This is a genomic window from uncultured Reyranella sp., assembly GCF_945957355.1.
Classification (GTDB): Bacteria; Pseudomonadota; Alphaproteobacteria; order Reyranellales; family Reyranellaceae; genus Reyranella.
This window is the reverse complement of sequence record NZ_CAMFKM010000013.1, coordinates 53508-108654: the sequence shown is the minus strand read 5'-3', so window position 1 is coordinate 108654 and position 55147 is coordinate 53508. Positions and strand designations below refer to the sequence as shown.

The window sequence follows — 55147 nt, the reverse complement described above, 5'->3', positions numbered from 1 at the left end:
TCGTTCAAATGCGGAGAGGGCACGGACTCGCATATCCAAAGTCAAAAAGGGGTCTCCCATGACGACGACGACGGGAACCGTTAAGTGGTTCAATATCCAAAAGGGCTTCGGCTTCATTCAGCCGGACAATGGCGGCGCCGACGCTTTCGTGCACATCAGCGCGGTTGAGCGCGCTGGCATGAGCATGCTGAGCGAGGGCCAGAAGCTCGAATTCGAGCTGGTCGCCGACCGCCGGAGCGGCAAGATGGCGGCGGAAAACCTCAAGGCCGCAGCCTGATCACGGGTCGCCGGTAAGGCGATCGCCCTCCTTCCTGCACGCCACCACGGATGTACTGGGGCGAGCGGCGGGAGCGGCAACTCGATAGGGCCCCGTTCCTGGAAAGGTGCGGGGCCTTTCGCGTTCTATGTCGACGTCAGCTCGTCTTGAAGACCTTGGTCGTCGCAGAGATCAGGTCCCTGGGCCCCCTGTCCATCAGCATTGCCTTGGGAAGCTCGTCGAAGCGTTGGCGGCCACTGACCGTGAGGCACGGGCCGTCCTTGCCGTCCTGGATCAGCCGCAGGTTGCGCAAGCGGGTCAGGTCCTGGGCACGCATGGCCCGCACGTCCGACTGGCCGAAGGCAACCCGTCGCAAGGTGACCTCCTCCTCGGGCGTTAGCACGGCCGCTGGCTTGGCGGAAATTCCGGCTTTTCGTTCAAGGGCCATGTAACACCTCGTCTTGCGCATCGATGCATCGTCGGATGCTTCGGAATCAGGCGCCGACGCAGACGTCGCCGAACACCCTCCCTAGATGGGCGCTCGGCGCGGCCGCGGCAAGCGCTCATTCCCGCGCGGCCGGACGACATTGCCGCCAGAGGCAGATATCGAGATCGACCTGGTCGACCTTGAGCATGTCGGGCGCCTGCCCCACTTGGCGCTGGCGACCTCGATCGCCTTGGCCGAGTCAATCGCCAGCCGCAATGTTCCTTTCTTTCGCGATGCCCGCGAACGTGTCGACCGTGCGGTCGAACAGCTGACCGTAACCCTTGCCGTCCAGCCCGACGGGATCGAAGCCGAGATCGGCGAGCCGCGCGATCATGGCCTTGTCCTGAAGCACGGCCAGCACGGCAGCGTGGAAACGCTCGGTTACGGCAGCAGGCGTACCTTTGGGCACCAGCAGACCCTGCCATGTCGCCTGCACGAAACCCGGTGCGATCGTCTCGGCGGCCGTGGGCACGTCGACGAACGCCTTGGACCTGTGTTCACTGGTAATCGCCAGCGCCAGGAGTTGGCCGCCGCGCGCCTGCTGAGCGCCGGCCGCGAAGGTGACGACGCCGGCATCGATGTTGCCCGCGATCAGGTCCTGCAGCAGCGGCCCGCCGCCGCGATAGGGAACGTGCGTGACACGAAGGTCGCCGGACGCCCGCAGCAGCAGTTCGCTCGTCAGATGCTGGCTGCTGCCGAGTCCCGGCACACCGACGTTCAGCTTGCCCGGGTTGGCCTTCGCCGCCGCGGCGAAGGCCTCGGCGGTCACGAAGCCCGAACGCGGATGCGTGAACAGCCCCTGCGGACCGGAGATGGCGAGTGTCACCGGCTGGAAGGCCGGATAGAGCGCCGGCGTGCCCGCGACGGGCAGCGCCTCAGTGGCCGCGAACGTGTCATTGACGAGGAGGATCGTGTAGCCGTCGGGCTGGGCGCGCGAGGCGCTGAGCGTTCCCACCCGGCCGGCACTGCCACCGATATTCTCCACGATCACAGTCTGTCCGAGCCGGGCGCTGAGCGGCGCCTGGATGACGCGCGCGAAGGCATCCACGCCGCCACCCGGCGGCCACGGCACGACGATCTTCACGGAGCGGCTCGGGTAGGCAGCCTGGGCGCGCACGACGAGAGGCGCAGCCAGGGTCGCGCCGGCAAGGCCGGCCATCAGGTGACGTCGCTTGAGCATGACTTCTCCGTTCGCTGCCGCGGATGCGGAGCGTTGTGTTCGATGAGGGGTGTTTCAATCAGACGGTGTCGCGCGTCAGCGTCGACACGAAGGGCTGAATGAGCGGGAGAGCATGCGACGAAACTGGCCGCCGCCCCGCTTCGGGTCAATGAAACGGGTTCGTCGATCTGCGGCCTGATGGCGAACGAAACTTCTGCGCGCACTGTCGCGCACGGGAAGCATTGCGCGATGACCGCAATGCCTCATGGAAACGCGGCGCGGAGCGCGCTGTCGCGTCAGTCGGCGAGCTGGGTGCGGCCCAGGACCACGTCCTCGTAGACGTGCAGCGACGGCAGGCCGCCGGTGTGGATGAACAGCACCTTGGCGCCGGGCTTGAAGTGACCCTGGCGCGCGAGGCCGATCAGGCCGGCCATGATCTTTCCGGTATAGACCGGATCGAGCAGGATGCCTTCGGTGCGGGCCAGCATCTGGACGGCTTCGACCATCTTCTTGTTCGGCACCGAGTACTTGGGCTGCCAGAAGCCACCGAAGCTCTTCACCGCCGACGCCGGCACCTTGATATCCACGCCCAGCAGGTCAAGCACTGCCTGCGCTTCCTTGAGGACCAGCGGCTCCTGGTCTGCGGGGTCACGGCTGACGCCGACACCAATCAGCGGGACCTTTATGTTGTTGCCGAGGAAGCCGGCAACCATGCCGCCATGCGTGCCCGAGCTGCCCGAGCCCACCACCACGGCATCGGGAGAAAAGCCCATGTCCAGCCATTGGACCTGCATCTCCTGCACGCAGGCGACATAGCCCAGGCCGCCAATGGCGTTGGAGCCGCCGCCGGGAATCACATAGGCCTTGCGCCCGAGAGAGGCGACTTCCTGCGCCACCTTCGACATCGCCTCACCCATGTTGGTGCCACCGGGAACGACCGTGATCGCCTCGACGCCCATCAGTTCGAACATGAAGTTGTTGCCGCCCGCTTCCTTCTTGTAGGAGCCCGGCACGCGTTCCTCGATCACGAAGCGGCACTTCAGCCCTTCCTTCACTGCCGCCGAAAGCGTGATGCGGCAATGGTTCGATTGCGGAGCCCCGCACGTGACGAGCGTGTCGCAGCCCTGGGCGATCGCATCGCCCGCCAGGAACTCCAGCTTCCGGGTCTTGTTGCCGCCGGGGAACAGGCCCAGCATGTCGTCGCGCTTGATCCAGATCTCGGGACCGACGCCGCCCGGGCAGCTGGCGGCGAGGGCCTTGGTGAAGTGCGGCAAGTGTTCGATGGGCGTGGGCGCGTTGGTGTAGATGCGACGCGGAAAACGGGACAGGTCCATTCAATCAGCTCCAGGTAAGTAAACGCGCCGTCGCCCGCCGTCGCGGACGAAGCCTTCAGGTCACTCCGTGATGACGCCGCAGACGATGCGGTCGCCGGCATTGCCGGTGGGGTCCGTCTTGTAGTCGTCCGGCCCGGCATGAATGATGATCGCCGAGCCGTCGGTATCGAACACCGAATTGGGCTGTCCCTTGACCAGCGAGATCATGGAATTGGCGACGTCGATCTTCAGTTCGCCGTTGGCCGGGATGAACAGGTTGGGCATGTCGCCGGCATGCGCACCTTCGGTGGCTTCCATGCCGTGCTTCTTGGAGGCAGGATTGAAATGCCCGCCGGCGCTGGTGAAGGGCGGCTCGCACTTGCCCACCGCGTGGACATGGAAGGCATGCTCGCCCGGCGCCACGCCCTTCAGCGACATCCTGAGCAGCACGCCGTGCGGCGTCTGAACGAGCTGGACGGCGCCGACGTCCTTGCCGGTCGCGTCCTTCAGCGACGCCTTTGCGGTCGGGCTCTGGGCCTGGACGGAAAGAGAAAAGGCGGCGACTCCGGCTGTGGCGACGAGACCGCACATCACTCGGGCGAAACGCATCGTTCTCTCCTCCATGGTTAATCTGGCGGCCTACCCTACTCCAGGACCTTCGGCGGCCGGTAGAGCGGAAAGCCATTGAAGGGCTTCGATTTGTCGTGATCCGGCACCTGGTAGAAGGTCGACTTACCGTAGTTGTGCAATCCGCCGTCGACCCTCAGCGTCGCGCCGGTGACGTAGGCCGCCGCATCGCTCAGCAGGTAGACGATAGCCGCCGCGATCTCGGATTCGGTACCATGTCGTTTGGCGGGAATGCGGTCCTTGACCGACCGCAGCGCCTCGTGGGCGCGCTCGGGATAGCGGTCGAGGCCCGATGAGGCGATGAAGCCCGGGATCACGGAATTCACGCGGACGCCCGAGTGCGCCCATTCGATCGACGCACTGTAGGTGAAGTTGGTCTGGCCGGCGCGGGCCGCACCATTGTGGGCCATGCCGGGGTTGCCCAGCTCGAAGTCGGCGCCGACATTCACGATGACGCCGCCATGGGCCTCCATCGAGGCCAGATAGACCGCCTTGGAAACGAGAAAGGTCGCGGTCATGTTGTTCGCGACCACGGCGTTCCAGCCGTTCAGCGAGATGTCCTTGAGCTGCGCGGGAAACTGGCCGCCGGCATTGTTCACCAGCCCGTCGATGCGGCCGCTCCACGACATCACGCCGGCAATCGCCGCCTTGACCTCGTCCTCCCGGCGCAGGTCGGCAGAGTGGATGTAGGTATCGGGATCCCCGAGTTCCTCCCTCACCCGCTCGAGCTTCTCAATCGTCCGGCCGATGAGGGCAACGCGTGCTCCGAGCGATTTCAGCTCGTGAGCCGTGCAGCGGCCGAGGCCGGAACCGCCGCCGGTGACGATGATGGTCCGGCCCGCGAAGAGATCTGCCCGGAACACGGAGTCGTAGTGCACGCTGCCTGTCATCTTCCTCCCCACGTTTTGACGTGGAGACTATCCTTCGCGGGTGCGCAGGGCGAGGCGGCCGAGATGGCGTTGCAGGAGGCGCATCAGCGCGAACCCAGCCTGCAGCGTAATGCCGAAGCAGAGGATCCCGATGGCGAACAGCACCATCTTGTCTCCGAGGGTCGGCATCAGCTCGGCTTCGCGCAGGATGACCGCGATTCCTTCGGGCACGCCGATGGCGGCGCCGGCGCTGGACGACATGACCAGCACGAAGAAGGCACGGGTCACGTTGGGCAGGAACAGCAGTGCACCCAGCGGCGAGCCGTCGCGCAGCTGCCGCAAGGCCTCGCCGCCATTGTCGGCGACATAGGCTGCGGCATAGGGCACCAGCGACAGGGCGACCGTCATGATGCCAGACGGCGCAACGTGGACACCGAGCAGCGTTGCGTCCGACGGAATGATATTCAGCAGGAAGAACATGACAACGAAGGTCGGCGCCGCGCGCATCAGGCCGATCAGCGTCGTGGCGACCGCGCCGCGCACGCCGCCGGCCAGCTTCGCCAAGGTGAGCAGGCCACCGACGGCGAGGCCGATCAGCAGCGCGATGGCGGCGATCTCGAAATTGACCACCATGCCGGCCAGCAGCTGCGGCACGAAGTCGGGCGATATCCTGCTCATGCCGTCACCATCTGCCGGCGTTCGAGCCAGATCCTCAGTTTGTCGCACAGCCAGACTACGACCATCACTACGCAGACATAGAAGACGAGCAGCAATGAATAAGTGCTGGCCCGTCCGCTGGCGAACGAGGTGATGTCGGTCAGGGCGCTCAGGAGTTCTGGCGCGCCGATGAAGCTGGCTATCGGCGTTCCTTTCGCGGCGTTGACGAGAAATGACACGATCTGGGTCGCCGAGCGGCTGACCGCGCGCCCGAACAATTCGATGGGAGGCGCCGGCGACCCTCCCCGCTCCGCCTGCAAGGTGTGCATCGCCTCGCCGATGGCCTGTCCCGCATTGGCACCGTTCATCAGGCCGAGCGCCACGATTGCCGCACCGATCGCCACCGTCGAAGAATAGGGAAAGAGTGCCAGCGCCACCGCCGCGGAGATGACCAGCGTCAGCACGACCGGCGAGGATTGCAGGACGATGGTGAGCACACGCGCGGTCCAGCGCAGCAGCAGGAAATGCGAGCTCTGCAGCGCGCCCAGCACCAGAGCGAACAGCAGGGTCGCCCCGAGCGCGCCCACAACCAGAACCAGAGAATTCGCGATACCCGCCTTGAACAGCTGCCAGGCTGGCATCGTCTTGAACATCGGGAACTGCACGCTGATGCCCGTGTGCGTTTCCAGCCAGGTCTCGAAGGTAGTCACCTCGCCGGCAAAGGGCGTGGGCTGCAGAACCGCGCTCAACGCCGGAAGGATGCAGGCCGGATTGCTGCTTCCGGCATCGGTGTTGCACTCGGGCCGGTTCCACACCGCGCGCTGGGCCTCGAGAAAGCCGAGGCCGATGCGGTTGTGCTTCGCCACCTCGAGGAAGATGCCGTCGCGATGGAAGATCTGGCTCATCAGATCCAGGGCGCGCGCGAGGCGATCGCTCCCGGAGAGCGCCACCGCCATACCCCAGGGAAGCTGGGCGAAGCCGAATTTTCTGTCGTATGCCTTCGCGAACGCCGGATCGGTGAAATAGTAGTCGAAGAAGCTGTCGTCCTGCGCCGCCAGCACGCAGGTCTCGTCGCGCAACCTGTCGGGCAGCACGCCCGCCTCGTCGAACAGCATGAGGCGGGCATTGTGCGAGACGATCTGGGCGTTGGAGCCGTTGCCGATCGTCACGCAGATCGTGCGGCTGGCGATGTCGGGCCATTCCCTGATCGTCAGTCCCTTTGGTCCAACGATGATCGTCTCCGACCGGTAGTAATGCGGACGAATGAACCGCACCTGGCCGTCGCGCTGGGTGTTGTGGCCCATGGTCGCGATGGTGAGATCGATCTTGTCGTCGGCCAGCAGGGGAATGCGGCTCGCGGCGTTCACGCGCGTGAAGGCTGGTTCGACGCCGAGATGTTTGGCGATCTCGCGCGCCACATCGACGTCGTAGCCCGACCGGACTTGGCCCTCGCGGGTTCCGAACAGCGGATAGTATTCGCGCACGCCGACACGAATCCTGCCGTCACAGAAGATGCGGACCAGCCGGTCGAGGCCGGCCTGCTCGCACGCACCTGGCACGGCGGCAGCGGCGCGTGCCTCGTCGACCAGCTTGGCCAGAGCGGCATCGGGAGTCTCGGCGCGCACCGGCAGGCCGGCCAGCGCCACGAGCCACGCGAACACAACGAACAGAACGCGACGCAGCGCCATGTCAGCTCCGCGTCCCGGCGGCGGCGATTTCGACGATGTGCATATCGGCGAAGACGTGGGGCCCATAGCGATGGATGGAACAACCCTCCTCCGCCCGCAGAATCGAAGGTGTCATCAGGTTGATCTTTTCGTTGGCAATGTGGACCAGCAGCGTCTTCGCGATGTGCAGCGAGAGACCGTAGCGATGGAGGATCTGACGCGAGCGCCCGACGTCCACGAACGCATTGTGGGTGATGAGGGCACGGCCGTTGATCGCCAGATGATCCGACAAGCCCTCGAGGAACGGATCGAGCAGTTCGCGGCCGTCGATGCCCCCCGAGCTCCAGGTCGACAGACGGCCAGCCACTTCGAAATGATCCATCGGGAAGTGTGGCAGGTTGGCAACGACGAGGTCGAAGCGCCGTCCCGCCACCGGCTGCCACATGTCGCCCTGATGGATTTCCGCCTTGTGGCCAAGATCCTGCAGAAGCGCCTGCCCCGTGACGATGGCTTCGTCCTCGATGTCGATGCCGCAGAGGGAAGCGGCGCCGAGGGCCCCCAGCACGGCAAGGACCACGCCGCTGCCGCATCCGATCTCGAGCGCCCGGACGCCGGACACGCGGCTGGGTTCCGCGCGAAGCGCCTGGATCAGTGCAGCCGTGTATTCACTCGGCCGCAGCGCCGCGACCGCAGGAGAGGACTTGCGGACATCGAACATCGGTCAGCGCGACATCTGCAGCGGAACGAGACGCGAAGGATCGATGGTGCCCAACCGCTTCGCCATGGCCCGCGCCACCGGATCGTCGGGGTATTCCGCCATGATCTCCTGGTAGCGCGACAGCGCCGCCGCATAGTCCTCGGCGACCAACGCGTTGTAGGCGGTACGCGTGAGCTGGCAGAGACGGACCATCGCCTCGTCCGGCTCGAACTCCGGGCCGATTCCATGGGCCCCGACCAGTTCGTAGATCGGAACCTTCGAGCGGCGCCCCTTCACGGTCACGTCGTCGATCGGCCGCACGCAAAGCCGTTCCCCGGCCTCCTTGAAGACGGCGTGGCTGATGCAGATGCCCGTGCCGTACTCCTTGTTGATGCCCTCCAGCCGCGCTGCGATGTTCACACCGTCGCCCATGACGGTGTAGCTCATCCGCTCCTTGGAGCCGATGTTGCCGACCAGCACGGCGTCGCTATGGATGCCGATGCGGACCTTCAACGGCTTGGCACCGGTTACCTCCCAACCCGCGTTCAGTTCCTTCATGCCTTCTCGGATGCGCAGGGCCGCGAAGCAGGATCTCTGCGCATGGTCCTCGAGCAGCGCCGGCGCGCCCCAGAAGGCCATGACGCCGTCGCCGATGAACTTGTCGATGGTGCCGTGCTCTGTGTTGACGGCATGGGTCACGACACCGAGATAGGCCGACACGTGCTCCAGCAACTTCTGTGAGGGCACTTCCTCCGACATGGAGGAGAAGGCCTCGAGATCCGAGAAGAAAATCGTGAGGAAACGGCTGTGGCCGCCCAGCACCAGCTTTTGATCCGAGTCGAGGAGTTGGCGGACGAGGCCCACGGGCACAAAGGCGGCGAAGGACTTCACGGCCGCATCGAGGGTATCGATGGCGCGGGCGAGCACCGCAACCTCGCGGATAGGCGACTGCAGCGGCGGCAGGTTGTCCCCCTCGAGGTCCTGGATTTTCGCCACCTTGAGGGCGAGTCGCTCCAGCGGCGAGGAGATGACACTGGAGAGGAAGTAGATGATGCAGATCTGCAGGACGATCGCGATCACACCGAACAGGGCCAGTCGCTTGTTCTGCTCGTCGAAAGCGCTGGTAAAGTCGGCCAGCGGCGTAATGACGAAGAGTTGCCACTTCTTGCCGAACGCCGGCGGCAGGGTCGTGAGGCTCGCGACGTAGTGCTTTCCGCCATGCTCGAACGAGAACGTCCTCTCGCTGTCGCGTGGCCGGAAGCTGAAGGCGATCGCCGGCAGGTCGTTTCCGAGTGACGTGATGTGTTGGAGCTCGACCCTGCCGTTATGGCTCGTATAGGTCTTGGTGCGCTCCGAATTGGCGATGACCCGCCCCTGATGGTCGAGGATATAGGAGAGCGTGCCCGCACTGATCTTGCGCTCGGCGAGATAGTTGGACATTCCGTCGAGCGTGATGTCAGCGGCGGCCACGCCGCGCAGCACTCCGTCAGCATAGAAGGGAGCGCCGACGGTGAAGCCGACGAGCCCCAGTGTCGCGAAGACATCGACATCGCTGACCGAAAGGTCGTGCGTCTGCTGTGCGGTCACATACCACAGGCGCGCCCGCGGATCGTAGGACGTGGTCTGCTCGGAAAGGCCCAGTTCCTTGCGGTCCTTGTCGAGGAACAGATAGTGATCGATGGGCGACGACCCGCGCTGCGGCGTGATCCATCGGTCCGCCCAGCGCGTTCCGGGCGGTGGGAGCTTGCCCTGGATCTCGACGGCTGGGTCGATCTGTCGGGCCTGACGGAACGATCCGTCGTTCAGGCCGACATACATGCTGATGATACGATCGCTGTGTTGCAGGATGCTGAAGAGATACTTCAGCGAGCGGTTGTCATCGAAGAAATCGGGCTGCTCGGAGCCCAGGGCGGCGGCGCTCCGCACGAGCGACTTTATGGGATCGAAAAGGTGCTGGATGTTCTCGATGGCCTCGACGCTGAACCGCCCGACCAGTTCGTCGGCATTGTCGCGCGCGATCTTCTCGTTCGACACATAATTGACCGCCACGATCGCGAAGAAGACCGGTACCGTCAGCAGAACGAACAACGTCAGGATGCTCGGACGCAGCCGCAGGTTTTTCGCGAAGATGCTTGTCATTGCGCGGCGATGGGCGTCCCGGAAGTGATTGAAGCACTATAAATGAAAGGAAAATCAGCGTCCACGCGCCCTCCCGCCATGCATTTACAGCGGCGGTCGCCTCGAATGCCAGTCGGTCCGCTGCTGATAGGCATGGCCGGCCGCCAGGATCAGCCCTTCATCGAAGGCCTTTCCGACGATCTGGAAGCCCACCGGCACACCGTCCTCTGACATGCCACCCGGCAACGTGAGCGTCGGGTGGCCGCTGAGATCGAACGGCGCGGTATAGCGCAGTCGCGCTGCGACGGTCTCGGGATCGCGTCCGGCCGCCTGCAGCGCCTCGGTCGACCACACGGCCCGGGCCATCACGGGCATCAGCAGAAGGTCGACCGACGCCAGCAGGCGATTGAGTTCGCCGGTGAGAGCGGCCCGGCGGAGCTGCATCTTCGCAACCTCCGTCGCGGAGAGGCGACGGCCGTGATCGAGCAGACCGGAGAGCACTGGACCGTACTCGGCTGCGCGCGACGGATAAGTGGCTTCGTGCGCCACCGCCGCTTCGACACCACATAGAGGCACCCAGTCGCGTGCGCCCTGGTCGAATCCGTCAGGCAGCTTCACGTCGACGATCTTCGCACCCGCGTTCTTCAGAGCCTCGACTGCACCGTCGAGCGCGCGCGACGCGTCCTCATCGAGACCATGCATGTCTCTGGCGAGCCCGATCCGCCTGCCGCGTACACCCTGGTCGATCGAGGCGGCATAGTCCGGGACCGGCAGGCCGACGGAAGTCGGGTCCTCCGGGTCGGGGCCGGCGATCACGCCGAGCATGATCGCGGCGTCCAGCGCGCTGCGGGTCATCGGGCCGATATGATCGAGCGACTCGGCCAGCGCAAAGACGCCGGCGCGACTCACGCGCCCCCAGGTCGGCTTCAGTCCCGACAGCCCGTTCATCGTCGAGGGAAAGCGGATCGAGCCCCCGGTGTCGGAACCCAGCGAGGCGTAGCAGAGGCCCGCAGCCGTGGCAGCCCCCGAACCCGACGAGGAAGAGCCCGTCCAGTAGGCCGCGTTCCAAGGATTGAGCGGCGCGGGAATATTCGGATGGTGAGCGCCATAGGCCCCCTCCGTCATCTGCAGCTTGCCGAGCAGCACCGCTCCCGCTTGTTTGAGCCGGCCCACGACGGTCGCGTCCTGCGACGGCACGTTGCCGCGATGGATCTCCATACCGGCCGCGGTCGCGATGCCCTCCGTATTGCAGAGATCCTTGACCGCGATCGGCACGCCATGCAGCGGTCCCCGCGAGATACCGGACTCGGTCTCGGCGTCGAGGCGCACCGCATCGGCTAGGGCGCGATCGGCCGTGACGGTCGCATAGCTTTTCAGCCCGGGATCGACCTTGCCGATGCGGTCGAGCATCGATTCCGTCACCTCGACGGACGACAGTTTGCGCGCCTTCAGGCGCCGCGCGACCTCGTCGAGCGACAGATAGTGCAGGTCGGATGGCATGCGGGCTCCCTCACAGCGACTTCTCCATGACCTGGATATGTTCGCCGCGATAGTCGCGCTGCTCAAGCGCCGTCCAGCCCAAACCTGCATAAAGCGAGGCGGCCGAGTGTGTGAAAAGATAGAGGCGATCGTAGCCGATGCGCCGGGCCGCATCCTCGACGGCGCGAACGAGCGCCGAGGCGATGCCCTTCCCGCGGTGTTCGGCGGGAACGAACACGCTCGCGAGCCAGGGATTGCGCGGATCGCCTTCGAGATCGTCGAAGATCAGGGACGCGGTACCGACGATACCTTCATCCTCACCCAGGGCAACGAAGGCGATCGGCACACGATCGACGTTCATCTTGACCTGAATCAGAGCCCTGCGTTGCTCGAGCGTCTGGCCGGGATTGAGATGTCCCCACTCGTCGAAGCCCCAGATCGAGACCTGTTCAACCAGATCCGGACGTTCGACGAGGGGAACGATTCTCATAACCTCAGTCGGCCGCCTTGAGATTGACGGCAGCCGAACGGCCGCGCTCGGTGGCGATCTCGTAGCCGATCTTCTGGCCCTCGTTGAGGCCGTTCAGGCCCGAGCGCTCGACTGCGCTGATATGGACGAACACGTCCTTTCCGCCGTCGCTCGGCTGGATAAATCCAAATCCCTTCGTGGCGTTGAACCACTTGACGGTGCCTGTAGCCATGTCTCTCTCCTGGGCAGTTTAACGAGCAAGCAAATGCGCGCTGGCGGAGCGCTCGATGCTACCGCCTTCGACAACCGGGAATTTGGGTAAAAGCTCGGGGAAATGGCCGTGGCCGCTGTGGGCTGGGCTACCAAAGCATGGCCAAGTTCGTGAGTCGTAGGATCGCATATGAGGAACGTAACGCCGCCAGGTTAAATTGGCTGCGTCCCATCCTTCACATTGTTGCGCCTATCTTCCACGGCTCGAACTCGTCGTCCCCGATTCCCAAAAGCTCCGATTTGGTTTTCTGACCCGACGCCGTGGCAAGAATAAGGTCGAAGATCCGCCGGCCGTTCTCCTGAATGGTTTCCTCGCCATCGACGATCGTTCCGCAGTTGATATCCATGTCATCGGTCATGCGTCGATAGAGGGAGGTATTCGTGGCAAGCTTGAGTGATGGGGTCGGCTTGCAGCCAAAGACGCTGCCGCGGCCCGTCGTGAAGCACAGGACATTGGCGCCACCAGCGACCTGCCCCGTGGCCGACACCGGATCGTAGCCCGGCGAGTCCATATAGACGAACCCTTTCGCGGTGATCGGCTCGGCATATTTGTAGACGTCGACGAGATTCGTCGTGCCCCCCTTCGCCACCGCACCCAGCGATTTCTCCAGAATGGTCGTGAGGCCACCCGCCTTGTTGCCGGGAGACGGATTGTTGTTCATTTCACCGCCGGTGCGGGCACAGTAATCCTCCCACCAGCGGATGCGTTCGACGATCTTTTCGCCGACGTCCTTGCTGATGGCGCGCCGCGTCAGAAGATGTTCCGCACCATAGATCTCGGGTGTTTCCGATAGAACCGCCGTGCCGCCATTGCGCACCAGCAGGTCGACCGCCGCGCCCAGCGCCGGGTTGGCCGAGATGCCGGAATAGCCATCCGAGCCACCGCACTGAAGGGCGAGGATGAGTTCGCTCGCCGGAATGGCCTCACGCTTCACGTCATTCGCCTCGGGCAGTATCTCCTTCAGGAAATCGACGGCGCGCAGCACGGTCCTGGAGACACCGCCTTCGTCCTGGATCGCCATCGGAATGAGCTTCGGCCCTTCCTTGAGCCCCTCCGCAGTCATCAGTCCGGAGATCTGATTGGTCTCGCAGCCAAGACCGAGCACCACGACCGCGGCCATGTTGGGATGCTTCGCATAGCCCGCGAGCGTGCGGCGCAGCACGTCCATTTCGAGTCCCGACGCCGCCATGCCGCAGCCGCCGCCATGCGTCAGCGGCACGACGCCGTCGATGTTGGGGAACTGCGCCAACAGCGGTTCGAGCCGCGACGCGATCATTCGGCTGGTCGCGGCGGAGCAGTTCACGGTCGTGACGATGCCGAGATAGTTGCGTGTCGCGGCGCGGCCGTCGGCGCGCCGATAGCCCTGAAAAGTGGCCGCCGGCACGATGAAATCTGTCGGATGGGCATCGGCGCAGAAGGCATAGTCGCGCTCAAAGTCGCCCATGACGCAGTTGTGCGTATGGATGTGCGTGCCGGGACCGAGATCTTCGGTCGCGAAGCCGATGATCTGGTTGTATTTGCGCAGAGGCTCGCCCTTTTTCACCGCCCTCGTGAGAATCTTGTGACCCGGCGGTACGCGCGTCGCTGCCGCGACCTCACCCTCGACCCTGGTGCCGGACAGGATGTCCATGCGGGCGACGACGACGTTGTCGGCAGGATGCAGGCGAATGGTAAGCGGGGTCGTCATTGTTGTTTCCTCCGAAGTCGGCAGACCTTAGTACACCCCCAGCCCGCAGCAACTGCTTCCGGACCAACGATCATTGCGGGCCAATCGCATCGATCTGCCCGGCCCTGCCTTCAGGTTCCACCCAGAAGCAAGAGAATGACGCCGGCCACGCTGACGACGATGCCGAGCAACCCGATCGCATGAAGCTGCTCGCCGCGCAGGAATATCCAGCTCATTACCACGCCCATCAGCGGGAAGAGCGCGACCAGTGGTGCGACGACGGTGATGGAGCCGAGGCCCAGCGCCGCATAGAGAAGGAAGGTGGCGCTGCCGTTGGCGAAGCCGACGGCCAGGAACCACAGCACCCCACTGCGGATCGCCGGCCCTTCCCTCAAGGCGCGGCGGCCGACAAGAGACACGATCACGACGGAGGAGAGCGCATAGCCGATCGCGGCGGCGGCCAGCGGTTCGTGCCACAAGCCAAGGCCCGTCTTGATCGCGGGCTGGATCGCGCCGCGCACCAGCGCTGCAGCGAGTGGAAGTCCAAGCACCCAGACCGACCAGTGCCGGCCACCGGTGCCGCCGCGCAGCGCCAGCAAGGCCACGCCGCCGACCACCATCGCGAGGCCGGCCAACTGCACGAACCCGAGATGCTCGCCGAGGAACAGCACCGCGCCCAGCACGGCGAAGATCGGCGTCACGTTGCCGACGGCGCCGGCCACCGCCGGCCCCAGCCGCTCGTTCGAGCGCACCGCGAGAATGGAGACGACGACGGGGAAGATACAGCCGACCCCAGCGAAGATCAGCGCCGCATCGAGATTGAAGGTGCTCCAGTCGACGAACAGAATCGCCGCAAGCCACGCCACGACCAGCGCACCGCCGATCGAATAAAGCGGGGAACGCCAGGACGGCATCGTCCGCAGGCCAAACTGCGTCAGAATCAGTGCCAGTGCGAAGCAGAAGGCCGCGCCCAATGCGAGGATGGCCGCACCGCTCATCGTCTGCTATGTCCGCGCGCTTCGAGGGACGACGAGGATAGAATGGACACGCTCACCTACTGGAACGGCACCTGGCACGAAGGCAACCCGGCGATCCTGGGCCCGCGCGACCACGCCTTCTGGCTGGGCTCCATGGTATTCGACGGCGGGCGGGCGTTCGAGGGCTGCGGCCCCGACCTCGACCTCCATGCGGAACGCGTGGTGCGTTCGGCCCGCGCCATCGGCCTGAACCCGACCCAGACGCCGGAAGAGATCCTGAAGCTGATGCACGAGAGCGTGCGGCGCTTTGGGCCCAAGGCCGAGCTCTATGTCCGGCCGATGTTCTGGGCCGGCAAAGGCGGCGCCGGTCCCATCTCGGTCGATCCGGACTCCGCGCAGTTCCTGCTCTGCACCTATGTCGCGCCGATGCGCGCCGGCACGCCGCTGACCCTCGGCCTCTGCCGGTCGATCCGCCGGCCGGCGCCCGAGACCGCGCCGACCGACGCCAAGGCGAGCTGCCTCTACCCCAATTCCTCGCGCGGTGTCGCAGAGATGCTGAAGCGCGGCTTCAACAACGGCGTCGTGCTCGACCCGCTGGGCAACGTGGCGGAGACCTGCAGCTCCAACCTCTTCATTGCCCGTAACGGCGTGGTCGCGACACCCGTGCCGAACGGCAGCTTCCTGGCCGGCATCACGCGCCATCGGACGATCAGGCTCCTGCGCTCGGCCGGCATCACGGTCGAGGAGCGCACGATCCGTCCGGCGGAGCTGGAGGAAGCCGACGAGATGTTCACCACCGGCAATGCCGGCAAGGTGCAGCCGGTCAGCCGCTACGAAGGCCGCGACATGCAGCCCGGTCCGATCGCCGCCCGCGCGCACGACCTCTACATGGCCTTCGCGCGGACGCAGCGGGTGATCTGAGGCCCGCTCGCCTCCCTCCTGTCCATCGACTGAAGAATACTCCTGCCATAAAGTCCCGAGGGGCGGCGAAGCCTCGCAAGACCTGACATCTCAGCCCCACGTGCCGCAAATGGACCAGAATCGAGTTTCCACCACCGAACTCCCCCTGGCGCGATTCCTGGCGCACTGCCATGCGGACTTCTCCAAGGACGATAGCGGAGAGGTCGCCTCGTACATTCCTGAGCTGGCACTTGCCGATCCCAACCATTTCGGAATTGCCGCGACGACGGTCGACGGATTCGTCTACGAAGTCGGCGACAGCACGGTCGAATTCACCATCCAGTCGATTTCGAAAGCATTTGTCTTCGCTCTCGCCCTCGAAGCGGTCGGCGCCGACAGGGTCGAGGCGATCGTGGGAGTCGAACCCAGTGGCGACGCCTTCAACTCGATCCGGCTGAGGGCGGACAATCGCCCTTTCAACCCGATGGTCAACGCGGGCGCAATCGCCTGCGTCGGGCTGATCTGCGAAAGCGACGCCGACGGCGCATTTGAGCGCGTACGAAGCACCCTGGGGCGCTTTGCCGGACGCCGGCTCGAGGTGGACGAGCCCACCTTCCGGTCGGAGCGGGAAAGCGGTGACCGCAACCGGGCGATCGCCTATCTCCTGCGCAACCACGGCGTCCTGCAGGGCGACGTGGACAAGGTGCTGGACGTCTATTTCCGCCAATGCTCGCTCCGCGTCTCGGCGCGGGATCTGTCCGTCATGGCAGCGACCCTGGCAAACAAGGGGCGCAATCCACTGACCGGCGAGCAGGTCACGTCGTCCTATGCCGTGGCCCGCACGCTCTCCGTCATGACCAGTTCGGGCATGTACGATTCGGCCGGGGGCTGGGTCTATCGCGTCGGCATTCCCGCCAAGAGCGGCGTCGGCGGCGGCATCGTCGCGGCCCTTCCCTCGCAGCTCGGCCTGGGCACCTATTCGCCGCGCATCGACGACCAGGGAAACAGCGTCCGTGGCCTACGCACCTGCGAGGCGCTGTCGACGCATTTCGGCCTGCATATGCTTAACCGGGTCGGCGACGCGCAGACCTGCATCGCTGCCGGCTACGACGTCGGCAGCGTCTCGTCGCGCCGCAGCCGGCCGGCGCACGAGCAGGCCATCCTCGAAGCGCATCACGCAGAGTGTGCGATCCTCGAGCTTACCGGCGCATTGAGCTTCGCCAACGTCGAGTACGTGTCGCGGCGCATCAGCAGTCTCCGCCGGGGCCTGAACTACCTGATACTCGACTTCCGGCGCGTGCCCTCCGTCAGCGATGCGGCGCTGCGGTTACTTGCTGACATCTTCGACGACCTCGCGTCTGGAAGGGTCGAGATGGTGTTCAGCGGAATCCCCAAGGGAACTCCGGCCGAACAAGCCCTTCGCGGCTGGCTGGCCGACCGGCCGAGCGTGCACGTCATCGGGCTGCTGGACGAAGCGATCGAGTGGGCCGAGGACTGCATCATCCAGAGCCAGGATGGGGATCTCTATCGCGGCCACTCGGTCGACATTGCCGAGCAGGAGTTGCTGGCTGGACTGGACGCCGATGAACTGGCTGTCCTCACCAGCTCGATAGTCCGGCGCGAGTATCGAATTGGCGATCGGCTGATTTCCGCCGGAGATCCGGCATCGTCCGTGATGTTCGTATCGAGCGGGGTCGTCAGCGTCCGCCTGCACAGCGGCGTCCGGCTCGCCACTCTCTCCGCCGGCATGGCCGTGGGCGAGATGGCACTGTTGGAGAGGAGCCGGTCGGCCGACGTCTGGGCCGACACGCACGTCACCTGCCTCGAATTGTCCCTGGATGCCTTCAATGGCTTCCGCGACCGGTACCCGCACGCCGGCGAGAAGATCATGGCCAACCTTGCCCGCCTGCTTGCAAAGCGCCTGATCGTCGCCAACAACAAGATCGAGGTGCTGGCATCCTATTGAGATCCCAGCGCCGCCGATTCGGCCCGAATCCGAATCCACATCACCACAGCATTGAGCAGCGAGAAGACAAGGCCGTACCATGCCAGCCCGAACACGAGCGGCAGGACGAGGAACTCGCCCGCCACCACCCAGTAGTTCGGATGGGACAGGAAACGGTAGGGGCCGCGCTGCACCAGCGGCGCACCCGGCAGAACGATGATGCGGGTCGTCCAACGTCCGCCCAGTGAGGCGATTACCCAGAGCCGCGCGACCTGCAGGGCGGCAAAGAGGACGAGCCAGAGCAGGTTGATGTCCTGTCCCGCAGGTGCGCGATACACCGCCAGATACCAGAGACCAAGCAGCCAGGCGGCGTGCAGCACCACGATTAGAGGGTAGTGCGCCGCGCCGACCTCGTGCGCGCCCTGCGCCAGCAGGCGACGGGTGTTGCGTCGAGCCAGCACGAGTTCACCCAGCCGCTGCATCGTGACAAAGGCGAGGATGAGCGCCGCCCAGTTCATTTCCGGGTCTCAGGCGGCGAGCGTCAGCGACAGGCAGCTGCAGGTGAAGCCCGGCCCCAGCGCCGTCAGCACCGTGCGCTGCGGCAGGCCGGCTTCCATCAGTCGCTCCAGCACGAACAGCACCGTCGGCGCCGACATGTTGCCGTACCGGCGCAGCACCTCGCGTTCGTGATCGAGCGCGCCCTGGTCGAGACGCAGGGTCGTTTCCAGTGCGGTGATCACCTTGGCGCCACCGGGATGACAGGCGAAGCGATCGACCGAGCCGCGCGCTACACCGATGCGCGACAGGATGCCCTCGACCGCCGGCCCGACCTTCTGCTCGGCGAAGGGCGGGATCGAGCGATCGAAGATGACGCCAAGGCCCGTCGGGTCGACCTTCCAGCCCATGATGTCGAGCGTGTCGGGCCAAAGATGCTCACCGGCCCCTTCGATCCGGGCGAGTCCTTCCCCGCCCGAGCCGGCGCGCACGACGCAGGCTGCCGCGCCGTCGCCGAACAGGGCGGTCGCCACCATGTTGGCGGGCGTGAGCTGGTCCATGCGGAAGGCCGAAGTGCAGATCTCGATGGCGACCATCAGCACGGTCGAGCCTGGCCGCGCCGCTGCCAGACGGCTCGCAATCGCCAGGCCCGAGACACCGCCCGCGCAACCGAGACCGAACACCGGCACGCGTTCGACATCGGCGCGAAAGCCTACACGCCCGGCAACGCGTGCCTCGAGGCTCGGCGTCGCAACGCCGGTCGAGGAGATGGTGACGATCGTGTCGACCTCGGAGGCTGGGACCCCCGCGGCCGCGAGCGCCCGCATCGCGGCCTCGACGAACAGTTCCTGCGCGCCTTCGAGATAGGCCGCGTTGCGCTCGGGCCAGCCCAGCGAGGAGAGGTACCAGTCCAAGGGCATCACCGTGTGGCGCGCTTCGATTCCGGAGGTCGTGAAGACCGGCACCATTCGCTCGAAGGCGGCATAGCGATGGGCGAAGATTCCCCGCGCCGCTTCGGCCGCTTCAGTCTGCAGGAGCCGATGCGGCGGCAAGGCGCGGGCGACGGACAGCAGGGCACTCTGATGAGGCATGGTGTGTTCCTTCCGCCAACATAACCATCCCCCCACCCTCCGAGGTTCAAGTCACGTTTTCCTGACGATGTTCTCGCATCGCCAGGGAAAGATCATTGATCTTCCCAGATACGCGCAGAAGTGCTGCAAATGAAGTTGCCGGGAAAAACTTTCGTCGGCATAACCCCGCAGTCTGTTCGGAGGCGTACCAGGACCCGTGCGTGCCGGAGCCGAACATCCCGCGCGATGTGAAGGGGGAGAGACTTATGCAAGCAGACCGTCGTTCGACATTGAAGCTGCTCGGTGGCGTCGCTGTCGCGACCGCCGTCCTGCCCGTCCTGCCGTTCTCCGCGACGGCCCAGGAAGACCTCTACATTTCGTCGGCCTACCAGAACTTCAAGCGTGGCACGATCCACAGCCTCGACGAGAAGACGCGCGGCTTCGTCATCGTCTGGCAGGATCTCGGCCGAGTTAAGATGAAGGCGGCCGACCTGGTCACCAACTACGGAGCACTCCGCGTCGGCCAGATCGTTGACGTCCAGTGGTACGACTATGTCGATTTCCTGATCGCCCCCACCACGCCCGCCGTGACGGCGCGTGCCAAGGCGATGATGGCCCAGGGCGCCCGCATCGAGGGTATCCCCGGCGCGCGGGAGCGCATCCGCCTCTGGTCGATGGCCGGCATGTGCACCAAGGTCGATCTCGCGACCAATACGGTGTTCCTGATCAACGCCTCCGGTGGCGAGCCCGACAAGCCCTCACCTGACAGCGGCGAGGTCATCCAGATGCCGCAGATCGTGAGCGAGGCCGGCAAGGCCGCGCTGAAGACGATCAAGCCGGGCACGCAGATCACCACGGTGTACAGCGTGCAGACGGCGCTCCAGGTCACGATCATCCGCTAAGCATTTCTGCATATCTTGGCGATGACGCCGGGACCGCAAGGTCCCGGCGTTTTCGTGCTGGTGTTTCACTTCCCGCTACCGGAGTGCTAGGCAATCCGGAGCAACTCTTGCGAGAGGACGCCATGGCCGCCTCATACGATCTGATCGTGCGCAACGGCACCGTGATCGACGGGATCGGAACAGAGCCGCGCGAAGCCGACATCGCCATCCAGGACGGCAGGATCGCCGCCATCGGCCGTATCGACAGCACGGGCCGCCAGGAGATCAACGCCAAAGGGCTCGCCGTGACGCCGGGTTTCGTCGACATCCACACCCACTATGACGGCCAGGTTACCTGGGACGACCGCTTCTCGCCCTCCTCCGGTCATGGCGTGACGACGGTGCTGATGGGCAATTGCGGTGTGGGCTTCGCACCCTGTCGCCCGCAGGACCGCGACACGCTGATGAACCTGATGGAAGGCGTCGAGGATATCCCTGAGTTGGTGATGCGTGAGGGCGTGCCGTGGAATTGGCAGAGCTTTCCCGACTACCTCGACACGCTGTCGAAGCGGCAATGCGACATCGACTTCGCCACACAGGTGCCGCACGCGCCGTTGCGCGTCTTCGTAATGGGGAAGCGCGGCGTCGACCGCGAGCCGGCCAATGCGTCGGACTTGGCGGAGATGGCGACGCTCGTCCAGGAAGGCCTCGATGCGGGCGCACTCGGCTTCTCGACCTCGCGCTCGCTGTTCCATCGCACGCCAGACGGCGCGCTGACGCCTACCATCACCGCAGGCGAGGAAGAGCTCGCTGCGATCGCGCGCGGCATGCGCCGCGCCGGCAAGGGCGTGATCCAGCTCCTCGACGATTTCGCGGACACCACAGCCGAAGGCGCCACCGAGTTCGCCATGCTGCGCCGGCTCGTCGAGCTTTCGGGGCGGCCGCTCTCCTTCACGCTGCTCGACCTCTCGCTCTACCCTGGACGCTGGCAGACCCTGCTGCGCGAGATCGAACGGGCTCATCGCGACGGGCTGCCGATCCGCGGTCAGGTTGCGGCGCGCCCCGTCGCCGTGCTCTACGGGCTGGAACTCTCGTTCCATCCCTTCTCGACCTGCCCGAGCTATCGCGAGATCGAGGGCCTTACTCTCGAGGCCAAGCTCGCCAGGCTGCGCGATCCGGCGATGAAAGCGCAGCTCCTCGCCGAGCAACCGACCTATCGCAACCCGCAGATGCTGGCCTTCATGCGCAGCGTCGCCAACATGTTCGTGCTGGGCGATCCGCCTGACTATACGCCGCCGGCCGACCAGCGACTCGACGCGCGCGCCGCCCGGCTCGGCATCACGCCGCTCGAACTCGCCTACGATCTTCTGGCCGGTGGCGACGGCCGCACGATCCTGTTTCATCCCGGCGCCAATTACACCGACTGCTCCGACGCCAACATGGCCAGCATGCTGCGCCACGAACACACGGTGATGGCGCTGGGCGACGGCGGCGCGCATTATGGTCTGATCTGCGACGCGAGCTACACGACACATGCGCTCACCTATTGGACACGTGACCGCAAGGGCGAGCGCTGGCCTCTGCCCTGGGCGATTCAGCAACTCACCGACGTGCCCGCGCGCACGGTCGGCCTGGGCGATCGCGGGCGGCTGCAGGCGGGCTACAAGGCCGACGTCAACGTGATCGACCTCGACCGCCTCAAGGTCTCGGCGCCACGGCCGGTGAACAACCTGCCGGGCGGCGGCCGCCGACTGGAACAGAAGGCCGAAGGCTACGTCGCCACCATCGTCGGCGGCGAGGTGACCTACCGCGACGGCGCCTTCACCGGCGCCCGCCCCGGCCGGCTCGTGCGCGGCGCGCGCTGAGGCGTCAGCGCAGCGCGAACCCCTCATAGCCGTTGGCAGCGATCTCCTCGCACTTCTGGCGATACTTGGGGGCACCACCGGCATAGGCCATGAAGGTGCGCTTGAGGCGGCCGGGTACGTTCTTGTTCACGCCCGTCATCCAGGAATCGACCTTGGTGAGCAGCAGACGGGAGCCCGTCTCATAGACGTGTGCCGTCCACGTCGCCTCGGCCTCCGGGGTCGCCTCGATACGCGTGAAGCCCTTCTCGCGCATGTATCCCAGAAGGTCGGATACGAACTCGACATTCTGCTCGATACAGCGCGGCAGGTTGCAGAAGGTGGCCGCATTGTGGGGGCCGACCAGCGTCAGCATGTTGGGGAAACCCGCGATGTTCAGGCCGAGATAGGTGTGCGGCCCGTCGGCCCATTTGTCGCGCAGCTTCTCGCCATTGCGCCCCTGGAAGTCGATGCGATCGAAGGCGCCGGTGATGGCGTCGAACCCGGTCGCGTAGATGATCATATCGAAGACGTAGTCGACGCCACCGACCCTCAGACCGGTCTCGGTGATGCGCTCGATCGGCGTCTCGCGGATGTCGACCAGCTTCACATTGGGCTGGTTGTAGACCTCGAAGTAGCCGCTCTCGAGCGGAACCCGCCGCGTGCCGTAGCCGTGGTTGGTCGGGATCAGCTTGTCGGCGATCTTCGGGTCCTTCACGCGGGCGCGGATCTTCTTGACCACGAATTCCGTCAGAGCGTCGTTGGCCGCCTGGTCCATGAGCACGTCGCGGAAATTGCCCTGCCAGAAGGCGAAGCCCGGCGTGTTGTAGAGCTTCTCGAAGAAGGCCTCGCGCTCCTCCGGGGTCACGTCGGTCGAATGGCGCGGATCGGCGGTGTGGACGAAGCAGCCCCAGTTCTCGCGGCACTGGGCGAAGATCTGGTCGTAGCGCGAGCGAATGTCGGCCATTGTCTCCGGCTCGATCCGGCTGTTGCGCAGCGGCGTGCACCAGTTGGGGGTGCGCTGGAACACGGTGAGCTCGCCCACGGTCTTGGCGATCTCGGTGATCGCCTGCACGCCCGACGCGCCGGTGCCGATCACGGCGACCTTCTTGCCCGTGAAGCTGACGGGATGATGCGGCCACAGGCCGGTGTGCCAGGACTCGCCCTTGAAATCCTCGATGCCGGGAATGGTCGGCATGGTGGGCGACGACAGCGGCCCGATGGCCGTGACAAGGAAGCGGGCGCGGGCGCGGCCGCCCGTTTCGAAGGTCACCTCCCACTCATTGGCCGCCTCGTCCCAGTGCGCGGCCTTAACGCGGGCGTTGAAAGTGATGTCGCGGCGCAGGTCGAACTTGTCGGCGATGAACTCGCAGTAGCGCAGGTTTTCGGGCTGGCCGGAGAAGTGCTCCTTCCAGTCCCATTCCGCGAGCACCTCGGGAGAGAAGGAGAAGCCGTAGGTCCAGCTCTCGGAATCGAAGCGCGCGCCGGGGTAGCGGTTCCAGTACCAGGTGCCGCCGACGCCGCCGCCTGCCTCGTAGACGCGGGCCTTGAAACCCATCTGGCGCAGCTTCAGGAGCTGGTACATGCCCGAGAGACCGGCGCCTATGACGATGACGTCCCAGTGTTCGACGGTGTCGGCCGTCTCGCTCGCCCGTGTTGCTCCAGCCGCGATAACCATGGCGTTCCTCATCTGGTTTTGCCGAAGAGTATAGCGTGGCCAGCAGATTTTGGACGATGCGCAGAGCGAGATTGTCTGCCGCTAGTTCAGGGGCTTCGGCGACCCGTACAGGTTGGCCAGACGCGCGATCAGGAAGGCGACGTACATGACGCCCAGCACCTGCTCGATCACGATCAGGGACCGTGCCATCGGCGTCGCGGGCGTGATCTCGCCGAATCCTGTGGAGGTCAGCACCGTAAAGGAGAAGTACATCAGGTCCGGCCAGTTGAGCTTGCCGTCCGGACCGTGGGCTATGGCGGCCGTGAAGGCGTTGGCCTGGAAGACCTGGAGGAAGCCGAACAGGCTGGCGAAGGACATGGCGATCAGGATGTAGGCGGCCACCGCACCGAACACCTTGTCCGTCGTGATCGGCCGGCGATCAAGCACGTAGTGCAGGAGCGCGATGGTGATTGCCCCCACGAACAGCGCCGTGGCGCCGAGTGCGATGGGTCGCAGCCCGCTGTAGCCCATGCGATCGGCGATCAGCGCGTCAATGGTGATGAACCCAAACAGGCCCAGCCCCCAGAGTACAGGCCGCTCGAGTCGCAGCGCCCACACCGCCAGCACGAGCACGACGAACAACGCCACGCCCAGCATCGAGCCGCCGATCGCCGAGACGGCCAGCAAGGGGTTGAGGAGGATGAACAAGGTGAGCGCAACCACGAGGGCGCTGCAGCGGTTGCGCCGCACGTACGCGATGCGGCGCAGCATTCGATGTCGGGTCATGATTCAGGCTCGGGCCCCCGCCCCGTTATCATCAGTCTCGGGCACGCAGACTGCGAAACCTGGCAACCAAAGGCAAACGGCCGGCGTTCCTCGGGCAGATGGAGAATTTCGTCATGTTCCGCAGGATCTTTGCTTCCCTCGGTTTGCTCGTCCTAGTCCTGACCGCCTGCGATCAGCAGGTCTTGATTGCTGGACCGTCGCCGGATCCGGGCCGCTACGAGATCGTGGGGCTGGTGGCCGAATGACGGTGGGGAGCTAGCCCCGCCACAACGTCCACAGGACGCCGGCCACCAGTCCCAGTGCGATGAATCCGACGAACAGCAGCACGGCGGTTCGCGCCCGTGTCAGATGATGGTGCCCCTGTGTAGTGGTTTCATGCGGCTGTAGGCGCGTGCCGAATTCGTATTTCTTCGAGACCTGCCCGGCCGCATGGGCCTTGCCGTGCACGCTCAGGAATTGCACGAAGTGCCAGAGCGCGCCCAGCGCCGCGAACATGCCCAGCAGCCAGAACGGCGCGAAGAGCATCCAGATTTCTACGTCAGTACCCAAGAGATCCCCCTGATATGGGTTCTCTCTTAGGCCGGATCCGCTAGCGGGCAAACCACGGATTGAAGGGGAAACGCTGCCACCGCCGGTCGTCGAACAGGACCATGAACAGTTGGGCAAACATCTGGCCGAGCCGCGGGTCGTCGGGTCCGTTCGCTTGCGTCCACGCCGTGGTCTGCGAAAGCGCGAGGTCGTTGCGGCAATAGACGCCGAACACGTAGACGCGGCCGGGTGTGGGCGGCTTCAGGAAGTACAGCCCCGCACAGACTCGCGCCGCAGTGAGGTCGTTTGCCGGCGAAAAGACGAGCACCAGGCGGTAGCTGGGCCGCAGTTCCTCGGGTGGCAACTGGTAGGTGAAGGTGAGAGCCGGCCTAGGCTTGTTCGCTTGCATCACCGGCAGCAGCCGTTCCTTGACCTGTTCCAGCGGCCATTGGGGAAAGGGATTGCCCGCGACGATCACCTGGAACAGGCGGCCGTCGGTCGCGGCCCAGAACTCGGAGAAGTCGTATTCGGGGGCGTAGTCGAAACCTCCGACCGTCTGCGCTCGGAGCGGCGCCGCGAGGGTGAGGCAGCCCAAGGTCACCAGGAGGACACACCGCAGACGGGCCATTTGTGGAAACCTTGCCAGGCTGAAAGGCGTTTTTTCGGGTACGCAACGGAGTTGAGCACATGATGAAGGTCGTCGGCATTTCCCTTCTGGCTCTCACCCTCGCCGCCTGTGGCGACACGTGGGGCCAACGGGCTGTGACGGGCGGCGGCATCGGTGCGGGCACCGGTGCCCTGATCGGCGCTCTCACCCCGATCGGCCTGCTGCCCGGCGCGCTGGTGGGCGGAGCCGTGGGTGCCGGCGTGGGTGCAGCGACGACGCCGCGCCGCTGAGGCAACCGCACCGCCGCGTCAGCGCACGCGGACGCGGCGGCGCTCGGCCAGGTTGGTCGGCTGATCGCCGATCAACGCAGCCTTGGCGAGCTTCAGTATCTGAACGCCTCTGTTGGCCTTCACATCCCAGTATTCCGCCTCGGCGACCAGGACTGCGACCAGGGCAAGGTCCGGATCGTCGACACCGCCCGGGAACCAGGTCTTGGCCACCGTGCTCCACAGTTCCTGCTTCTTGACCGGGTCCTCGACGAGGCGGGCGGTGCCAGTCACCGAGACATACATATCGGCGCCCGGATCGGCGTAGACCACATTTACGTCCGGTGACGCGCTGAGATCGGCCAACGGCTGACCAGATCGCGACATGAAGAACCAGATAACTCCGCCGCGATCAGCCTCGCCGTTCTGGGTCGTCATTGGCCGCGAATAGAGCTGGCCCTCGGTGCCCTGGATGGTCAGCATGCCGAACCGGATATTCTTGATCATGTCCCAGAGCTTGCTGGTATCGACGGTCTGCGCGGTCATCGCATGCCCCTCCTCGTCCTTGGGATTCGCGACACAACGACCGCGCGGAACGCCGGTTCCGCATCGACCGTGAAGCATCTAGGCTGGCAGCCATGAAGATCTGCCTCTACGGCGCCGGCTCAATCGGCGGGATCATCGGCGCCCATCTCGCGCGCGTGAAAGGCGTCGAAGTGAGCCTGGTCGCACGCGGCGCCCATCTCGATGCCATCCGACGGAACGGCCTTCGGCTGATTTCCTCGCACGGGGATTTCACCGTGAAGGTGAATGCGACGGACGATGCCGCCGAACTGGGCCCGCAGGACGTCGTCTTCATCACCCTGAAGACGCACCAGTATCTCGCCGTGCTCGACAAGGTGATGCCGTTGCTCGGGCCGCAGACGGCGCTGGTTCCGCCGACCACCGGCGCGCCCTACTGGTTCTTCCATAAGCTGACCGGCCCGTTCGAGGGCAGCCGGCTGAAGCGCATGGATCCCGATGGCCGGCAATGGTCGATGTTCGGCCCGGAGCGGGCGCTGGGTTGCGCCTATTGGGCCGGCGGCGTCGTCCCTGCGCCCGGCGTGGCGCATCTCGAGAACGAGGTCTGCTACCTGCCGCTGGGCGAGCCCGACGGCTCGAGCTCGGCGCGCGTCACCGCGCTCAGCGCCGCCATGATTGAAGCCGGACTCGACGCGCCGGTGAAGGCCGACATCCGCGCCGAGATCTGGAGCAAGATGATCAACAGCCTGACCTGGAACCCGATCGCGGTGCTCACGCTCGCCGACAATGGCGGGATCGGCCGCAGCGCCGGGGCCCTCGCCATCGCGCGCCGCATGATGACCGAGGCCGAGGCCGTCGCGGCCAGATTCGGAGCGACCATGGCGACGCCGATGGAGAAGCGCATCGCGTTCACGATCGGGCTGGGCGACCACAAGATGTCGATGCTGACCGACCTCCAGGCCGGCAAGCCCCTCGAAATCGATGCGCTCGCCGATTCGATCGCCGACCTCAGCGAACTGGCGGGGGTCCAGACACCGACCATCGACATGATGCTCGCGCTGCTCAAGCTGCGGGCGGCGGCGGCCTAGTCACCAGGTCTCCTTCCACGGCCTCAGATCCATCTCGAAGGTCCAGGCGCTGCGCTTCTGGCGGTGGAGCTGCCAATAGGTCTCGGCGATGTCGTCGGGATCGAGGATGGCGTCGGGGCCGGCATTGTAGCGATCCGGGAAGTTGGCTTTGATCCATTCTGTGTCGATGGCGCCGTCGACGATGACATGCGCGACATGGATGTTCTGGGGGCCCAATTCACGCGCCATCGATTGAGCCAGTGCCCGCACCGCATGCTTGCCGCCCGCGAAGGCCGAGAATCCGCGACCGCCGCGGATCGAGGCGGTGGCACCGGTGAAGAGCATGGTGCCCCGGCCGCGCGGGACCATGACCTTGGCCGCTTCGCGCGCCGTCAGGAAGCCGGCGTAGGCCGTCATCTCCCAGACCTTGCGATAGACCCTCGGGGTGGTGTCGCGAATGTCGAAGCGCACGTTGCCGCCGATGTTGAAGACGAAGACCTCGATCTCACCGATCTCGGTCTCGATCTCGCGGAACAGCGCCTCGACCTGCATCTCGTCGCGGGCATCGGAGCCGAACGGGTGGACCCTGCCACCCTCTTCGACGATGCGCGCCACCAGCGACTGCAGCTTGTCGGCGCTGCGGCGCGTCACGACGGCGGTGTAGCCCTCGCGCGCGAAACGGCGGGCGATCGCGCCGCCCGTCGCATCGCCCGCACCGATCACGACGCAAACCTTGTCCCTGGCCATGGCGTTTCTCCTTCGCCGTCCAATCTGTCGACCGGGGTTGGACGGCTCAAGGGAGATTAAGTCATGGCTTCCTGAGTTTGCAGCAGATGGGCCTTGCGCAGCTCGGCCGAGGTGAGGCCCTTTCCCGTGGCGCGCCAGCCAGGAGGACCGAACAGGTACATCCAGACCTCCCGTGCCGAGCGCGCCGAGGCGAGGTCCTTCGCGAGGCCCACCCACGGACCGAAGTTCAGCACGATCGGATTGCGCGACGAGACCTTGGGCGACACCAGGCCGAAGTCGCACGGCAGGTCCTCGCGCTCCGGAACATAGGTGCCGAACAACCTGTCGAAGACGATCAGGACGCCGCCGAAATTGGCATCGAGATACTCCGGATTGCGGGCGTGGTGAACGCGATGCGCGGACGGCGTATTGAAAACATGTTCCAGCCAACCGAGCTTCGGGATCCAGTCGGCATGGATCCAGAACTGGTAGAGCAGGTTCAGGAACAGCGCCGTCAGCACAGTCTCAGGCGTGAAGCCCAGCAGCACCAGCGGCGCGAAGAAGAGCGAAGTGCCGGTGAAGCGGCCGATCCATCCCAGCCGATACGCCATCGCGAAGTTGAACTGGTTCGGCGAGTGATGGACCGAATGCGACGACCAGAACCAGCGCACCGTGTGGCTGGCGCGATGGAACCAGTAGTAGAAGAACTCGAGACCGACGAAGAGCAGCAGCACGGACCAGACGTTGTCGAGCGACTGGGTGAAGAGCCGATGCTCGTACACCCAGACCAGCCACGGCGCGGCGAGCGTGTAGGGAATGAATGCCAACAGACGGCGGCCGGCGAGATCGGCCAGCGAACAGGCCCAGGACTTCCAGTCGTAGGCCTCGGCACGCGTGCGCGACTGCCAGATGCCTTCGCCCAGGGCTGCCAGGAGCACCAGAGGCAGGATGACGAGATAGAGAATGGCGAGGGACTGCACGAAAGCCTCCATGTGACTTGCCGCCGTTGAATATATGAGTGATGCTCATATTCCGTTACTCGCCTTCCCGCCTCCGGTGCCGCCATGGCCGCACGCCGCCAAGTCGCTGAAAAGAAACGGAGATCGCCGCGACAGGCGCGCGCGGCACAGACCGTCGCGTCGATCGTCGAAGCCGCGGCTCAGATTCTCGAAAAAGGCGGACTGGCCGCCTTTACCACCAACGCCGTCGCGGAACGGGCCGGCGTCAGCATCGGCACGCTCTATCAGTACTTTTCCGACAAGAACGCGCTGCTGGTAGCACTGGCCCGCGGCGAGATGGAGACTGCACTGCGCGAGGTCGCACGGGCGTTGCAGGGCGAGGGCGATCCCTCGCTCGAGGGCCGCGTGCGGGCGATGGTGCGGGCGATCGTCCATGCCTTCCGCGGCCGGCAGCGCGCGCGCAAGGCGGTGGTCCAGGCGCTGCTGGCGCAGGGAAGCGGAATCGAGCTGATGGCGCCCGTCGCCGCCTTCGTCGCCCGGGCGGGCGAGACCGTCGGGCGCGGCCCGAACCCGCTGGTCGGTCCCCTTACCCGCGAACAGGCATTCGTCGTGTCGCGGGCTCTCATGGGTGTCGTCCGTGCCGCGGTGCTGGAGGAGCAACCCTTTCTCGCCAGCCGCGCCTTCGAAGACGAGATCGTGCGGATGATCGTCGCCTATCTCGAAGCCATCTCCGCGACGGCCGGACGCCAAGCCTGAGAGATCGCGCCTGCGAAGGCCGCGACCTCGTCCTGCCAGTCCCGGCGCTTCGAATCGGCCGAGCTTTCCGTCCTCAGTCCGGAGAAGTCGAGATGCACACCGGTCTCCTGCGGGAACAGGCGGCCGGTGAGCAACCGAGCATAGGTCGCGGCCGACCGGCGCGGCGTGCTCGCGCCTGGAATCGCCCGCGCCACCACCGGCAGGATCGTCGACCAAGCCCAGCGCTCCATCGCAGAGCGGTCGCGCGCCAACCCCGTACCCGGCATCAGGCCGGGATCGTAGGCGAACCAGCGCGGACCGCCTTCCGGCATGCTGCGGGCGCGGGCATAGACGTGCAGGATCGCGACGAGCTTGGACGTGGCGTACCGATCCAGACCCAGCTGCTTCTCGGACGCGCGGGCGTCGAGGTCGCCCCGCGCCACCCGGTCGATCCCCGGATAGACGCCGCCCCTGAATCCGAACAGGCGCGCGGCCCCGTTGGCCGGATCGTGCGTGCCGCTCGCGGTGAAGACGACCGGCGCACCGGCCGCGAGGACCGGCAGCAGGCGTTCGATCAGGAGCGCATGCGCGAGCCAGTTCGCCTGCAGGGTCTCCTCGTACCCGTCGACCGTCATGCGCTTGCCCCCCACGCTCTGGATCCCGGCATTCGCGGCCAACGAGGCGAGACGTTTGCCGGCAAGACGGGCCACGACTTCATCGGCGAAGGCGATCGTCGAGGCAAGCGAGGCGAGGTCGAGCGGCAGGATGTCGAGACGCTCGCCATCGGCGACGGCGCGCAGCGCGCCCGCCGCGGCGGGCCGGCGCGCACCGACGATGACCCGGGTCGCAGGGTCGGCGAGAAGCAGACGCACCAGTTCGAGGCCGATCCCCGAGGTGCCGCCCGTGACAAGATGGAGGACGGTCATTCTTTGACTCCGGCTGAGGTCCATTGAAAATGGAAACCAGGTTGCTGACCGTCCATTCGCATCGGAGGCACGCCATGCCGATCGCCCTGAAACCCCGCAAGAAGCCCCTGCAGGCCCGCTCTGCCGTGACGGTGGATGCCATCGTCGAGGCGACCATTCGCATTCTGAGGCGCGACGGATGGGCGGCCTGCACCACGACTCGTGTCGCGACGCTGGCCGGCGTCTCGGTCGGCTCCCTCTACCAGTACTTCCCGAACCGCAACGCGATCGCCGTCGAGATCGTGCGCCAACGCACCCGTACCTACCTGGAAGCCGTCATCGCCGCCGATCTGTCGCACGCGACAACGCCGGAGGAGGCCATCGAAGGAGCCATCTCAGCCTTCGTGATCGAGAAGCGCAGGGGACTCGACGTCTCCTTGGCGCTGCGCGATGCCCTGCCCGAGGTGCAGGGGCGCCAGGCCATCATCGAGGAGGCGCGACGGTTTGTGCCTGCCCTTCAGGCCAAACTCGCGGCGGCCGGTGCAGGAACGGCCGACGCGGCGCAACTCGCCGTGGCACTCGCCGCCGTCGAAGGAGCCGTCTGGGAGATCATGGCCCAGGACGAGACCGCGATCGGGCGGCCCGAAGCCATCGCCGCCCTGTCGCGGGTCTTCCGGGCGGCCGCAGGCTTCAGCCCGGCGGCAGGGGCACGTTGAGCAGAACGCCGAACTCGCGCGCGAGGTCGCAGCTCACGCGCGCATGCACCTTGCCCTGCTTGTCGAAGAAGCGGCCGGTCTCGTTCACCGGGAACACGCCCTCGTGCCAGATGCCGGGATGGATGTAGATGCCGACGCTGCCGTCCGACCAAAAGGCCTTGAAGGACTCGGGCTGGAGATCGTCGCCCGGCAGGGCGGCCGGCACGACGAAGGGCTTGCCGTCGAGCGGCCAGAACAGCTGCCCGCCGTCGGGGTGATAGTTGCAGTGCCACAGGAGCACGCGCCCCTTGCTCAGCTTCACGCCGGGCCGCACCGTCTCCGGCAGGTCGCGAAAGCCGATGACATAGTGGCCACCGACCGCCTCGTTGCGACCGATCAGCTCGTTGCCGCGCCATTCGCAGGTGAAGATGCCTTCAGTCGTGCCGCCCTCGATGCCGGTGCCGGCATCGAGCTTGCGCGAACCGCTGAGCGGCCAGGGCACGATCTCGATCTTCTGCTTCTTCGGATCGCGCACGATCTCGCCGTAGCCCTTGATCGTGTCGCGGTTGGCGCGGATCAGGGGAACGTCGAGCAGGCGGAGGCCCGCCGGCACGTCAGGATTGAGATAATCGAAGACGACCCCGTCATGCATGTCGCTGGTCCCTACGCTGCCTTGCCCAGATCCTCGCCGGCCAGCGCGCGTTCGATCAGCTTCACGACATTGTCGCGGCCATAGAGCTTGATGAAGGCGCCCATGCGCGGCCCCTGCTCGCTGCCGAGCAGCACCTCGTAGAGCGTCTTGAACCACTGCCGCAGCTCTTCCTTGGCGAAGTGGCGCTTGCCCGCCTCGTACACCTCGTCCTGGATTACCTCGGCCGTCGCATCCTCGGGACACTTGCGCAGCGTCTCCAGCAGGTCCTGCAGCGCCGGCCGTTCGCGGTCGGTTGGCAGGCGAAACTTCTTCGAGGACTTCACGAAGTCCTGGTAGTAGGCGACGGCTCCTGCGAGCAGCCGGTCGAGATAGGGCGCATTCTCCGGCGTGGCACCCGGCACGTAGCGGCGCAGATACTGCCAGAGAACTTCCTTGTCCTCGGTGTTGGCGACACCGGCGAGGTTCAGCAGCATGCCGAAAGTGACCCCGGCTGCGGAGTTGGCAGGCGCCGTGCCGTCGTGGATGTGCCAGGCCGGATTCTCCAGCGCCCGCGCCGGCTCTTCCTTCGGCAGCTTCTCAACCAGCGAGAGATAGTCGTCGATGGCGCGCGGGATCACGTCGAAGTGCAGCCGCTTCGCGCGTCGCGGCTGCTGGTGCATGTAGAGCGCCAGCGATTCGGGCGAGGCGTAACGCAGCCACTCCTCGACCGACAAGCCGTTGCCCTTGGACTTTGAGATTTTCTTGCCTTCCTCGTCGAGGAAGAGTTCGTAGTTGAAGCCCTCAGGCGGCTTGCCGCCCAGGATACGCACGATCTTGGCAGACAGTTCGGCCGAAGGGATCAGGTCCTTGCCGTACATCTCGTAGTCGACGTCGAGCGCGAACCAGCGGCCGGCCCAGTCGGCCTTCCACTGCAGCTTGACGTTGCCGCCGGTGACCGGCGTCTCGACCAACGAACCGTCCTCGTCGCGATAGACGATGGTGCCCGCATCGGCGTCGGTCTTGACCACCGGCACCTGCAGCACGCGGCCCGTCTTGGGCGAGATCGGCAGGAAGATCGAATAGGTCGCGCGCCGCTCCTCGCCCAGGGTCGGCAGCATGACCGCCTGGACCTCGTCGTAATGGCGCAGCATGGCGAGCAGCATCGCGTCGAAGCGGCCGGACTTGTACCAGTCGGTCGCCGACTGGAACTCGTACTCGAAGCCGAACGAATCGAGAAAGGCGCGCAGCCGTGCGTTGTTTGCCGCGCCAAAACTCGGATGCTCGTTGCTGAAGGGATCGGGCACCGATGTCAGCGGCTTGCCGAGATGGGCCGCCAGCATCTCCTTGTTGGGCACGTTGTCCGGCACCTTGCGCAGGCCGTCCAAGTCGTCGGAGAAGCAGAACAGGCGCGCCGGCACGTCGGACAGGCGGCGGAAGGCCTGGCGCACCATCGTCGTACGCACGACCTCGCCGAAGGTGCCGATATGCGGCAGGCCCGACGGGCCATAGCCGGTCTCGAACAGCACATAGCCTTTCGCCGGCGCTTTGCCGCCGATGCGGGCGACGAGCTTGCGGGCTTCTTCAAACGGCCACGCGCGCGCGGCCTCGGCAATAGTACGATCGATCTGGGACATGGACCGGGGAAACTAGGTGCGGGGGCCATTTGCGTCAATTGCGGCAGCGGCCCAAAGTGCCGCGCCTGCAATGAATAAACGCGCCCTCTCACTCTCGATCGGCGGCCTCCTGGCGATGGCCGCGGCCATGGGGGTCGGACGGTTCGTCTATACGCCCATCCTGCCGCCGAAGGTCGAGGCCCTGTCCCTCAGCAAGTCGCAGGCGGGGCTGATCGCCTCGGCGAATTTCCTCGGCTACCTCGCGGGCGCGATCCTGGCGACGGTACGGCTTCCCGGAACGCGGCGCTCGTGGCTTCTGGGTTCGCTCGCGATTACGGCAATTTGCCTTTTTGGCATGGGCCTCGCCACGGCGATGCCCGCCTTTCTCGGCCTGCGGTTCGCGGCGGGCGTGGCAAGTGCCTTCGCCCTGGTCTTCAGTTCGGCGCTGGTGATCGACCGGCTGGCCTCGACAGGGAACAGCGGGCTTTCCGCCGTTCATTTCGCAGGCGTAGGCACCGGCATCGCCGTGTCCGCCTCGATCGTGGCGCTGCTGCTCCAGGCCGGTGCCGCCTGGACCACGCTCTGGTTCGCAAGCGGTGCCGTCGCCGCGGCGGCCAGCCTCGCCGTCGTGTGGCTAGTGACGCCTGACGACAGGACCTTACAGGCCATGCGCACTCGTGCCGACCTGCAGCTATCGGCGGACTTCGTGGCCCTTCTCCTCGCCTACGGCCTGTTCGGCTTCGGCTACGTGATCACCGCTACCTTCATCGTCGACATGGTGCGAGGGACTTCGTCAATCGCGCCTCTCGAACCCTACGTATGGCTGCTGTTCGGTCTCTGCGCCGTCCCCTCGGTGGCACTGTGGACCGCCCTTGGCCGGCGCTGGGGCGTTCTTCGCATCTACGCCGTCGCCTGTATCGTCGAGGCGACGGGCGTCGCGGCCAGTGCGCTATGGCTGCATCCAGCCAGCATCGTCATCTCGGCGACCTTCGTGGGCGGCACCTTCGTAAGCCTGACGGCACTCGGCCTTGTCGCCACGCGTTCGAGCGGCAGCGATCCACGCGGACGGATCGCACTGATGACGGTCTCGTTTAGCATCGGCCAAATCCTGGGGCCGGCCTTCGCCGGCTACGTCTACGACGCCACCGGGAGCCTCGCGATGCCGCTGCTGACCGCCGTCGCCGCGCTGGCATTGGCCGCCGTCCTGTCGCTGGCGGCCGACGCAAGGCGTCGCGCGCTCAGCCCTTCCAGGTGAAGGGGAAGAGTTGCTGACGCACGAAGCCGTCCGGCATGTAGTCGCCCAGCACGCCGTATTTGCCGGGGAAACGGCGATCGGATTTCACTGCGGTGCCGAAGATATAGTCGATAAAGGCGAAGTGGGCGGCGTAGTTGCGATCGATCGCCTCGCGCTCGGAACTGTGATGCCAGTGATGGAAGTCCGGCGTCACGATCAGCCACTTGAGCGGCGCCCTGCCGAAGATCGCCGGCAGCCGGACGTTGGCGTGGTTGAACACCGCCTGGAAGCCCACGATCACGATATAGACATCGGTGACGGCCTGGCTGAAGCCCAGCACGTAGAGCACGCCGAGGATCGACACGCGCGTCATCAGCAGCTCGAAGAGATGGAGGCGTGAACCCGCCATCCAGTCCATGTACTCGGCACTGTGATGCACGGCGTGGAATCGCCAAAGGAACGGAATCTCGTGATAGGCGCGGTGCGTCCAGTACTGCACCAGGTCGGCGACGAGCAGCACGAGGAAGAGCGCGGCGAAGAACGGCAGGCCGCCGACCCATTTCTGCAGCGGGTCCCAGACCAGCCAGCCGAACAGGCGATGAATGGCGAAGTTCACGATCAACAGCGCCAGTCCGACCAGAAGGTGATTCACGATGAAATGTGTGAAATCGGTCTGCCACCCTGGCCGGAACACCGGCTGGTCGCGATGCAGCGGCACCAGCTTCTCGATCAGGATGAAGATCATGCTCGAACCCAGCAGGTCGAGGATGAACCAGTCGAGGCCGATATAGGGCGTGTTGTCGGGGAAGTCGGCGACCGGAACACGATGCCCGCCCATCGCGGCGGCCAGCGCGATCAGGGCCAGCGCCGTACCGTTCAGCCAGCGATTGCGACGCTGGACCAGGTTGGCGATCGCCATGCCGCCCGCGATCACCATGCCGACCAGCAGCACCTGCCGCAGCAGGCCGACATCGTACTTCTTGCGCAGGTCCGGCGTGGTCAAATATTCCGGAAAATGGAAGGCGAGCACCGCCAGCACGGCAAGACCGCCGAGGGTGAGCGCGATGATGCCGGTGATCTTGCCCTTGCCCACGGGGAGGGCGCCGGACTGGTGGAAGACGGCGGTGGTCTTCCTGACGACGGGCGGTGCTTTCATGGCGCGTGACTTTAGGCGCAACCGACAGTCGCTGCATCGGCCATTTGGCCTGTGCTATTCACCCGCCGGTGACTATTCCAGCGACTTCCTCCTGGCCAGCCTTGGTCGCGACCGCCCGCGGCGCGCTCTGGCGGGCGCCCGACGGAACGCTGGAGCGTCTCTCGGGCGCCAACGCGAACCTTCGCGCTGCCGGCAGCCTGCCGCTGGTCTGCCACGCGCCTGCGGTCGCGGCGCGGCTCGGCCTCGAGGATATCCCGGCACACGACCTGCTCGAACTCTTCGCATTCGTGCGGCCGGCGCGTTTCTGCCTGCCGACGGTGCGCGGCCTGTGTGAGGCGCTCGACCTTCCACTGCCAGCGACACCGGAGGAGGAAGTTGCCGCCTTGCCCGAGGTCGCGCGCGTGCTGATCGACGAGCTCGACGACATGGCGGCGCTCGCCTCGTCCGAGATGAAGGAAACGGCGCTCGCCATGGCGCGCGGGCAATGGGCCTGGGGCGACGCCGTGCTGGCCGCCCTCGGCATCGACCAGGGGGGCAAGAAAGCACGTCCGGGCGCTGGCCTCGACATCTGGAAGAGCCTGCCCGTCTGGGAGGAGCCACCGCCCGCGCCGCCTCCGGGCAGCCAGCCGGTCGAACCGCGCGAAGCGCGATTGCGGCTCGCCCATCTCGTTTCCGCCGGCGCCAACCTGGCCGAGGCGCGGCCGACCCAGAGCGACTATGCCTCGGCCGCCAGCGAGGCCTTCGCGCCCCGCGAGGAGGAAGGCAAACCCCATGTCGTTCTCGTCGAGGCCGGCACCGGCGTCGGCAAGACCCTGGGGTATGTCGCGCCCGCCAGCCTGTGGGCCGAGAAGAACGGCGCGCCGGTATGGATTTCGACCTACACGCGCAACCTGCAGCGCCAGATCGACACCGAGCTCGACAGGCTGCACCGCGACCCGTCGGAAAAGCGGCGACGCGTCGTCATTCGCAAGGGCCGCGAAAACTACCTCTGCCTGCTGAACTTCCAGGAAGCGGTTATGCGCACCGGACTGGTGCCGGAGAACGGGGTCGGCCTCGGCCTGCTGGCGCGCTGGGCGCTGGCCAGCCGCGACGGCGACATGATCGGCGGCGACCTGCCGGCCTGGCTGCTCGACCTGGTGGGACGCAGCCGCATCCAGCGACTCGCCGACCGGCGCGGCGAGTGCATCTACTCGGCGTGCGAGCACTACCGGAAGTGCTTCGTTGAACGCACGATCCGCCGCGCACGGCAGGCCGACATCGTCATCGCCAACCATGCGCTGGTGATGATCCAGGCGGCGATGGGCGGGCTCGACGACGGCACGCGGCCGCTTCGCTACGTGTTCGACGAGGGCCATCACCTGTTCGATGCCGCCGACGGCGCGTTCGGCGCGCATCTGAGCGGCGTCGAGGCCTCGGATCTCCGCCGCTGGCTGCTCGGAGCAGAGGGACGCCGCGGCAGCCGCGCCCGCGGACTGGAGCGCCGGTTGAGCGATCTCCTCGGCGAAGACGTCGAGGCGCAGAACGCCCTGCGCCGCCTGCTCGACCTCGCGCAACAGCTCCCCTCGCCCAACTGGCAGACACGCCTGGCCGACGGGACGGTTCTCGGCCCTACCGAGGAGTTCCTGGCACTTGTCCGCCAGCAGGTGCGCGCGCGCTCGGCCGGGGACGACCAGGGCTTCGGCCAGGAATGTGAGGTGCGGCCGCTCAATCCAGGCCTGATCGAGGCGGCCGACCAGCTCGCCGAGGCGCTGGAGAAGATGCTCCAGCCAGTACGGCGTCTGCGCCAGGCGCTGCGTGCCAAGCTGGAGGGCGAGGCCGACAAACTCGATTCCAGCCAGCGTGCGCGTCTCGAAGGCGTGGCTCGGTCGCTCACCAATCGCTGCGAGCTGACGCTGGAGTCCTGGCGCGCCATGCTGCGCGGCCTCCACAACAACGCCGACCCCGCCTTCGTCGACTGGTTCGGCGTCGAGCGCGTTCAGCAGCGCGAGTACGACGTCGGCATGTACCGCCACTATCTCGATCCGGCCGAGCCGTTCGTGAATGCGGTGATCCGGCCGGCACACGGCGCAGTCATTACATCTGCCACCTTGCGCGATTCGCTCGGCGTCCCGCAGGCAGCCAATGACGAGGACGTCGCCGCCCAGGCCGACTGGATGGTCGCCGAGGCACGCACCGGCACCCGGCACCTCGCCGCGCCAGCCATGCGCGCCGCCATGGCATCGCCGTTCAACTACGCGAACGCGACGAGGGTGCTGATCGTCAAGGACGTGAAGCGCGACGATCCCGATCAGGTTGCGGCGGCCTATCGCGAGCTGTTCCTCGCGGCGGGCGGCGGCGCGCTCGGCCTCTTCACCGCGATCGGCCGGCTGCGCGCCGTGCACCAGCGCATCGCGCCGACGCTGGAGGAAGCGGGCCTGCCGCTCTACGCCCAGCATGTCGGCGGCATGGACGCCGCGACCCTGGTCGACATCTTCCGCGCCGAAGAGCATTCCTGCCTGCTCGGCACCGACGCCGTGCGCGACGGCGTCGATGTGCCGGGCCGCTCGCTGCGGCTGATCGTCTTCGACCGCGTACCCTGGCCGCGCCCCGACATTCTCCACCGCGCGCGCAAGGCGCACTGGAAGGCGGCCGGTGCGGGGGCCAACGGCTACGACGACATGCTGGCGCGGCTGCGACTGAAGCAGGCCTATGGACGATTGATCCGTCAGGCCGACGATCGCGGTGTCTTCGTGATGCTCGACTCGCGTTTGCCGACACGCCTCCTCAGCGCCTTCCCGCAAGGGGTGACCGTCGAACGCATCGGGCTGGCCGATGCAGTGACCGAAACGAGACGGTTTCTGGATAGTTGAGATCGCCGCACCGATCGCTTCGACAGGCTGCTCTGCGATGGCCCAGAGCGGTGGAAGCGCAGGCGGCAGCGCCGGCGGCGGCGCCTCGGCCATGGGCCCGGGGGGCACCACCGGTACGACACGCTGGTCTTCGAGTTCAGGATGACACGGGGTCCGCTCGGCAGGAGCAGGCCTTTCGCTGTCTTACGTACGACAGAGCTGCAACCTTCTGGTACAAGGTGCCCGACTTGAGACGTTCTCAGATCGAGCCCTTTCGCCTATGCGCCTTTCGACCAAACTCCTGATTACCGCCGCGGCGTTCATGGCCGGTGGAGCCGGCATCTACGGCTTCGCCTACTACCTCTTTCCGCCGCCCACTGCGCGCGACCGGCAGGTGGCCGCACCGGTGCCGCCCGGCCCGTCGGTGGACGAGCTCTACGACGAGTGCGTGCGCGGCGCCTGGCCCACGGTCAAGGACGCGGACAGGCGAGCGGCCGCCTGCTCGAAGGCCTTGCAGACCCGCCAGCTCAAACCCGACCAGATCGCGCTCGCCCGGCTGACGCGTGGCATTGCACGAACTGCGCTGGGCGACAGGGTGCTGGCGGCAGAGGATTACTCGGAGGCACTGAAGCACTATGACGGCGCCATCGACCCTCGGAATCCCGATTCACTGAACCTCTACCGGCGCGCCACGTCGCTGCATGCAATGGGTGAGACCGACCGGGCCCTCTCCGACTATAGTGACGCGATCCGCGTCGACCCGGGAAACTCGCTCGCGTTTCTGGGCCGTGGCGTGCTGCTGGCGACCCGCAAGCGCTCCTACAATCGCGCCGTCGAGGATTTCGACAAGGTACTGGCGTTGCAGCCGGAAAATGTCGACGCCCTGATCGCCCGCGGCAATGCCTACAGCCAGCTGGGCGACAATGGCCGAGCGCTCGCCGACCTCGACCGCGCCGTTCAGCTCGCCCCCGACAATGCCCAGGCCTATGTGATACGCGGGCTCGCCAACAACCGGCGCGGCCAGAAGCAGCTCGCCATGCAGGACTATCAGACGGCGCTGAAATACGCCCCGCGCTATCCGCAGGCACTGGCCAATCGCGCCGCCCTGCTTTCGCAGGAAGGCAAGTACGATCAGGCGATCGCCGATCTCGACGAGTCGATCAAGGCGGATGCCGACAATCCGGTCGCCTACTACAATCGGGGTTACGCGTACTTCGCCAAGCACCAGTACGACAAGGCGCTGGCCGACTACGACGCCGCCATCAAGCTCGAGCCCGGCATGGGGCTCGCGTACAACAACCGTTGCCTCATCCGCGCCATCACCGGCAAGGATCTGGCTGCCGGCGTGCGGGACTGCGACACCGCGCAGAAGCTGATGCCACTCAATATCGACGTGCGCATAACGCGCGGCTTCATCTACCTGAAGCTGGACGATCCCCGCCTCGCGATGAAGGAATACAACGACGCGCTCGACGTCGATCCCAACCGCCCGCTGGCACTCTACGGACGCGGAATCGCGCGCATCATGGTCGGCGAGACACGCGAGGGCGAGGGCGACAAAGCCGCCGCACTGACGCTCGATCCCGAGGTCGCCGACCAGTTCGAGATCTACGGCCTGAAGTAACCCCAGGTCGATCAGTAACCTGCAGCGCGGTCGACCACTTCCTTGAGCGGCTCTTCGTCGAGGAAACGCTTCAGGTTCTCGACGAACAGGCGGGACACGAAGCGGTCACGCTGCGGGTGCGGTCCGCCGATATGCGGCAGCACGACGATGCCCGGGGCCGTCCAGAACGGATTGTCGGCCGGCAGCGGCTCCTGCCGGAAGACGTCGAGCAGGGCGCCGGCGATCTTCTTTTCCCGCGTGGCGGCCATGAGATCGGCATCGTGGACGATCTGGCCGCGGCCGAAGTTCAGCAGCCACGCGGAAGGCTTCATTTTCGCCAGCCGCCTTGCGTCGATGAAGTTCTCGGTCTCCGGCGTTGCCGGCAGCAGCAGCAGGACAAAGTCCGACTGCGCCAACACCTCGTCGGTCTGCTCCGGCGCCAGCACCTCGGCCACGTTCGGGATGCGTGTCGGACGCCGCTTGGTACCGATCACGTGCATGCCCAGCGCCACGGCTATGCGCGCCACCTCCTGGCCGATGGCGCCCAGGCCCAGGATACCGAGCGTCTTGCCCGTCAGGGGCTGGGCCACCGTGTGGACCCACTTGCTCTGCTTCTGGTGCTCGGCAACCTGCGCGTAGGGCTTCGCGACATGGAACAGCGCGCCGATGATGTTCTCCGGCATCGACTCGGTGTGCGTGCCGCGCGCGCAGGTCAGCGTGAGGCCCTCTGGCAGGTCGGGCAGCGCCAGCCAGTTGTCGACGCCGGCGCTCATCGCCTGCACCCAGCGCAGCTTCGGCATGGCGGGCAGCAGGCCTGCCGGCACCGCCCCCGCCATCATCGCTTCGGTCCGGGCGAGCTGCTCGACCGAGGGCTTCTCCTTGCGTGGTAGCGTGTCGACGGCGACGCGCTCGGCAAGGCCCGCCGCCTGGATCGCGTCGAGATAGGCCGTCGGGGAGTCGGTCCAAAGCAGGACATGGGCGCGGTTGGTCCTGGACATGGGCTCTAGAGCCCCTGCCCGCCGGCAACGGCGATTGTCTGGCCGGTCACCCAGGAGGCGAACGGCGAGGCGAGGAACAGCGCGACGTTCGCGACTTCCTCGGCATGGCCCATGCGGCCGAACGGGATCGAGGCCAGCGTACCGTTGTACAGGGCGGGATTGTCGGTCTTGCGCTTGTCCCAGACGCCGCCGGGAAACTCGATGGAACCAGGCGCGATGCAGTTCACGCGGATGCGATCCTTGGCGTACATCGCCGCCTGGGTGACCGTGTAGTGGATCACCGCCGCCTTGATGGCGCCGTACGGGGGCTGGCGGGCCGCCGGATGGAGTGCGGAGATCGAGGAGATGTTGACCACGTTGCCCTGCGACTTCTTCAGTTCCGGCAGGGCCTCCTGCGTCGCATGCACGATCGAGAGCATGTCGACCGCGAGGTTGCTGGTCCAGCCCTTGTCGTCGTCCGAGGACCCAAAGGCCGAGGCGTTGTTGATCAGGAGGTCGACACCCCCCAGCGCCCCGATCGCCTCGCGGACATAGCCGCGCACTGCATCGCCCTGGGCAAGGTCGGCGCTGGCAGCATGGGTCTTGTGGCCGTGCTTCGCGAGTTCCGCGCGGGTCTCCTCGAGAGTCGTGGCGTCACGCGCGCAGATCGAAACATCTCCGCCGCAGGCCGCGAAACCCATCGCGATGGCCTTGCCGATGCCGCGGCTGCCGCCGCAAACGATCGCCTTCTTGCCCGTGAAATCCAGCTTCATCTGATGAACTCCTGTTGCGGCCGTCACCGTGGCGGCCACCGCCCTGCAAATCAATCGAGAATGAAATGCACGTGGAGAATGATTGCACTAGCGTTCATCATGCGAGCGGGCGCCGGCACCGGCGCGGTGCAGGGAGAACGAACAGGGTGCGGATGATTTGGACGCTTCTGGCGTCGATGGTGCTCCCCTTTCTGCCCATTGGCGGCGCAAGTGCGGCCAACGAGCCGGTCACCGGCGTCGACGTCCTCATCCGAAGCAAGACTGACGGCCGCGTCATCGTCGAGACCATCACCGACAGACGGGGCGCCTTCGTTGTGCGGGAGATGCGGCCGGGTCTCTACAGCATCGAGGCCGGAGCGAAGCTGCCGCTGGCGCTGTTGAAGCGCAGCGAAGGATGGGGCATTGCACTGGTCCCCGTTTCCGCCAAGCTCGCCAATCCGCAACGGCATCGCGCCAGGCCGACGTCCAGGGGTATGCAGGTCGACATCGTCGTGCCCGAAGGCGAGACGACTTCCTACACGGTCATCGTCACGGACTGACTGCCGCAGCAGAGATGTTGAACAGCGGAACAACTCCGCTAGACTGCCTCCTAATCAAAGAAAGCACAGGAGGCTACGTTCAAGATGACCAAAGTCATGCTTCCGCGCCGGCGCGCGCTCATTCTCTCCGGCGGCGCACTCGCCGCACCGATGATTGCCTCCGGCGTCGCCCGCGCCGAGAGTGACTGGCCCAACCGGCCGGTAAAGTACGTCGTGGTGTTTCCCGCCGGTGGCCCGACCGACACGCTGTCGCGAATCGTCTGCCAGGAACTCTCCGAGCTGACAGGCCAGCAGTTCATCATCGAGAACCGCGCCGGCTCCGGCGGCAATATCGGCGCAGACTTCATCGCCAAGTCGGCCCCGGACGGCTACACGATCGGCCTATACACGATCGCCGCGCACGCGATCGCGCCCACGCTATACGCCAAGCTGCCGTTCGACGCGGGCAAGGACTTCACCGGCATTGCGATGCTGTGGTCGGTGCCCAACATGCTGATGACGCGGCTCGACTTCCCGGCCAACACGATCCCCGAGCTGATCGCACTTGCGAAAGCCAATCCGGGCAAGTTCTCTTTCGCTTCGTCGGGCGCCGGCACCAGCCCGCATCTCACCGGCGAGATGTTCAAGCAGATGGCCGGAGTGAATCTTCTGCATGTGCCCTACAAGGGCAGCGCCCCCGCCCACCAGGACATCCTGGCGGGCCAGGTCGACATGATGTTCGACAACATTCCCGGCCCTCTCGGCCTGATGAAGGGCGGCAAGGTGAAAGGTTTCGCGGTGACCTCGAAGGAGCGCCACCCGGCGGTGCCCGACAAGCCGACCTTCGCGGAATTCCTGCCCGGCTTCGAGATCACCTCGTGGGGCGGTGTCTGCGCACCGGCCGGCGTGCCACCGGCAATGGTCGAGAAGCTCTCCGCCCTGACCAAGCAGGCGCTGCAGAAGCCCAGCGTGAAAGCCGCCTTCGACAAGCAGGGCGCCACCCAGATCTGGATGACGCCGACCGAGACCGCCGCCTATCGCGCCGCCGAGGAGAAGAAGCTCGCGCCGGTGATCAAGGCATCGGGCGCAAAGGTGGAGTAGCTTCGTCACCCTGCACCCGGGAGTGACGATGCCTTCGAAGAAGATCCTGGTCGCCGGGGCCACCGGCCTGGTCGGCCATGCCGCCATGAAGCACTTCGCTGCCGTCGAGGGCCGCGAGGTGCTCGCCGTCTCGCGCCGCCGGCCGGAGGAGACCCACGGAGCGCGCTGGTTGCCGCTCGATCTCACCGACGCAGCGGCCTGCGAGGCAGTGGCGCCGGAATTCGCCGGCGTCACCCACCTCGTCTATGCCGCCCTGTACGAACGCCCGGGCCTCGTCGCGGGGTGGCAGGAAGAGGAGCAGATCCGCACAAACGACCGGATGCTGCGCAACCTGATGGCGCCGCTCGAACGCGCAGCGCCGGGCTTGCAGCACGTCGCATTGCTGCAGGGCACCAAGGCCTATGGCGTGCATGTCCGACCGCTCGTCGTGCCGGCGCGCGAGAACCGTTCGGAGATGCACGAGCAGCCGAACTTCTACTGGAACCAGGAGCGCTTCCTGCGCGAGCGCCAGCAGGGCAAGGGCTGGAGCTGGTCGATCCTGCGGCCCGTCCTGATCGTGGGCGATTCGGTCGGCAGCGCCATGAACGTCATTCCAGCGCTGGGTGTCTATGCCGCCTTCATGCGGCAGGCCGGCAAGACCCGGCTCGACTATCCGGGCGGCGTCGGCCGCGTGGCGCAGGCGGTCGACGCCGACCTCCTGGCGCGCGCCATCGCCTGGTCAGGCGAAGCGGAGGCGGCGCGCAACGAGATCTTCAACGTCACCAACGGCGACGTCTTCGTGTGGCCCAATGTCTGGCCCGCCATCGCCGATGCGTTGGGCTTCGAGCCGGGCGACCACGTGCCGCTGGCGCTCGACCGCGAGATCCGGCCGCACGAGGACGAATGGGCGGAGATCCGCGCCGCACATGGGCTGAAATCCGGCACGCTCCGGGATTTCGTCGGCCTGTCGTTCGAATATGCCGACTACACGATGGGCTACGGCCGTACCGAGCCCGGACCGGCGGCGATCGTCTCGACCATCAAGCTGATGCAGGCCGGCTTCACCGAGGTGATGGACACCGAGGCGATGTTCCGGAAATGCTTCGCCGAGATGCAGGAAAAAAGCCTGCTGCCGCGGCCCTGACAGTGCTCTTCGCGACGTAGCCAGGCTGTCGTCAAATTGTCATATGCGCCCCTCACTTTCCCGGCCATTCTGGCCGGTGAGGAGGGCGTGGGCATGCAGAGCGAAGGGGACCGAAAGGCGCTGGAGGACCGCGTCCGCCGGGAGCTGGCCGACAGTATCGACGAGGATCTCGAACTCGAACTGGGCGACGAAATGCTGGCCCGCCTGCCCGAGCATGGCGACGGCGACCTGCCGCAGAGCGAAGGGATCGACCGCAAGTTCTACTTCACGGAGCTCCTGCGGCTGCAGCGCGAGCTGATCAAGCTCCAGGACTGGGTAGTCGCCCGCAAGCTCAAGGTCGTGGTCCTGTTCGAGGGGCGCGACGCCGCCGGCAAGGGAGGCGTGATCAAGCGCGTCACCCAGCGGCTGAACCCGCGCGTCTGCCGCACCGTCGCCCTGTCGGCACCGTCCGAGCGCGAGCGCACCCAGTGGTATTTCCAGCGTTACATCTCCCATCTGCCGGCGGGCGGCGAGATCGTGCTTTTCGACCGCAGCTGGTACAATCGTGCCGGCGTCGAGCGGGTCATGGGCTTCTGCACCGAAAGCGACGTCCGGGACTTCTTCGAGACCGTCCCCGAGTTCGAGCGCATGCTCGTGCGGTCCGGCATCATTCTGCTCAAATACTGGTTCTCGATCACTGACGAGGAGCAGAACATGCGCTTCCTGATGCGCATCCACGACCCGATGAAGCAGTGGAAGCTCTCCCCCATGGACCTCGAATCCCGGCGGCGCTGGGAGGAGTACACCAAGGCCAAGGAGGAGATGCTGGCCCGGACGCATATTCCCGAGGCACGCTGGTGGGTGGTCGAAGGCAACAACAAGCGCCGCGCGCGCCTCAACTGCATCCACCACCTGCTCCAGCAAGTGCCCTATAAGGATGTCGAACACCAACCGATCGTCCTGCCCAAGCGCGAACACAAGCCCGACTACGCGCGCATGCCGGTCGCTCCCGAACTCTATGTCCCGGCGGTCTACTGATGGATTTCTTCAGGCGTTTCACGTTCCTCGTCTGCGCTCCGGCCTTCGACGCCGACGATCTCGAAGGCCACCGGCTCGGCGAGATCACGGTCTCCATCGAGAAGATGGGCTTCCAGGTCGTGCGGGCCCGCCGCATCGAAGATGCCGAGATGGTCGTACAAACCGATGCCGCCATCGGCTGCATGGTGGTGGACTGGGGCAAGAAGGGCCTCGACGGCAAGGCCGCCGCGATGATCAACATGATGCGGCGGCGTGGCCTCGAAATGCCGATCGTGATCCTGGTGCGCCGCAAGCGCCTGCAGGACATCCCCGTCGAGGTGATGGACTATATCGACGGCTACATCTTCCTCTCCGAGGAGACGCCGGAGTTCATCGCCAAGAACCTGGTGAGCCGGCTGAAGCAGTATGCCGAGACGCTGAAGACGCCGTTCTTCGGCGAACTGGTCGACTACGCCGAGGAAGGCAACCAGCTCTGGACCTGCCCCGGGCACAACGGCGGCATCTTCTACAACAGGAGCCCGATCGGCCGGATCTTCGTCGAGCATCTCGGCGAGGCGGTGTTCCGAGACGACCTCGACAATTCAGTGCTCGACCTCGGCGACCTGCTGGTCCACGAAGGCCCGGCGCTGAAGGCGCAGAAGGAAGCCGCTGCCATCTTCGGCGCGGAGAAGACCTATTTCGTGCTGAACGGCACCTCGTCGTCCAACAAGATCGTGCTGCAGGCGCTGGTCGCGGAAGGCGACCTGGTGCTGTTCGACCGCAACAACCACAAGGCAGCGCATCATGGCGCGCTCTTCCTCGGCAACGGCATCCCGATCTATCTCGAGACCGACCGCAACGCGCACGGGCTGATCGGGCCGATCTTCCACGAGGCGCTCGACGAGAAAGCCATCCGCGAAAAGATCCGCACCAATCCGCTGGTCCAGGACAAGGAAGCCTGGAAGCGCGAACGGCCGTTCCGTGTGGCGGTCATCGAGCAGTGCACCTATGACGGCACGATCAACGACGCGCGCCTGATCGTCGAGAAGATCGGCCATCTCTGCGACTACATCCTGTTCGACGAGGCTTGGGCGGGCTTCATGAAGTTCCACCCGCTCTATGCCGGCCGCTTCGCCATGGGACTGACCAATCTCGGCCCCGACAGTCCCGGCATCATCGCCACGCAGTCCGCGCACAAGCAGCTGGCGAGCTTCAGCCAGGCCTCGCAGATCCATATCCGCGATCGCCACATCAAGGGGCAGCGCCGGCGCATCGAGCATCGCCGCTTCAATGAATTTTTCATGCTGCACGCCTCGACCTCGCCCTTCTATCCGATCTTCGCGTCGCTCGACGTCGGCGCGCAGATGATGAAGGGGCGTTCGGGTGAGGTGCTGTGGGACGACACGATCCGGCTCGGCATCGAGATCCGCAAGAAGATGCGCGCCATTCGCCGCGAGTTCGAGGACAAGGAGCGCGACCCTGCGCGACGCTGGTTCTTCGAGCCTTTCATCCCCAACCGCGTCATGGTGGGCGGCCGCGAGCAGCTCTGGGAGGAAGTTCCAACCGACGATCTGGCGACCCATGCGCGCTACTGGGAGCTGGCGCCGGAGCGGCGCTGGCACGGCTTCAAGCACGTGGCGCCGGGCTACGCGATCACCGATCCCAACAAACTGATCGTGCTGACGCCTGGCTTCGACCGCGAGACCGGCGGCTATGCCGGCCATGGCATCCCCGCCCCCGTGGTGGCGCAGTATCTGCGCGAGAACCAGATTGTCCCGGAGAAGAACGACCTCAACTCGCTGCTCTTCCTGATGACGCCCGGCGTCGAATCGAGCAAAGCGGGCACGCTGCTCAGCGCGCTCGTGATCTTCAAGCGGCTGCACGACGACAATGCGCGGCTGGAAGACGTGATCGGCGAATTCGTCCGCCGCCGGCCGGCCCGCTATGCCGGCCTGCGCCTGCGCGATCTCTGTGCCGAGATGCATGCCTTCTTCCGCGAAAGCAATGTCAGCCTGATGCAGCGCGCGCAATTCATGCCCGAGCACCTGCCCGAGCCCGCGATGCCGCCGCACGAGGCGGTCCGTCAGCTGGTTCGCAACAATGTCGACTACGTGCCGATCGAAGAAGCGGCCGGCCGGATCGCCACCACCATGTTCGTGGTCTATCCGCCTGGCATCGCCAGCATCGTCCCCGGTGAGCGACTCGACGAGCGGGCCAGGCCGATGCTGGACTACCTGCTCATGTTCCAGAAGAGCGCCAATCTGTTTCCCGGCTTCGACGTCGAGATCCAGGGCATCTATCGCGAGATCGACAAAGACGGCCGCGTCCGCTTCTACACCTACGTGGTGCGCGAGTAGGCGATCTCGACCGGCGGCGTGCTGGCGCCCGGGCCGATGGCGCGCTGCATCAGCACGCTATCGGCCCATTTGCCGTACTTGAAGCCGACGCCCTCCAGCAGGCCGACGCGGCGAAAGCCGTGGGCTTCGTGCAGGCTGAGCGACGCGACATTGTCGGCGTCGACATAGGCGAACATCTGTCGATAGCCCGCGCTGGCGCAGGCTTCGATCAGTGCGGGCAGGAGCAGGCGGCCGATCCCGGTGGAGACATGGTCGGGGTGGACGTAGATCGAGTGCTTCACCGCATAGCGGTAGGCCGGACGCTTGCGGAACGGCACCGCATAGGCGTAGCCCACGATCACGCCGTCGCGCTCCGCGGCAAGATGCGGCAGCCGGCGCCGCAGCATGTTCTTGCGCCGCCGCTTGATGTCGTCAGCCTGGGTCGGCTCGATATCGACCTCGCCCACGCCGCGCGTGATGTGGTGCGTGTAGATCGCGATCATGGCCGGCACGTCGCTCTCGGTCGACGGCCGCACCACCACCGCGCCGCGCGGCTTGTCGAGCACGGACTCGCTCGTCGCTGACATCACCCGATCCTCCTCTGAGACGCCCGGATCAAACACGCCTCCATGACCGTTTCATGTCAGCAAAAAAGAGGGCCCGGAGAGTTGTTCACTCTCCAGGCCCCCAGACGCCCCCTCTAAACTCGCTGGCCGGTGCGGCGATGTCTCGAACCGCGTCCGTCCATGCACGCGAAGATACGGGCCGGCGCGGCATCGGCACAGGGGGTGCTTGGTATCAATTGTTATGGTTTCGTAACCGTCCGGAAAAACTTGCCCGCACGTGATCGGCGAGGTCGCGCGCGGCGGGACCGAGACCCGGTGGGGCATAGAGGTTGATGCGGAACTCCGGCAGCGCCGGCAGCTTCGCCTCTCGCCCCAGGATCACGAAGCGCTCGGGGACCGACGAGCGCAGCAGTGGTGCCACCGCCAGGCCCGCCTCCAGCACGGCATAGACCGGCTCCAGCCGACTGACCTCGCAGACCGCGCGCCAGTCGCGCCGCGCCTTGCCGAGCGCCTCGACTGCGACGGGACGGAAGACGCAGGTCGGCGCGCCGAGCGACACCGGCAGCGGATCCTTGAGGTGGGCATCGCCATCGGCCGCCCCAACCCAGACCAGCCGGTCGGTGCGTAGGGTCTCGCCGTGGCGGCCGCACTCGGTCTCTGTCGTCATGGCAAGGTCGACGCCGCCCGACTTCAGTTCCTCGCGGATCACGCGCGAGTCCTCGCAGACGAGGCTGACCCGGACCCTCGGCTGCGCCTTGGCGAAGCGCCGCAGGATCGCCGGCACGAAGCTGCCGATGATGTCGTAGGGCACGCCGAAGCGGACCTCGCCCTCGAACTGCGGGGCGCGCATCGACGACCAGACCTCGTCGTTCATCGTGACCAGCCGCCGCGCCTGCTCGAGCAGGCGCTCGCCCGCCGGCGCCAGTGCGAGCCCGCGTCCCTGGCGCGTGAACAGGCGGCAGTCGAGCGCCTCCTCCAGCCGCTTGATCTGCTGGCTGGCCGCCGCCTGGCTTATGCCGAGTGCCGCCGCCGCCCGCGTGACGCCACCCGCTTCGACGACGGTGAGGAAGGCCCGCACCAGCGCCATGTCGAGATCCCTGCGCATGGGAATACATAATCACTTGTGAATACTCTTATCAAAAACATTCGTTTTTGTTATTCATTGGCGGGCCCTACCGTGGGGCCATGACCACGAAGATTTCAGGCCTCTGGCTGCCACTCGTCACGCCGTTCAAGGACGGCGCCATCGATTTCGCTAGCTTCGACCGGCTGGTGAACCACTACATCGCCAAGGGTGTGGATGGGCTGCTGCCGCTCGGCACCACGGGCGAATCGCCTGCACTCGACGAGGACGAGATCGCTGCCGTGATCGAGCGCACGCTGGCGGTCGCCGACGGAAGGGTGCCGGTCTTCGCCGGTGTCGGCGGCAACGCGACCGCCAAGGTCGAGAAGGAACTGAAGCGGCTACGCCACCTGCCGATCGCCGGCATCCTGTCGGTCTGCCCCTACTACAACCGGCCGAGCCAGGACGGGCTGATCGCGCACTTCCGGCGCATCGCCGCCGCAACCGACCGCGACGTGGTGATCTACAACATCCCGTACCGCACGGCGGTGAACCTCGCCAACGACTCGCTGCTGGAGCTGGCCCAGGTGCCGAACATCGTGGCGGTGAAGGACAGTTCCGGCAGTGTCGAGCAGTCACTCGAACTGCTGCGCCGCAAGCCGGCCGACTTCGCCGTGCTGACCGGCGAGGATGCACTGTTCTTCACCATGCGCGCCAACGGCGCCGAGGGCGGCATCCTGGCGGCCAGCCATCTGATGACCGAGGGCTTCGTCGAGGTCGAGCGCTGCTTCAGGGGCGACGATCTGGCCGGCGCCCGCAAGGCGTGGGGCCCACTTGCCGGCTTCGTGCCGATGCTGTTCGCCGAAGCCAATCCGATGCCGATCAAGTACCTGCTGTGGCGGCAAGGGTTGATCGCCTCGCCGGAATGCCGCTTGCCGCTCACCAAGATCTCCGATGGGCTGGCCCGCCGGCTCGACTCTATGTTCGCCGAGAAGAAGGCGGCCTAGCCGCGCGCCTTCAGGAGGTCGCGGATCTCCGTCAGCAGCTCCTGCTCCTTGGTCGGTGGCGCGGGCGGCGGCGGGGCGGCCTCTTCCTGCTTGATCACGCGGTTCATGCCCTTGATCACCAGGAACAGAACCCAGGCGATGATCAGGAAGTTCACCGTCACGGTGAGGAACGTGCCGTAGCCCAGGGTCGCGCCGGCCTTCTTGGCCGCATCGTAGGTCGTGGCCTGGCTGGCCGCCGGGGTGAGGCCGATGAAGTAGTTGGTGAAATCGAGTCCGCCCGCGATGCGGCCGATGATCGGCATGATGATGTCCCCGACCAGCGAGTCGATGATCTTGCTGAAGGCGGCGCCGATGATCACACCGATGGCGAGATCCACGACGTTGCCGCGCATCGCGAACTTCTTGAATTCCTGAAGCATGGGTGTTCTCCCGTTTCGTCGTCAGGTTACGCGCAGCCACACCAGCAAAGCAGAAACCGTCACCACCGAGAAGGCCGTCGACAGCAGAACCGATGCGGTGTTCTGCTCGACCGAGACGTCGAACTGCTTGGCCAGCACGAAGGCATTGGCGGCTGTCGGCAGCGAGGCCATGAGCAGCGCCACCTTGCCCGCAATCGAATCAATCGGCACGAAGAAAGGCAGGATCACCAGCGCCGCCAGCGGCTGCAGCAGGAGCTTGATCAGGGTCGCCAGGCCGGCCTCGGCGAGGCCGCTCTTGATCGACTTGTCAGACAGGAAGAGGCCGATGGCGAACAGCGCACAGGGCGCGGCCGCGGCGCCCATGAGGTCGAGCCACTTCTCGACCGGCACGGGGATCGGCAGAGCGACCCAGGAAGCCACGATGCCAAGGGCAATCGAGACCGGCAGGGGATTGCGCGCCACGTTGAAGGCGGCTCGCACGAAGGTTCGTACCGGACCGTGCCCCGCCGCCACCTCCAGTTCGATCAGCATGACGCCAAATACCATCGAGACGACCGCCGTCACGATCACCGTCAGCATGGCCGGCGGCAGGCCCTGCTCGCCGAAGGCCGCCAGGCAGAGCGGCACGCCCATGTAGCCGACATTGCCCCAGGAGGCCGCGATGCCCTGCAGACTCATGGCGGCAAGGCCGCCCCGCGAAACGAGCCGCGTGGTGGCCATGCCGACCACGAAGGTCGCGACCACGGCGATTCCGAACCCCGCCATCAGACTGGGGTCGAGAACGGCGGCGACCGGCGTACGCGCCAGGGTGCCAAAGAACAGGACCGGCAGCGCGAAGTAGCTCACGAAGGCATTGAGCGCCGTCGTCGCCTCGGGTCCCAGGATACGCCAGCGACCCGCCAGAAAGCCCGCAAGGATGACGCCGAAGATCGGGAAGGCGACGTTCAGAATGGCCTGCACGGGCGCGTCCGATTGCAGTTGCTCTAACTCATTAAGAATTTGACATAAATGGCTTAAATAACATAGCATTTTAAGGATATAGCGAGGCCGCGCCCGTCCCCCTCATCGCAAGCGGCCCGGGAGATAATCATGCGTCTTTTGATCGCCAGCATGGCCGCCCTGGCTGCGGTCGCCTTCGCCGCCCCGTCCTTCGCGCAGGACGAGACGATGCCGACCCCCACCGCCAAGCCGAAGGCGCCGACCACCGCCTCCTGCAACAAGATCAAGAGCAGCTCGCAGCGCAGCGCCTGTCTGAAGAAGGTCCAGGTTGCGAAGGCTCCGTCCAAGAAGACGAAGAAGACCACCACCCCGCCGGCCGCCCCGAAGTCGCCCGAGATGGGCCAGCTCCCGCCGGCGTCCGCACCGGCGCCGACCGCCGCCGCACCGTCCTCCGGCCCGGTCAGCGTTCCGCCGCTGCCGTCCAAGACCATTTAACTTGAGGCACGGTTCGTCAGAACCGCGCTAGTCTCCGCTCTCCCCAACCTCGGGAGAGCGACATGGCCCATTCGGCCAGCCTGATCACGACAGACGACCTTGCGCGCCAGCTCGGTGCACCGGCGCTTCGCGTATTCGACTGCACCACCTATTTGAAACCTGGACCCGACGGCCGCTATGTGGCCGAAAGCGGGCGCGCCAACTACGACAAGGGTCACATCCCGGGCGCGGCCTATCTCGATCTCCAGGCCGACCTCTCCGACAAGACCTCGCCGCTTCGCTTCACCTTGCCGTCGCTGGAGGATCTCACCCGAGCCTTCGCGGCCAAGGGCGTCGGCCACGGCACCTTCGTGGTCCTCTACAGCCATGCCTCGCCCGTGTGGGCGAGCCGCATCTGGTGGATGCTGCGGGCCGTCGGCTTCGACGAGGTGGCCATCCTCGACGGCGGGCTCGACAAGTGGAAGGCCGAAGGCCGCCCGCTGTCGACCGAGCCGGCCACCCATCCGCCGGCCACGCTGTCGCTGCGCGGCCGGCCGGAGATCTTCGTCGGCAAGGACACGATCAAGGGGGCGATCGGCGATGCCTCGACCTTGACCCTGAATGCGCTGAGCCACGACCAGCACACCGGTGCCGGCGGCGTGGTCTATGGCCGCGCGGGCCGCATCGCGGGCTCGTCCTGCGTGCCGGCCGCAAGCCTGTTCGGCCCGGACAAGGCGCTGAAGCCGATCGCCGACCTGCGGGCCGCCTTCGAGGGCGTCGGCGCCGCGCCGGACAAGCGGGTGCTGGTCTATTGCGGCGGCGGCATAGCGGCGACGCTCGACGCTTTCGTGCTCACCGCTCTCTTGGGTCACAGGAACGTCTCGGTGTACGACAATTCCATGCAGGAATGGGCCAACGATCCCGCCCTGCCCATGGAAACCGGCTGACTAAGGAGGAACGGATGCCAGCCTATATCATCGTCGAGATCGACACCCGGGACGAAGAATTGATGGCGGAGTACCGCAAGCACACGCCAGGACTCGTCTCCAAGTTCGGCGGCAAGTTCATCGTGCGCGGCGGCCACTGCACCAGCCTGGAAGGCGGCTGGACGCCGGCACGCGTTGTCGTGCTGGAATTCCCCGACCGCCCCAAGGCCGAGCGCTTCTACCATTCCGAAGAGTACAAGCCCGTCCTCGCGATGCGGCTGAAGGCCGGCCATTCCAAGGCGATTCTGATCGACGGCCATGACGGCTAACGAAGCCGCCTGCAGGGCGGTCGGCACGCTCTACAACGCACTGATGACCGGCCTGGTCATCAGTCTCGTGTCGCGACGCGGCAGCGATACGGCGCGCGAATACATCTTCCGCCACTTCCGCCGGCAGCATCTTGAGAAGTTCCTCCCCGGCCTGCAAAAGCTCGGCATCGCAGGCGAGAAGGACGCGCCGGCCTGTGCCCTCTATCACTACCATTCCAATGCGCTGGGCGGCGTGAAGACCGGGTACCTGCGCGAGAGCGACACCAAGGCCTGGGTGCGCTATCCGCCGCCGCGCTGGATGTGGAAGGGCACGGCGATCGCCGCCGTCCCGCACGAAGTGTCGGCGGCCTTCCTGCACGGCTGGCACGGCCACAACGGCGTGTCCCTGAAGAACCCCGGCCTCGGCTTCGTCTGTACCGGCATGACGGTTGACGGCAAGCCCGGCCTCGAAGGCTACTACTGCGACTATGGCCGCCCCCTGAAGGAGGAGGAGCGCGTGCGCTTCGCCTACAACGAGGAGATGCCACGCATCGGCTGGAAGACGCAGCCGAAGCTCGAGACGGCGAACTGGCCCGAGGAACGCCGCCTGCGCACCTACCGCTCCTATGCGATGGGCTATGTGCAGACCATGCTGCCGGTGCTGCAGGACCTGCTTGGCCCGAAGGACGCGCAGGTCGAGATGGGCCGCGTGGCGCGACTGGTCGGCTTGCAGTTCCATGAGGAGACGGCACGCGACCTCGACCTGCCGACGGATGTCGAAACCGGTGATCTGGAGAGCGCCCGCCTGTTCGCCCGCTGGCTGGCCGCGATCCTCGCCGCCGAGGGCGAGGCGGTTTCCTCCGAAGAAAAGGACAGCGCCGTCGTCATTCGCATGGACGGCTGGAAGCTCGCCCGCGAGCTCCAACTCGCCGACCCGCTGGCAGGCTTCGACGCCTGGAACGAGCTGTGGCTCGGCGCCGCGGGCGCGCACGATCGTTTCCTTAAGGTCGAGACGAGTCGCAGCTACGGCGACAAAGGCTGGCGGGCAGCCTGGCGGATCGCGCCGAGATAGCCCGTCGGGAGCAGGTAGCCCGCGACACGCTCATCGAGATCGGCAAGCGCTATCCAGCGCGCTTGCCGATGTTCATGGCTCGGGGCGATCTCCGTATCGCCCAGCGGCTTGCAGATGTAAGCAACGATCCGCACGAAGCGCTGCGGCAGCACTTCGAACAGGTGCTCGCCGATAAACGCGCCCGCCT

Annotated in this window: 57 protein-coding genes (1 of these 57 running past the window's edge); 23 read left to right on the top strand and 34 right to left on the bottom strand. The window is 66.0% G+C overall.

What is annotated here, in order from left to right:
• Positions 1–58 precede the first annotated feature (58 nt).
• On the top strand, positions 59–277 hold the full coding sequence (locus tag Q0Q48_RS20520; protein WP_295141824.1) for a cold-shock protein: 219 nt from the start codon (positions 59–61) through the stop codon (positions 275–277).
• A 136-nt stretch (positions 278–413) separates the two neighbouring features.
• Here the strand turns inward: Q0Q48_RS20520 and Q0Q48_RS20515 are convergent, their stop codons facing one another.
• From Q0Q48_RS20515 to Q0Q48_RS20450, 14 genes are all read right to left on the bottom strand, one after another.
• A complete protein-coding gene (locus tag Q0Q48_RS20515) occupies positions 414–704 on the bottom strand; it encodes a hypothetical protein (RefSeq protein WP_295141820.1) in 291 nt (96 codons plus the stop codon).
• 238 nt (positions 705–942) lie between these two features.
• Positions 943–1923, bottom strand: coding sequence for a tripartite tricarboxylate transporter substrate binding protein (locus Q0Q48_RS20510; protein ID WP_295141817.1), 981 nt, complete (start codon positions 1921–1923; stop codon positions 943–945).
• Positions 1924–2198: 275 nt separating this feature from the next.
• Positions 2199–3236, bottom strand: a complete 1038-nt coding sequence (locus Q0Q48_RS20505; protein WP_295141815.1) for a D-cysteine desulfhydrase — start codon at positions 3234–3236, stop codon at positions 2199–2201.
• Positions 3237–3296: 60 nt separating this feature from the next.
• The gene (locus Q0Q48_RS20500; RefSeq protein ID WP_295141811.1) at positions 3297–3824 is read right to left on the bottom strand and encodes a superoxide dismutase family protein; all 528 of its coding nucleotides are present in this window, start codon (positions 3822–3824) and stop codon (positions 3297–3299) included.
• A 35-nt stretch (positions 3825–3859) separates the two neighbouring features.
• Positions 3860–4732, bottom strand: coding sequence for an SDR family oxidoreductase (locus tag Q0Q48_RS20495; protein WP_295141808.1), 873 nt, complete (start codon positions 4730–4732; stop codon positions 3860–3862).
• 27 nt (positions 4733–4759) lie between these two features.
• The gene (locus tag Q0Q48_RS20490; protein ID WP_295141806.1) at positions 4760–5389 is read right to left on the bottom strand and encodes a hypothetical protein; all 630 of its coding nucleotides are present in this window, start codon (positions 5387–5389) and stop codon (positions 4760–4762) included.
• The gene (locus Q0Q48_RS20485; protein ID WP_295141803.1) at positions 5386–7056 is read right to left on the bottom strand and encodes a transporter substrate-binding domain-containing protein; all 1671 of its coding nucleotides are present in this window, start codon (positions 7054–7056) and stop codon (positions 5386–5388) included. The genes Q0Q48_RS20490 and Q0Q48_RS20485 overlap by 4 nt, the downstream gene beginning before the upstream one ends.
• A 1-nt stretch (position 7057) precedes the next feature.
• Positions 7058–7753: a methyltransferase domain-containing protein gene (locus Q0Q48_RS20480; protein WP_295141800.1), complete on the bottom strand. Its 696-nt coding sequence runs from the start codon at positions 7751–7753 to the stop codon at positions 7058–7060.
• Between the two features lie 3 nt (positions 7754–7756).
• Positions 7757–9871, bottom strand: a complete 2115-nt coding sequence (locus tag Q0Q48_RS20475; RefSeq protein ID WP_295141797.1) for an adenylate/guanylate cyclase domain-containing protein — start codon at positions 9869–9871, stop codon at positions 7757–7759.
• A gap of 84 nt (positions 9872–9955) precedes the next feature.
• Complete coding sequence (locus Q0Q48_RS20470) at positions 9956–11350, bottom strand: amidase (protein ID WP_295141795.1); 1395 nt, start codon at positions 11348–11350, stop codon at positions 9956–9958.
• Positions 11351–11360: 10 nt separating this feature from the next.
• Positions 11361–11819 carry a GNAT family N-acetyltransferase gene (locus Q0Q48_RS20465; protein ID WP_295141792.1) on the bottom strand — a complete coding sequence of 153 codons (459 nt, stop codon included), beginning with the start codon at positions 11817–11819 and terminating at the stop codon, positions 11361–11363.
• A gap of 4 nt (positions 11820–11823) precedes the next feature.
• A complete protein-coding gene (locus Q0Q48_RS20460; protein WP_230553054.1) occupies positions 11824–12030 on the bottom strand; it encodes a cold-shock protein in 207 nt (68 codons plus the stop codon).
• 214 nt (positions 12031–12244) lie between these two features.
• A complete protein-coding gene (locus Q0Q48_RS20455) occupies positions 12245–13756 on the bottom strand; it encodes a UxaA family hydrolase (RefSeq protein WP_295141788.1) in 1512 nt (503 codons plus the stop codon).
• A 110-nt stretch (positions 13757–13866) separates the two neighbouring features.
• A complete protein-coding gene (locus Q0Q48_RS20450) occupies positions 13867–14733 on the bottom strand; it encodes a DMT family transporter (protein ID WP_295141785.1) in 867 nt (288 codons plus the stop codon).
• A 42-nt stretch (positions 14734–14775) separates the two neighbouring features.
• Here Q0Q48_RS20450 and Q0Q48_RS20445 point away from each other — a divergent pair, with 42 nt between their 5' ends.
• Positions 14776–15633 carry a branched-chain amino acid aminotransferase gene (locus Q0Q48_RS20445; protein ID WP_295141783.1) on the top strand — a complete coding sequence of 286 codons (858 nt, stop codon included), beginning with the start codon at positions 14776–14778 and terminating at the stop codon, positions 15631–15633.
• A gap of 109 nt (positions 15634–15742) precedes the next feature.
• Positions 15743–17578, top strand: coding sequence for a glutaminase A (gene glsA / locus Q0Q48_RS20440; protein ID WP_295141781.1), 1836 nt, complete (start codon positions 15743–15745; stop codon positions 17576–17578).
• On the opposite strand, the gene Q0Q48_RS20435 is transcribed toward glsA, so the two are convergent.
• Both Q0Q48_RS20435 and Q0Q48_RS20430 read right to left on the bottom strand, forming a co-directional pair.
• A complete protein-coding gene (locus Q0Q48_RS20435) occupies positions 17572–18075 on the bottom strand; it encodes an isoprenylcysteine carboxylmethyltransferase family protein (protein WP_295141778.1) in 504 nt (167 codons plus the stop codon). The two genes, glsA and Q0Q48_RS20435, sit on opposite strands and share 7 nt — an antisense overlap.
• A gap of 9 nt (positions 18076–18084) precedes the next feature.
• Entirely contained in the window at positions 18085–19143 is a 1059-nt protein-coding gene (locus Q0Q48_RS20430) for a type III polyketide synthase (protein WP_295141775.1), read from the bottom strand.
• A 245-nt stretch (positions 19144–19388) separates the two neighbouring features.
• Between Q0Q48_RS20430 and Q0Q48_RS20425 the strand changes: the two genes are divergently transcribed.
• Complete coding sequence (locus tag Q0Q48_RS20425) at positions 19389–20024, top strand: hypothetical protein (RefSeq protein ID WP_295141772.1); 636 nt, start codon at positions 19389–19391, stop codon at positions 20022–20024.
• 122 nt (positions 20025–20146) lie between these two features.
• Entirely contained in the window at positions 20147–21868 is a 1722-nt protein-coding gene (locus Q0Q48_RS20420; protein ID WP_295141769.1) for an amidohydrolase family protein, read from the top strand.
• Between the two features lie 4 nt (positions 21869–21872).
• Here Q0Q48_RS20420 and Q0Q48_RS20415 read toward each other — a convergent pair whose 3' ends face one another.
• Both Q0Q48_RS20415 and Q0Q48_RS20410 read right to left on the bottom strand, forming a co-directional pair.
• The gene (locus Q0Q48_RS20415; protein ID WP_295141767.1) at positions 21873–23522 is read right to left on the bottom strand and encodes an NAD(P)/FAD-dependent oxidoreductase; all 1650 of its coding nucleotides are present in this window, start codon (positions 23520–23522) and stop codon (positions 21873–21875) included.
• Between the two features lie 81 nt (positions 23523–23603).
• Positions 23604–24287: a potassium channel family protein gene (locus Q0Q48_RS20410; RefSeq protein ID WP_295141766.1), complete on the bottom strand. Its 684-nt coding sequence runs from the start codon at positions 24285–24287 to the stop codon at positions 23604–23606.
• Between the two features lie 113 nt (positions 24288–24400).
• Between Q0Q48_RS20410 and Q0Q48_RS20405 the strand changes: the two genes are divergently transcribed.
• Positions 24401–24532, top strand: coding sequence for a hypothetical protein (locus tag Q0Q48_RS20405; RefSeq protein ID WP_295141763.1), 132 nt, complete (start codon positions 24401–24403; stop codon positions 24530–24532).
• A gap of 10 nt (positions 24533–24542) precedes the next feature.
• On the opposite strand, the gene Q0Q48_RS20400 is transcribed toward Q0Q48_RS20405, so the two are convergent.
• Positions 24543–24836 carry a hypothetical protein gene (locus Q0Q48_RS20400; RefSeq protein ID WP_295141760.1) on the bottom strand — a complete coding sequence of 98 codons (294 nt, stop codon included), beginning with the start codon at positions 24834–24836 and terminating at the stop codon, positions 24543–24545.
• A gap of 40 nt (positions 24837–24876) precedes the next feature.
• A complete protein-coding gene (locus Q0Q48_RS20395; RefSeq protein ID WP_295141757.1) occupies positions 24877–25443 on the bottom strand; it encodes a hypothetical protein in 567 nt (188 codons plus the stop codon).
• A gap of 59 nt (positions 25444–25502) precedes the next feature.
• On the opposite strand from Q0Q48_RS20395, the gene Q0Q48_RS20390 reads away from it, so the two are divergent.
• Entirely contained in the window at positions 25503–25712 is a 210-nt protein-coding gene (locus Q0Q48_RS20390) for a bacteriocin (RefSeq protein ID WP_295141753.1), read from the top strand.
• An 18-nt stretch (positions 25713–25730) separates the two neighbouring features.
• On the opposite strand, the gene Q0Q48_RS20385 is transcribed toward Q0Q48_RS20390, so the two are convergent.
• Complete coding sequence (locus Q0Q48_RS20385) at positions 25731–26234, bottom strand: pyridoxamine 5'-phosphate oxidase family protein (protein WP_295141749.1); 504 nt, start codon at positions 26232–26234, stop codon at positions 25731–25733.
• Between the two features lie 92 nt (positions 26235–26326).
• On the opposite strand from Q0Q48_RS20385, the gene Q0Q48_RS20380 reads away from it, so the two are divergent.
• Positions 26327–27298: a 2-dehydropantoate 2-reductase gene (locus tag Q0Q48_RS20380; RefSeq protein WP_295141746.1), complete on the top strand. Its 972-nt coding sequence runs from the start codon at positions 26327–26329 to the stop codon at positions 27296–27298.
• Here Q0Q48_RS20380 and Q0Q48_RS20375 read toward each other — a convergent pair whose 3' ends face one another.
• The gene (locus tag Q0Q48_RS20375) at positions 27299–28024 is read right to left on the bottom strand and encodes an SDR family oxidoreductase (protein ID WP_295141743.1); all 726 of its coding nucleotides are present in this window, start codon (positions 28022–28024) and stop codon (positions 27299–27301) included.
• Between the two features lie 56 nt (positions 28025–28080).
• A complete protein-coding gene (locus tag Q0Q48_RS20370; RefSeq protein ID WP_295141741.1) occupies positions 28081–28983 on the bottom strand; it encodes a sterol desaturase family protein in 903 nt (300 codons plus the stop codon).
• 84 nt (positions 28984–29067) lie between these two features.
• Here Q0Q48_RS20370 and Q0Q48_RS20365 point away from each other — a divergent pair, with 84 nt between their 5' ends.
• The gene (locus Q0Q48_RS20365) at positions 29068–29718 is read left to right on the top strand and encodes a TetR/AcrR family transcriptional regulator (protein ID WP_295141738.1); all 651 of its coding nucleotides are present in this window, start codon (positions 29068–29070) and stop codon (positions 29716–29718) included.
• On the opposite strand, the gene Q0Q48_RS20360 is transcribed toward Q0Q48_RS20365, so the two are convergent.
• Positions 29676–30623 (bottom strand): SDR family NAD(P)-dependent oxidoreductase, encoded by a 948-nt coding sequence (locus Q0Q48_RS20360; RefSeq protein WP_295141735.1) that lies wholly within the window; start codon positions 30621–30623, stop codon positions 29676–29678. The two genes, Q0Q48_RS20365 and Q0Q48_RS20360, sit on opposite strands and share 43 nt — an antisense overlap.
• Before the next feature lie 74 nt (positions 30624–30697).
• On the opposite strand from Q0Q48_RS20360, the gene Q0Q48_RS20355 reads away from it, so the two are divergent.
• Positions 30698–31318, top strand: a complete 621-nt coding sequence (locus Q0Q48_RS20355) for a TetR/AcrR family transcriptional regulator (RefSeq protein WP_295141733.1) — start codon at positions 30698–30700, stop codon at positions 31316–31318.
• Here the strand turns inward: Q0Q48_RS20355 and Q0Q48_RS20350 are convergent.
• Together Q0Q48_RS20350 and Q0Q48_RS20345 are read right to left on the bottom strand one after the other, a co-directional pair.
• Positions 31293–31949, bottom strand: coding sequence for an ureidoglycolate lyase (locus Q0Q48_RS20350; RefSeq protein WP_295141730.1), 657 nt, complete (start codon positions 31947–31949; stop codon positions 31293–31295). The two genes, Q0Q48_RS20355 and Q0Q48_RS20350, sit on opposite strands and share 26 nt — an antisense overlap.
• Positions 31950–31960: 11 nt before the next feature.
• The gene (locus Q0Q48_RS20345; RefSeq protein WP_295141727.1) at positions 31961–33562 is read right to left on the bottom strand and encodes a lysine--tRNA ligase; all 1602 of its coding nucleotides are present in this window, start codon (positions 33560–33562) and stop codon (positions 31961–31963) included.
• Between the two features lie 70 nt (positions 33563–33632).
• Between Q0Q48_RS20345 and Q0Q48_RS20340 the strand changes: the two genes are divergently transcribed.
• On the top strand, positions 33633–34796 hold the full coding sequence (locus Q0Q48_RS20340; protein ID WP_295141724.1) for a YbfB/YjiJ family MFS transporter: 1164 nt from the start codon (positions 33633–33635) through the stop codon (positions 34794–34796).
• Here the strand turns inward: Q0Q48_RS20340 and Q0Q48_RS20335 are convergent.
• On the bottom strand, positions 34780–35931 hold the full coding sequence (locus Q0Q48_RS20335) for a sterol desaturase family protein (protein ID WP_295141721.1): 1152 nt from the start codon (positions 35929–35931) through the stop codon (positions 34780–34782). The two genes, Q0Q48_RS20340 and Q0Q48_RS20335, sit on opposite strands and share 17 nt — an antisense overlap.
• 101 nt (positions 35932–36032) lie before the next feature.
• On the opposite strand from Q0Q48_RS20335, the gene Q0Q48_RS20330 reads away from it, so the two are divergent.
• Both Q0Q48_RS20330 and Q0Q48_RS20325 read left to right on the top strand, forming a co-directional pair.
• Positions 36033–38780, top strand: a complete 2748-nt coding sequence (locus tag Q0Q48_RS20330) for an ATP-dependent DNA helicase (RefSeq protein ID WP_295141718.1) — start codon at positions 36033–36035, stop codon at positions 38778–38780.
• Positions 38781–39039: 259 nt separating this feature from the next.
• Positions 39040–40383: a tetratricopeptide repeat protein gene (locus tag Q0Q48_RS20325; protein WP_295141715.1), complete on the top strand. Its 1344-nt coding sequence runs from the start codon at positions 39040–39042 to the stop codon at positions 40381–40383.
• Positions 40384–40394: 11 nt separating this feature from the next.
• On the opposite strand, the gene Q0Q48_RS20320 is transcribed toward Q0Q48_RS20325, so the two are convergent.
• Together Q0Q48_RS20320 and Q0Q48_RS20315 are read right to left on the bottom strand one after the other, a co-directional pair.
• Positions 40395–41360, bottom strand: a complete 966-nt coding sequence (locus Q0Q48_RS20320) for a D-2-hydroxyacid dehydrogenase (protein ID WP_295141712.1) — start codon at positions 41358–41360, stop codon at positions 40395–40397.
• A 5-nt stretch (positions 41361–41365) separates the two neighbouring features.
• Positions 41366–42112 (bottom strand): SDR family NAD(P)-dependent oxidoreductase, encoded by a 747-nt coding sequence (locus tag Q0Q48_RS20315; protein WP_295141709.1) that lies wholly within the window; start codon positions 42110–42112, stop codon positions 41366–41368.
• Positions 42113–42264: 152 nt separating this feature from the next.
• Here Q0Q48_RS20315 and Q0Q48_RS20310 point away from each other — a divergent pair, with 152 nt between their 5' ends.
• From Q0Q48_RS20310 to Q0Q48_RS20290, 5 genes are all read left to right on the top strand, one after another.
• On the top strand, positions 42265–42651 hold the full coding sequence (locus Q0Q48_RS20310) for a carboxypeptidase-like regulatory domain-containing protein (protein WP_295141706.1): 387 nt from the start codon (positions 42265–42267) through the stop codon (positions 42649–42651).
• An 84-nt stretch (positions 42652–42735) separates the two neighbouring features.
• Positions 42736–43731 carry a tripartite tricarboxylate transporter substrate binding protein gene (locus tag Q0Q48_RS20305; RefSeq protein WP_295141703.1) on the top strand — a complete coding sequence of 332 codons (996 nt, stop codon included), beginning with the start codon at positions 42736–42738 and terminating at the stop codon, positions 43729–43731.
• A gap of 28 nt (positions 43732–43759) precedes the next feature.
• A complete protein-coding gene (locus Q0Q48_RS20300) occupies positions 43760–44854 on the top strand; it encodes an SDR family oxidoreductase (protein ID WP_295141701.1) in 1095 nt (364 codons plus the stop codon).
• Positions 44855–44947: 93 nt separating this feature from the next.
• Positions 44948–45871, top strand: a complete 924-nt coding sequence (ppk2, locus tag Q0Q48_RS20295) for a polyphosphate kinase 2 (RefSeq protein WP_295141698.1) — start codon at positions 44948–44950, stop codon at positions 45869–45871.
• A complete protein-coding gene (locus Q0Q48_RS20290; protein ID WP_295141694.1) occupies positions 45871–48207 on the top strand; it encodes an Orn/Lys/Arg decarboxylase N-terminal domain-containing protein in 2337 nt (778 codons plus the stop codon). Before ppk2 ends, Q0Q48_RS20290 begins: the two co-directional genes overlap by 1 nt.
• Here the strand turns inward: Q0Q48_RS20290 and Q0Q48_RS20285 are convergent.
• Both Q0Q48_RS20285 and Q0Q48_RS20280 read right to left on the bottom strand, forming a co-directional pair.
• Positions 48189–48773, bottom strand: a complete 585-nt coding sequence (locus Q0Q48_RS20285) for a GNAT family N-acetyltransferase (protein WP_295141691.1) — start codon at positions 48771–48773, stop codon at positions 48189–48191. The genes Q0Q48_RS20290 and Q0Q48_RS20285 overlap by 19 nt on opposite strands.
• 211 nt (positions 48774–48984) lie before the next feature.
• Positions 48985–49857: a LysR family transcriptional regulator gene (locus Q0Q48_RS20280; protein ID WP_295141689.1), complete on the bottom strand. Its 873-nt coding sequence runs from the start codon at positions 49855–49857 to the stop codon at positions 48985–48987.
• 80 nt (positions 49858–49937) lie between these two features.
• Here Q0Q48_RS20280 and dapA point away from each other — a divergent pair, with 80 nt between their 5' ends.
• Positions 49938–50822, top strand: coding sequence for a 4-hydroxy-tetrahydrodipicolinate synthase (dapA, locus tag Q0Q48_RS20275; RefSeq protein WP_295141686.1), 885 nt, complete (start codon positions 49938–49940; stop codon positions 50820–50822).
• On the opposite strand, the gene mscL is transcribed toward dapA, so the two are convergent.
• A complete protein-coding gene (gene mscL, locus Q0Q48_RS20270; protein ID WP_295141683.1) occupies positions 50819–51241 on the bottom strand; it encodes a large conductance mechanosensitive channel protein MscL in 423 nt (140 codons plus the stop codon). The genes dapA and mscL overlap by 4 nt on opposite strands.
• Before the next feature lie 21 nt (positions 51242–51262).
• The gene (locus Q0Q48_RS20265) at positions 51263–52201 is read right to left on the bottom strand and encodes an AEC family transporter (RefSeq protein ID WP_295141680.1); all 939 of its coding nucleotides are present in this window, start codon (positions 52199–52201) and stop codon (positions 51263–51265) included.
• A gap of 129 nt (positions 52202–52330) precedes the next feature.
• Here Q0Q48_RS20265 and Q0Q48_RS20260 point away from each other — a divergent pair, with 129 nt between their 5' ends.
• The 4 genes from Q0Q48_RS20260 to Q0Q48_RS20245 all read left to right on the top strand — a co-directional run bounded on the left by Q0Q48_RS20260 (position 52331) and on the right by Q0Q48_RS20245 (position 54960).
• On the top strand, positions 52331–52675 hold the full coding sequence (locus Q0Q48_RS20260; protein ID WP_295141678.1) for a hypothetical protein: 345 nt from the start codon (positions 52331–52333) through the stop codon (positions 52673–52675).
• 62 nt (positions 52676–52737) lie between these two features.
• Positions 52738–53601, top strand: a complete 864-nt coding sequence (locus tag Q0Q48_RS20255; RefSeq protein WP_295141676.1) for a sulfurtransferase — start codon at positions 52738–52740, stop codon at positions 53599–53601.
• Positions 53602–53615: 14 nt separating this feature from the next.
• Positions 53616–53909: a DUF1330 domain-containing protein gene (locus tag Q0Q48_RS20250; RefSeq protein ID WP_295141673.1), complete on the top strand. Its 294-nt coding sequence runs from the start codon at positions 53616–53618 to the stop codon at positions 53907–53909.
• Entirely contained in the window at positions 53899–54960 is a 1062-nt protein-coding gene (locus tag Q0Q48_RS20245; protein ID WP_295141670.1) for a hypothetical protein, read from the top strand. The genes Q0Q48_RS20250 and Q0Q48_RS20245 overlap by 11 nt, the downstream gene beginning before the upstream one ends.
• Here the strand turns inward: Q0Q48_RS20245 and Q0Q48_RS20240 are convergent.
• Positions 54912–55147, bottom strand: the 3' portion of a protein-coding gene (locus Q0Q48_RS20240) for an NUDIX domain-containing protein (RefSeq protein ID WP_295141668.1). Its footprint extends 175 nt past the window's final position; only the last 236 of its 411 coding nucleotides appear in the window; the start codon falls outside the window, past its right edge — the gene reads right to left on this strand; it ends in the stop codon at positions 54912–54914. The two genes, Q0Q48_RS20245 and Q0Q48_RS20240, sit on opposite strands and share 49 nt — an antisense overlap.

Coding starts and splice junctions, on each gene's coding strand:
- Q0Q48_RS20520 (WP_295141824.1), top strand. CDS start 59: ATGACGACGACGACGGGAACCGTTAAGTGGTTCAATATCCAAAAGGGC.
- Q0Q48_RS20515 (WP_295141820.1), bottom strand. CDS start 704: ATGGCCCTTGAACGAAAAGCCGGAATTTCCGCCAAGCCAGCGGCCGTG.
- Q0Q48_RS20510 (WP_295141817.1), bottom strand. CDS start 1,923: ATGCTCAAGCGACGTCACCTGATGGCCGGCCTTGCCGGCGCGACCCTG.
- Q0Q48_RS20505 (WP_295141815.1), bottom strand. CDS start 3,236: ATGGACCTGTCCCGTTTTCCGCGTCGCATCTACACCAACGCGCCCACG.
- Q0Q48_RS20500 (WP_295141811.1), bottom strand. CDS start 3,824: ATGCGTTTCGCCCGAGTGATGTGCGGTCTCGTCGCCACAGCCGGAGTC.
- Q0Q48_RS20495 (WP_295141808.1), bottom strand. CDS start 4,732: ATGACAGGCAGCGTGCACTACGACTCCGTGTTCCGGGCAGATCTCTTC.
- Q0Q48_RS20490 (WP_295141806.1), bottom strand. CDS start 5,389: ATGAGCAGGATATCGCCCGACTTCGTGCCGCAGCTGCTGGCCGGCATG.
- Q0Q48_RS20485 (WP_295141803.1), bottom strand. CDS start 7,056: ATGGCGCTGCGTCGCGTTCTGTTCGTTGTGTTCGCGTGGCTCGTGGCG.
- Q0Q48_RS20480 (WP_295141800.1), bottom strand. CDS start 7,753: ATGTTCGATGTCCGCAAGTCCTCTCCTGCGGTCGCGGCGCTGCGGCCG.
- Q0Q48_RS20475 (WP_295141797.1), bottom strand. CDS start 9,871: ATGACAAGCATCTTCGCGAAAAACCTGCGGCTGCGTCCGAGCATCCTG.
- Q0Q48_RS20470 (WP_295141795.1), bottom strand. CDS start 11,350: ATGCCATCCGACCTGCACTATCTGTCGCTCGACGAGGTCGCGCGGCGC.
- Q0Q48_RS20465 (WP_295141792.1), bottom strand. CDS start 11,819: ATGAGAATCGTTCCCCTCGTCGAACGTCCGGATCTGGTTGAACAGGTC.
- Q0Q48_RS20460 (WP_230553054.1), bottom strand. CDS start 12,030: ATGGCTACAGGCACCGTCAAGTGGTTCAACGCCACGAAGGGATTTGGA.
- Q0Q48_RS20455 (WP_295141788.1), bottom strand. CDS start 13,756: ATGACGACCCCGCTTACCATTCGCCTGCATCCTGCCGACAACGTCGTC.
- Q0Q48_RS20450 (WP_295141785.1), bottom strand. CDS start 14,733: ATGAGCGGTGCGGCCATCCTCGCATTGGGCGCGGCCTTCTGCTTCGCA.
- Q0Q48_RS20445 (WP_295141783.1), top strand. CDS start 14,776: ATGGACACGCTCACCTACTGGAACGGCACCTGGCACGAAGGCAACCCG.
- glsA (WP_295141781.1), top strand. CDS start 15,743: ATGGACCAGAATCGAGTTTCCACCACCGAACTCCCCCTGGCGCGATTC.
- Q0Q48_RS20435 (WP_295141778.1), bottom strand. CDS start 18,075: ATGAACTGGGCGGCGCTCATCCTCGCCTTTGTCACGATGCAGCGGCTG.
- Q0Q48_RS20430 (WP_295141775.1), bottom strand. CDS start 19,143: ATGCCTCATCAGAGTGCCCTGCTGTCCGTCGCCCGCGCCTTGCCGCCG.
- Q0Q48_RS20425 (WP_295141772.1), top strand. CDS start 19,389: ATGCAAGCAGACCGTCGTTCGACATTGAAGCTGCTCGGTGGCGTCGCT.
- Q0Q48_RS20420 (WP_295141769.1), top strand. CDS start 20,147: ATGGCCGCCTCATACGATCTGATCGTGCGCAACGGCACCGTGATCGAC.
- Q0Q48_RS20415 (WP_295141767.1), bottom strand. CDS start 23,522: ATGGTTATCGCGGCTGGAGCAACACGGGCGAGCGAGACGGCCGACACC.
- Q0Q48_RS20410 (WP_295141766.1), bottom strand. CDS start 24,287: ATGACCCGACATCGAATGCTGCGCCGCATCGCGTACGTGCGGCGCAAC.
- Q0Q48_RS20405 (WP_295141763.1), top strand. CDS start 24,401: ATGTTCCGCAGGATCTTTGCTTCCCTCGGTTTGCTCGTCCTAGTCCTG.
- Q0Q48_RS20395 (WP_295141757.1), bottom strand. CDS start 25,443: ATGGCCCGTCTGCGGTGTGTCCTCCTGGTGACCTTGGGCTGCCTCACC.
- Q0Q48_RS20390 (WP_295141753.1), top strand. CDS start 25,503: ATGATGAAGGTCGTCGGCATTTCCCTTCTGGCTCTCACCCTCGCCGCC.
- Q0Q48_RS20385 (WP_295141749.1), bottom strand. CDS start 26,234: ATGACCGCGCAGACCGTCGATACCAGCAAGCTCTGGGACATGATCAAG.
- Q0Q48_RS20380 (WP_295141746.1), top strand. CDS start 26,327: ATGAAGATCTGCCTCTACGGCGCCGGCTCAATCGGCGGGATCATCGGC.
- Q0Q48_RS20375 (WP_295141743.1), bottom strand. CDS start 28,024: ATGGCCAGGGACAAGGTTTGCGTCGTGATCGGTGCGGGCGATGCGACG.
- Q0Q48_RS20365 (WP_295141738.1), top strand. CDS start 29,068: ATGGCCGCACGCCGCCAAGTCGCTGAAAAGAAACGGAGATCGCCGCGA.
- Q0Q48_RS20360 (WP_295141735.1), bottom strand. CDS start 30,623: ATGACCGTCCTCCATCTTGTCACGGGCGGCACCTCGGGGATCGGCCTC.
- Q0Q48_RS20355 (WP_295141733.1), top strand. CDS start 30,698: ATGCCGATCGCCCTGAAACCCCGCAAGAAGCCCCTGCAGGCCCGCTCT.
- Q0Q48_RS20350 (WP_295141730.1), bottom strand. CDS start 31,949: ATGCATGACGGGGTCGTCTTCGATTATCTCAATCCTGACGTGCCGGCG.
- Q0Q48_RS20345 (WP_295141727.1), bottom strand. CDS start 33,562: ATGTCCCAGATCGATCGTACTATTGCCGAGGCCGCGCGCGCGTGGCCG.
- Q0Q48_RS20340 (WP_295141724.1), top strand. CDS start 33,633: ATGAATAAACGCGCCCTCTCACTCTCGATCGGCGGCCTCCTGGCGATG.
- Q0Q48_RS20335 (WP_295141721.1), bottom strand. CDS start 35,931: ATGAAAGCACCGCCCGTCGTCAGGAAGACCACCGCCGTCTTCCACCAG.
- Q0Q48_RS20325 (WP_295141715.1), top strand. CDS start 39,040: ATGCGCCTTTCGACCAAACTCCTGATTACCGCCGCGGCGTTCATGGCC.
- Q0Q48_RS20320 (WP_295141712.1), bottom strand. CDS start 41,360: ATGTCCAGGACCAACCGCGCCCATGTCCTGCTTTGGACCGACTCCCCG.
- Q0Q48_RS20315 (WP_295141709.1), bottom strand. CDS start 42,112: ATGAAGCTGGATTTCACGGGCAAGAAGGCGATCGTTTGCGGCGGCAGC.
- Q0Q48_RS20310 (WP_295141706.1), top strand. CDS start 42,265: ATGATTTGGACGCTTCTGGCGTCGATGGTGCTCCCCTTTCTGCCCATT.
- Q0Q48_RS20305 (WP_295141703.1), top strand. CDS start 42,736: ATGACCAAAGTCATGCTTCCGCGCCGGCGCGCGCTCATTCTCTCCGGC.
- Q0Q48_RS20300 (WP_295141701.1), top strand. CDS start 43,760: ATGCCTTCGAAGAAGATCCTGGTCGCCGGGGCCACCGGCCTGGTCGGC.
- ppk2 (WP_295141698.1), top strand. CDS start 44,948: ATGCAGAGCGAAGGGGACCGAAAGGCGCTGGAGGACCGCGTCCGCCGG.
- Q0Q48_RS20290 (WP_295141694.1), top strand. CDS start 45,871: ATGGATTTCTTCAGGCGTTTCACGTTCCTCGTCTGCGCTCCGGCCTTC.
- Q0Q48_RS20285 (WP_295141691.1), bottom strand. CDS start 48,773: ATGTCAGCGACGAGCGAGTCCGTGCTCGACAAGCCGCGCGGCGCGGTG.
- Q0Q48_RS20280 (WP_295141689.1), bottom strand. CDS start 49,857: ATGCGCAGGGATCTCGACATGGCGCTGGTGCGGGCCTTCCTCACCGTC.
- dapA (WP_295141686.1), top strand. CDS start 49,938: ATGACCACGAAGATTTCAGGCCTCTGGCTGCCACTCGTCACGCCGTTC.
- mscL (WP_295141683.1), bottom strand. CDS start 51,241: ATGCTTCAGGAATTCAAGAAGTTCGCGATGCGCGGCAACGTCGTGGAT.
- Q0Q48_RS20260 (WP_295141678.1), top strand. CDS start 52,331: ATGCGTCTTTTGATCGCCAGCATGGCCGCCCTGGCTGCGGTCGCCTTC.
- Q0Q48_RS20255 (WP_295141676.1), top strand. CDS start 52,738: ATGGCCCATTCGGCCAGCCTGATCACGACAGACGACCTTGCGCGCCAG.
- Q0Q48_RS20250 (WP_295141673.1), top strand. CDS start 53,616: ATGCCAGCCTATATCATCGTCGAGATCGACACCCGGGACGAAGAATTG.
- Q0Q48_RS20245 (WP_295141670.1), top strand. CDS start 53,899: ATGACGGCTAACGAAGCCGCCTGCAGGGCGGTCGGCACGCTCTACAAC.